This is a genomic window from Stutzerimonas frequens (genome assembly GCF_024448335.1).
GTDB classification, from domain to species: Bacteria; Pseudomonadota; Gammaproteobacteria; order Pseudomonadales; family Pseudomonadaceae; genus Stutzerimonas; species Stutzerimonas frequens.
Genome location: NZ_JAMOHM010000003.1, coordinates 114509 through 172179, shown reverse-complemented (window position 1 = coordinate 172179; position 57671 = coordinate 114509). Strand labels below are relative to the sequence as shown.

At 61.2% G+C, this 57671-nt stretch carries 54 protein-coding genes and 3 tRNA genes (2 of these 57 running past the window's edge); 15 read left to right on the top strand and 42 right to left on the bottom strand.

The features are described from left to right. The 13 genes from NAO55_RS05795 to exaC form a co-directional block, all read right to left on the bottom strand. On the bottom strand, positions 1–990 hold the 5' portion of the coding sequence (locus NAO55_RS05795; protein WP_102841121.1) for an efflux RND transporter periplasmic adaptor subunit. Its footprint begins 504 nt before the window's first position; only the first 990 of its 1494 coding nucleotides appear in the window; the start codon lies at positions 988–990; its stop codon lies off the left edge, out of view. Further along, positions 987–2240: a TolC family protein gene (locus NAO55_RS05790; protein WP_102841122.1), complete on the bottom strand. Its 1254-nt coding sequence runs from the start codon at positions 2238–2240 to the stop codon at positions 987–989. The genes NAO55_RS05795 and NAO55_RS05790 overlap by 4 nt, the downstream gene beginning before the upstream one ends. A 90-nt stretch (positions 2241–2330) precedes the next feature. Further along, positions 2331–2675, bottom strand: a complete 345-nt coding sequence (locus NAO55_RS05785; protein ID WP_102841123.1) for a hypothetical protein — start codon at positions 2673–2675, stop codon at positions 2331–2333. Between the two features lie 51 nt (positions 2676–2726). Beyond that, entirely contained in the window at positions 2727–4418 is a 1692-nt protein-coding gene (locus tag NAO55_RS05780; protein ID WP_102841124.1) for a PAS domain-containing hybrid sensor histidine kinase/response regulator, read from the bottom strand. Continuing rightward, the gene (gene ercA / locus NAO55_RS05775) at positions 4402–5565 is read right to left on the bottom strand and encodes an alcohol dehydrogenase-like regulatory protein ErcA (protein ID WP_102841125.1); all 1164 of its coding nucleotides are present in this window, start codon (positions 5563–5565) and stop codon (positions 4402–4404) included. The genes NAO55_RS05780 and ercA overlap by 17 nt, the downstream gene beginning before the upstream one ends. 106 nt (positions 5566–5671) lie before the next feature. Then, on the bottom strand, positions 5672–7597 hold the full coding sequence (locus NAO55_RS05770) for a S9 family peptidase (RefSeq protein WP_102841126.1): 1926 nt from the start codon (positions 7595–7597) through the stop codon (positions 5672–5674). Beyond that, on the bottom strand, positions 7594–8748 hold the full coding sequence (gene pqqE / locus NAO55_RS05765) for a pyrroloquinoline quinone biosynthesis protein PqqE (protein WP_102841127.1): 1155 nt from the start codon (positions 8746–8748) through the stop codon (positions 7594–7596). The genes NAO55_RS05770 and pqqE (NAO55_RS05765) overlap by 4 nt, the downstream gene beginning before the upstream one ends. Next, complete coding sequence (pqqD, locus tag NAO55_RS05760; protein WP_017245083.1) at positions 8720–8998, bottom strand: pyrroloquinoline quinone biosynthesis peptide chaperone PqqD; 279 nt, start codon at positions 8996–8998, stop codon at positions 8720–8722. The genes pqqE (NAO55_RS05765) and pqqD (NAO55_RS05760) overlap by 29 nt, the downstream gene beginning before the upstream one ends. 78 nt (positions 8999–9076) lie before the next feature. After that, positions 9077–9829 (bottom strand): pyrroloquinoline-quinone synthase PqqC, encoded by a 753-nt coding sequence (gene pqqC, locus NAO55_RS05755; protein WP_017245082.1) that lies wholly within the window; start codon positions 9827–9829, stop codon positions 9077–9079. Positions 9830–9905: 76 nt separating this feature from the next. Continuing rightward, positions 9906–10817: a pyrroloquinoline quinone biosynthesis protein PqqB gene (pqqB, locus tag NAO55_RS05750; protein WP_102841128.1), complete on the bottom strand. Its 912-nt coding sequence runs from the start codon at positions 10815–10817 to the stop codon at positions 9906–9908. 47 nt (positions 10818–10864) lie between these two features. Continuing rightward, complete coding sequence (gene pqqA, locus NAO55_RS05745; RefSeq protein WP_003284930.1) at positions 10865–10936, bottom strand: pyrroloquinoline quinone precursor peptide PqqA; 72 nt, start codon at positions 10934–10936, stop codon at positions 10865–10867. A gap of 177 nt (positions 10937–11113) precedes the next feature. Beyond that, entirely contained in the window at positions 11114–12232 is a 1119-nt protein-coding gene (locus tag NAO55_RS05740; protein WP_063543000.1) for an oxidoreductase, read from the bottom strand. 243 nt (positions 12233–12475) lie between these two features. Beyond that, on the bottom strand, positions 12476–13996 hold the full coding sequence (gene exaC / locus NAO55_RS05735) for an acetaldehyde dehydrogenase ExaC (protein WP_102841129.1): 1521 nt from the start codon (positions 13994–13996) through the stop codon (positions 12476–12478). A 410-nt stretch (positions 13997–14406) separates the two neighbouring features. Here exaC and pqqA (NAO55_RS05730) point away from each other — a divergent pair, with 410 nt between their 5' ends. From pqqA (NAO55_RS05730) to NAO55_RS05705, 6 genes are all read left to right on the top strand, one after another. After that, a complete protein-coding gene (gene pqqA, locus NAO55_RS05730) occupies positions 14407–14481 on the top strand; it encodes a pyrroloquinoline quinone precursor peptide PqqA (protein ID WP_003296405.1) in 75 nt (24 codons plus the stop codon). 56 nt (positions 14482–14537) lie between these two features. Continuing rightward, positions 14538–14828 carry a pyrroloquinoline quinone biosynthesis peptide chaperone PqqD gene (pqqD, locus tag NAO55_RS05725; RefSeq protein WP_063543667.1) on the top strand — a complete coding sequence of 97 codons (291 nt, stop codon included), beginning with the start codon at positions 14538–14540 and terminating at the stop codon, positions 14826–14828. Further along, positions 14797–15942 (top strand): pyrroloquinoline quinone biosynthesis protein PqqE, encoded by a 1146-nt coding sequence (pqqE, locus tag NAO55_RS05720; protein WP_102841130.1) that lies wholly within the window; start codon positions 14797–14799, stop codon positions 15940–15942. The genes pqqD (NAO55_RS05725) and pqqE (NAO55_RS05720) overlap by 32 nt, the downstream gene beginning before the upstream one ends. 85 nt (positions 15943–16027) lie before the next feature. Beyond that, positions 16028–16531: a urate hydroxylase PuuD gene (locus tag NAO55_RS05715; protein WP_102841131.1), complete on the top strand. Its 504-nt coding sequence runs from the start codon at positions 16028–16030 to the stop codon at positions 16529–16531. Beyond that, positions 16512–17612 carry a 3-phosphoserine/phosphohydroxythreonine transaminase gene (gene serC / locus NAO55_RS05710; RefSeq protein ID WP_102841132.1) on the top strand — a complete coding sequence of 367 codons (1101 nt, stop codon included), beginning with the start codon at positions 16512–16514 and terminating at the stop codon, positions 17610–17612. The genes NAO55_RS05715 and serC overlap by 20 nt, the downstream gene beginning before the upstream one ends. Beyond that, positions 17605–18450: a beta/alpha barrel domain-containing protein gene (locus NAO55_RS05705; RefSeq protein ID WP_102841133.1), complete on the top strand. Its 846-nt coding sequence runs from the start codon at positions 17605–17607 to the stop codon at positions 18448–18450. The genes serC and NAO55_RS05705 overlap by 8 nt, the downstream gene beginning before the upstream one ends. A gap of 66 nt (positions 18451–18516) precedes the next feature. On the opposite strand, the gene NAO55_RS05700 is transcribed toward NAO55_RS05705, so the two are convergent. The 11 genes from NAO55_RS05700 to NAO55_RS05650 form a co-directional block, all read right to left on the bottom strand. Next, positions 18517–20373 (bottom strand): SurA N-terminal domain-containing protein, encoded by a 1857-nt coding sequence (locus tag NAO55_RS05700; RefSeq protein WP_102841134.1) that lies wholly within the window; start codon positions 20371–20373, stop codon positions 18517–18519. A gap of 202 nt (positions 20374–20575) precedes the next feature. After that, entirely contained in the window at positions 20576–20848 is a 273-nt protein-coding gene (gene hupB / locus NAO55_RS05695) for a nucleoid-associated protein HU-beta (RefSeq protein ID WP_003282502.1), read from the bottom strand. A gap of 130 nt (positions 20849–20978) precedes the next feature. Beyond that, on the bottom strand, positions 20979–23375 hold the full coding sequence (lon, locus tag NAO55_RS05690; RefSeq protein ID WP_102841135.1) for an endopeptidase La: 2397 nt from the start codon (positions 23373–23375) through the stop codon (positions 20979–20981). A gap of 131 nt (positions 23376–23506) precedes the next feature. Then, positions 23507–24787, bottom strand: a complete 1281-nt coding sequence (gene clpX / locus NAO55_RS05685) for an ATP-dependent Clp protease ATP-binding subunit ClpX (RefSeq protein ID WP_063543014.1) — start codon at positions 24785–24787, stop codon at positions 23507–23509. A gap of 98 nt (positions 24788–24885) precedes the next feature. Next, on the bottom strand, positions 24886–25524 hold the full coding sequence (gene clpP, locus NAO55_RS05680) for an ATP-dependent Clp endopeptidase proteolytic subunit ClpP (protein ID WP_102841136.1): 639 nt from the start codon (positions 25522–25524) through the stop codon (positions 24886–24888). An 89-nt stretch (positions 25525–25613) separates the two neighbouring features. Beyond that, positions 25614–26924: a trigger factor gene (tig, locus tag NAO55_RS05675; RefSeq protein ID WP_102841137.1), complete on the bottom strand. Its 1311-nt coding sequence runs from the start codon at positions 26922–26924 to the stop codon at positions 25614–25616. A 179-nt stretch (positions 26925–27103) separates the two neighbouring features. After that, positions 27104–29122, bottom strand: coding sequence for a nitric oxide reductase activation protein NorD (locus NAO55_RS05670; protein ID WP_102841138.1), 2019 nt, complete (start codon positions 29120–29122; stop codon positions 27104–27106). Between the two features lie 3 nt (positions 29123–29125). Further along, positions 29126–29941, bottom strand: a complete 816-nt coding sequence (locus tag NAO55_RS05665; protein WP_102841139.1) for a CbbQ/NirQ/NorQ/GpvN family protein — start codon at positions 29939–29941, stop codon at positions 29126–29128. Continuing rightward, complete coding sequence (locus NAO55_RS05660) at positions 29938–31299, bottom strand: cbb3-type cytochrome c oxidase subunit I (RefSeq protein ID WP_102841140.1); 1362 nt, start codon at positions 31297–31299, stop codon at positions 29938–29940. The genes NAO55_RS05665 and NAO55_RS05660 overlap by 4 nt, the downstream gene beginning before the upstream one ends. Before the next feature lie 55 nt (positions 31300–31354). Beyond that, positions 31355–32206: a cytochrome c gene (locus tag NAO55_RS05655; protein ID WP_102841141.1), complete on the bottom strand. Its 852-nt coding sequence runs from the start codon at positions 32204–32206 to the stop codon at positions 31355–31357. Between the two features lie 9 nt (positions 32207–32215). Next, a complete protein-coding gene (locus tag NAO55_RS05650; RefSeq protein ID WP_256070092.1) occupies positions 32216–32341 on the bottom strand; it encodes a hypothetical protein in 126 nt (41 codons plus the stop codon). A gap of 758 nt (positions 32342–33099) precedes the next feature. Between NAO55_RS05650 and NAO55_RS05645 the strand changes: the two genes are divergently transcribed. Beyond that, positions 33100–33549: a MarR family winged helix-turn-helix transcriptional regulator gene (locus NAO55_RS05645; protein WP_102841142.1), complete on the top strand. Its 450-nt coding sequence runs from the start codon at positions 33100–33102 to the stop codon at positions 33547–33549. A 136-nt stretch (positions 33550–33685) separates the two neighbouring features. Continuing rightward, complete coding sequence (locus NAO55_RS05640) at positions 33686–34111, top strand: organic hydroperoxide resistance protein (RefSeq protein WP_063543030.1); 426 nt, start codon at positions 33686–33688, stop codon at positions 34109–34111. A 56-nt stretch (positions 34112–34167) separates the two neighbouring features. Here the strand turns inward: NAO55_RS05640 and NAO55_RS05635 are convergent, their stop codons facing one another. The 3 genes from NAO55_RS05635 to NAO55_RS05625 are packed head-to-tail and all read right to left on the bottom strand — an operon-like array spanning position 34168 to position 36255. Beyond that, positions 34168–34722, bottom strand: coding sequence for a hypothetical protein (locus NAO55_RS05635; protein WP_232244550.1), 555 nt, complete (start codon positions 34720–34722; stop codon positions 34168–34170). 47 nt (positions 34723–34769) lie between these two features. Beyond that, entirely contained in the window at positions 34770–35531 is a 762-nt protein-coding gene (locus NAO55_RS05630; protein ID WP_102841143.1) for a sulfite exporter TauE/SafE family protein, read from the bottom strand. Between the two features lie 7 nt (positions 35532–35538). Beyond that, positions 35539–36255 (bottom strand): FadR/GntR family transcriptional regulator, encoded by a 717-nt coding sequence (locus NAO55_RS05625; RefSeq protein WP_102841144.1) that lies wholly within the window; start codon positions 36253–36255, stop codon positions 35539–35541. Positions 36256–36444: 189 nt separating this feature from the next. On the opposite strand from NAO55_RS05625, the gene NAO55_RS05620 reads away from it, so the two are divergent. Next, positions 36445–38733 carry an MHYT domain-containing protein gene (locus tag NAO55_RS05620; protein WP_146030738.1) on the top strand — a complete coding sequence of 763 codons (2289 nt, stop codon included), beginning with the start codon at positions 36445–36447 and terminating at the stop codon, positions 38731–38733. Positions 38734–38810: 77 nt separating this feature from the next. Here NAO55_RS05620 and NAO55_RS05615 read toward each other — a convergent pair whose 3' ends face one another. Further along, positions 38811–39185 (bottom strand): hypothetical protein, encoded by a 375-nt coding sequence (locus tag NAO55_RS05615; RefSeq protein ID WP_102841146.1) that lies wholly within the window; start codon positions 39183–39185, stop codon positions 38811–38813. Positions 39186–39195: 10 nt separating this feature from the next. On the opposite strand from NAO55_RS05615, the gene NAO55_RS05610 reads away from it, so the two are divergent. Next, positions 39196–40623, top strand: a complete 1428-nt coding sequence (locus NAO55_RS05610) for a hypothetical protein (RefSeq protein WP_102841147.1) — start codon at positions 39196–39198, stop codon at positions 40621–40623. A gap of 625 nt (positions 40624–41248) precedes the next feature. Here the strand turns inward: NAO55_RS05610 and NAO55_RS05605 are convergent. The 3 genes from NAO55_RS05605 to NAO55_RS05595 form a co-directional block, all read right to left on the bottom strand. Then, positions 41249–41333: transfer RNA gene (locus NAO55_RS05605), tRNA-Leu, on the bottom strand. Between the two features lie 50 nt (positions 41334–41383). After that, positions 41384–41459, bottom strand: a tRNA-His gene (locus tag NAO55_RS05600). 32 nt (positions 41460–41491) lie between these two features. After that, a tRNA-Arg gene (locus tag NAO55_RS05595) sits at positions 41492–41568 on the bottom strand. Positions 41569–41843: 275 nt separating this feature from the next. Between NAO55_RS05595 and folD the strand changes: the two genes are divergently transcribed. Continuing rightward, complete coding sequence (folD, locus tag NAO55_RS05590) at positions 41844–42698, top strand: bifunctional methylenetetrahydrofolate dehydrogenase/methenyltetrahydrofolate cyclohydrolase FolD (protein WP_063543044.1); 855 nt, start codon at positions 41844–41846, stop codon at positions 42696–42698. Positions 42699–42755: 57 nt separating this feature from the next. Here folD and cysS read toward each other — a convergent pair whose 3' ends face one another. Further along, positions 42756–44141, bottom strand: coding sequence for a cysteine--tRNA ligase (cysS, locus tag NAO55_RS05585; protein WP_102841149.1), 1386 nt, complete (start codon positions 44139–44141; stop codon positions 42756–42758). Then, positions 44141–45808, bottom strand: a complete 1668-nt coding sequence (locus NAO55_RS05580) for a glutamine--tRNA ligase/YqeY domain fusion protein (protein ID WP_102841150.1) — start codon at positions 45806–45808, stop codon at positions 44141–44143. Before NAO55_RS05580 ends, cysS begins: the two co-directional genes overlap by 1 nt. Positions 45809–46141: 333 nt before the next feature. On the opposite strand from NAO55_RS05580, the gene NAO55_RS05575 reads away from it, so the two are divergent. Both NAO55_RS05575 and lpxH read left to right on the top strand, forming a co-directional pair. After that, the gene (locus NAO55_RS05575) at positions 46142–46636 is read left to right on the top strand and encodes a peptidylprolyl isomerase (protein ID WP_063543050.1); all 495 of its coding nucleotides are present in this window, start codon (positions 46142–46144) and stop codon (positions 46634–46636) included. Positions 46637–46642: 6 nt separating this feature from the next. Continuing rightward, the gene (lpxH, locus tag NAO55_RS05570; protein WP_102841151.1) at positions 46643–47365 is read left to right on the top strand and encodes a UDP-2,3-diacylglucosamine diphosphatase; all 723 of its coding nucleotides are present in this window, start codon (positions 46643–46645) and stop codon (positions 47363–47365) included. Here lpxH and NAO55_RS05565 read toward each other — a convergent pair. Then, entirely contained in the window at positions 47362–47967 is a 606-nt protein-coding gene (locus NAO55_RS05565) for a MiaE family protein (protein ID WP_063543054.1), read from the bottom strand. The genes lpxH and NAO55_RS05565 overlap by 4 nt on opposite strands. 176 nt (positions 47968–48143) lie before the next feature. Here NAO55_RS05565 and NAO55_RS05560 point away from each other — a divergent pair, with 176 nt between their 5' ends. Continuing rightward, positions 48144–49004 (top strand): universal stress protein, encoded by an 861-nt coding sequence (locus NAO55_RS05560; protein WP_102841440.1) that lies wholly within the window; start codon positions 48144–48146, stop codon positions 49002–49004. 36 nt (positions 49005–49040) lie between these two features. Here NAO55_RS05560 and NAO55_RS05555 read toward each other — a convergent pair whose 3' ends face one another. Beyond that, a complete protein-coding gene (locus NAO55_RS05555; protein ID WP_063543056.1) occupies positions 49041–49517 on the bottom strand; it encodes a DUF1289 domain-containing protein in 477 nt (158 codons plus the stop codon). 410 nt (positions 49518–49927) lie between these two features. Between NAO55_RS05555 and acnB the strand changes: the two genes are divergently transcribed. Beyond that, positions 49928–52537, top strand: a complete 2610-nt coding sequence (gene acnB / locus NAO55_RS05550) for a bifunctional aconitate hydratase 2/2-methylisocitrate dehydratase (RefSeq protein WP_102841152.1) — start codon at positions 49928–49930, stop codon at positions 52535–52537. A 220-nt stretch (positions 52538–52757) separates the two neighbouring features. Here acnB and NAO55_RS05545 read toward each other — a convergent pair whose 3' ends face one another. The 7 genes from NAO55_RS05545 to ppsA form a co-directional block, all read right to left on the bottom strand. Next, positions 52758–53750 carry an OmpA family protein gene (locus NAO55_RS05545; RefSeq protein WP_102841153.1) on the bottom strand — a complete coding sequence of 331 codons (993 nt, stop codon included), beginning with the start codon at positions 53748–53750 and terminating at the stop codon, positions 52758–52760. A gap of 99 nt (positions 53751–53849) precedes the next feature. Further along, entirely contained in the window at positions 53850–54440 is a 591-nt protein-coding gene (gene sigX / locus NAO55_RS05540; protein ID WP_102841154.1) for an RNA polymerase sigma factor SigX, read from the bottom strand. Between the two features lie 84 nt (positions 54441–54524). Beyond that, positions 54525–55349, bottom strand: a complete 825-nt coding sequence (locus tag NAO55_RS05535; protein WP_063543064.1) for a mechanosensitive ion channel family protein — start codon at positions 55347–55349, stop codon at positions 54525–54527. A 2-nt stretch (positions 55350–55351) separates the two neighbouring features. After that, positions 55352–55594 carry a CrfX protein gene (locus NAO55_RS05530; protein ID WP_102841155.1) on the bottom strand — a complete coding sequence of 81 codons (243 nt, stop codon included), beginning with the start codon at positions 55592–55594 and terminating at the stop codon, positions 55352–55354. A 56-nt stretch (positions 55595–55650) separates the two neighbouring features. Further along, on the bottom strand, positions 55651–56646 hold the full coding sequence (gene cmaX, locus NAO55_RS05525; protein ID WP_180981663.1) for a divalent cation transporter CmaX: 996 nt from the start codon (positions 56644–56646) through the stop codon (positions 55651–55653). A gap of 81 nt (positions 56647–56727) precedes the next feature. Further along, positions 56728–57216, bottom strand: a complete 489-nt coding sequence (gene rraA, locus NAO55_RS05520; protein WP_102841157.1) for a ribonuclease E activity regulator RraA — start codon at positions 57214–57216, stop codon at positions 56728–56730. Between the two features lie 144 nt (positions 57217–57360). Further along, positions 57361–57671, bottom strand: the end of a protein-coding gene (gene ppsA, locus NAO55_RS05515) for a phosphoenolpyruvate synthase (RefSeq protein ID WP_102841158.1). The gene runs 2059 nt beyond the window's last position; the window shows 311 of its 2370 coding nt (coding positions 2060–2370); its start codon lies off the right edge, out of view — the gene reads right to left on this strand; it ends in the stop codon at positions 57361–57363.

Here is a 57671-nt window from a genome sequence, read left to right as displayed (position 1 = left end):
CAGAACCGACGCATCGTCACCACTGGCCAGGCTGGCCTGAGCCGTCAGCCCGGGCCGCAGCAGTCCGTCTGGATTGGGCAGCTGTATCCGCACACGTAGGGTGCGGCTTGCAGCATTGGCCTCCGGCAGCACCGCGCTGATCTCACCCTCGATGAGCTGGCCCGGCAGCGCCGGCAGCCGCGCGGTGGCGCGCTGGCCGACGCGGATTCCCTGGCCCTGCGCCTCTGGTACTGCCACTTCCAGCCAGACGCTGTCCAGACCATTGATCCGCGCGAGCGGCGCACCGGCCGCAAGCGTCATGCCTTCGCGAACGTCCAGTTCCTGCAGTACGCCGGCGATCGGGGTGGAAATGGTAATGGACGCATTGACCTTGCCACTGCGCTCGAGCTGGCTGATGGTCGATTCCGGCATGCCGGCCAGACGCAGGCGCTGCCGTGCGGCCGCCAGCAGCGCCGGTTCGCCGATTCGCCGCAAAGCCAGGTATTCCTCCTGAGCAGCCGTCCACTCGGGAATCAGCAGGTCGGCCAGCGCTGCGCCCTTGTCCAGCACATCGCCTGGCGCATGCCGATAGACACGTTCGACGAACCCGCCGGCTCGCGCCTGAACCCGCGCGACATCACGCGCGTTGTATTCGAGCACACCGACCGCGTCGACCACATTCGTCAGCTGTCCGCGGCTGACGGTCGCCAGGCGAACACCAAGGTTCTGCGTGACGCCGGCATCGATACTGATGGCTGCAACGTCGCCATCCTCATTGGCGTAGCGTGGCACCAGGTCCATATCCATGAACGGCGACTTGCCGGGCTTTTCGAAACGGTGCTGCGGCACCATCGGGTCGTACCAGTACAGCACTTTGGCATCACGCTCGACGACGGGTGCGAGCGGTTCGGATGCCTGGTCATCAGCGCTGGCCAGCCAGTAGCCGCCAGCCGCGCCGATCAGCGCCGTGACCCCGGCCAGGGTGACGCTTGCGAGAATGTTCCGGCTCATTTGGCTTCTCCGTAAGCGAAGTGCAAGCGCGCAGCCGCGATGGCTACCAGACCTTGCAGGTCGATGTGCTCAAGGCAGGTCTCGATCAGTTCGTTGCGCGCTGTCAGCACCGCTTCCAGTTCGCTGGTCCCGGCGCGATAGCCGGCCATCGCCAGCTCCACCTTTTCCTCTCCCAGCGGCAGCAGCACCTCTGCGTTGCGTTCAAGTGCGCGCTGCAAGCGATCCAGCTCGGCCAGCTCGACGTCCAGCCGCTCAACGAACTCGCGCGTCATGGCTTCGCGTTCGGCTTCCAGTTGTTCAAGCTCGGCGTAGCGGGCGGCGATCCGCGGGTTCTGCCGCGAGCGCTGGAACACCGGCAGGTCGAAACTGAATTGCAGATTGACCATATCGCCATACTCGCGACCGCGCTTGAGGTAGCTGACCTCCCAGCTCCAGTCGACCTGTTTCTCGGCGGTCGCCTCACGGATGCGTGCCTGCGCCACTTGGGTCAGCGGCGCATAGGCGGTCAGTTGCGGGTGCTGGCCGACCCGCTGCGCCAGTTGTTCAGGGGCAATGGCCCAGCGCGGCGGTTCGCCGAGCAGCGGTTGATTGCCATCGCTGCCGACCCAACGCACCAGCGCCGCGCGTGCCTGGCGGCGCTGCTGCTCCAGTTCGTCCTGGCGATCAGCCAATAACGCTGCCTGTTGCTTCGCCGCGACGCTGTCGGTCAACTGCCCTCGCCCGCCGGCGATACGCGCCCGAATCGCTTCGGCGAGCAGGCGGTTCTCCTCGAACAACTGGTCGAACAACCGGATCTTGCGTTCTACCGCGTGGGTGGCGATCCACGCCTGGGCAGTCGCCAGACGCACCCTGAGGGTTTCCACCTCGCGCGAGGCAGCGGCGCGCTCGACAGACGCCTGCGCCACATCGCTACGCGCCTTGCGCTTGTCGCGGTTCGGTACTTCCTGCATAAGGCCGACCATGCGCATGGTCATGCCGTCGTCATCGAGGCTCCAGCGCTCGGCGCCCTCAATGGGCAGATTCTGCAGTCCCAGCAGCAGCTTCGGGTCCGGCAGTTCGTCCGCCGCGACGGCTTCGCTACGCGCGGCTTGCAACCTCGACGCCTCGGCACGCAGCGATGGCGCCTGCTGCTGCGCAAGGCTCAGGGCATCGTCGAATGTCAGCCCGGCGGCTGCGCCGGGCAGGCCGAACGCGGCGACAACCACCACGCCCGCGAACGGCCGGTACTTCCCTATCAATCGGGAGATCATGGATTGGATTCCTCGGTTTCCTGCATGCCGCAAGGCATGCCTACAGCGCCTCAACGCATGAACGCGGGGCGAGTCAGGTCAGCGATGGAATCAGTAACGCGGAGGGCGCCAGACGTCGGCGTTGGAGCGGGCGGGAAAGAACCCTGGGTAATGAACTGCGAGTTGCGGCAGCGAGGCAGTCAGATGCGGCTGCGCGACGCCGGCCTGCAACATGCTGCCGGTTTTGCACTGGTGGCCGCTTTTACACAGTGGATTGCCATCGTGCGAATGCGTGTCCTCGCCCTGAGCTTCAGCCTGGTGTGCGAGATGCCCGGCAGTGTCCATGTCGCTTTGCATCTGGCAAGGCTCTGCCTTCAGCTCGAGCGCAGCCATGCTACTCACGGGGAGCGCGAGGCTAAGCAACAGGACGAGTAGCAGACGCAGATGGGCTTTCATGGCGAGGAGTCTAGCCGAGCCGACACCCGCTAAAACTTGATCCAGATCGTGTCAGCCCGAATTCTGCCCGCCATTGCCGGCGAGAAGATGACTGAGCACCGAACGCATCTTGCCGGGTTTGACCGGCTTGTTCAGCACAGGCACGCCGCAGCCCTGCAGTTGCTGGCGGCATTGATCGCTGCGATCGGCGGTGATCATCACCACCGGCAGCGCCTGGTTGAAGCGTCCTCGCACCGCGAGCACGACATCCCAGCCGGTCAGCCCGTGATCCAGATGGTAATCGGCGAGGATCGCATCCGGCGCGACGCCATCCAGCGTCGTCATTGCGCTTTGCTCGTCGGTGGCCGTCAGCACCGTGCAGCCCCATTGTTCGAGCAAGGCAGCCATGCTCAACAGGATGCTTTCCTCGTTGTCGATCACCAGCAGCCGGCGCCCTGGCAGCGGGTCGCCCAGCTGCGGCACGATCGCCGGGGCCGCAACCCGTTCGCGGGGCATCGCTTCGGCCAGCGGCACGTCGATACTGAACACCGAGCCACGCCCCGGCATCGAGCGCACCAGCACCTGATAGCCGAGCATGCTGGCGATACGGTCGACAATGGCCAATCCCAGCCCTACGCCACTGCGTTTCGCGGATCGACCGATCCCGAGCTGATTGAATTCGAGAAAAATCGCCTGCAGCTCCTCCTCCGGAATGCCCCGTCCGGTATCCCAGACCTCGATACGCAGCGCCCCGGCGCGCATGCGCGCACCCACCAGTACCGCGCCCTGATCGGTATAGCGGCAGGCATTGCTGAGGAAATTCCGCAGGATTCGCGTCAGCAGGCGGAAATCGGTCTTGATGGCGACCCGCGGGATGTAGTGTTTCAACTGCAAGCCCGCCGCAGCAGCGACCGACTGGAATTCCGACACCAGCGGCAGCAGCACCTCGTCCAGCGAGTAGATATCGATGTCCGGTTTGATCGCGGCCTGATCGAGCTTGGAAATATCGAGCAGATCGGTCAGCAGATCTTCGGCGCCTTCCAGGGCCTGGTGGGCCCGCTCGACCAGATGCAGCTCGTTCTGCGGCAGTTGGCGTTCACGCAGGGTCGAGATCAGCAGCCGTGCGGCGTTGAGCGGCTGTAGCAGGTCGTGGCTGGCCGCGGCGAGATACTTGTCCTTGCTCAGATTGGCGGCTTCCGCTGCATCGCGGGCCTCACGCAATTCACAGGTGCGCTCGGCGACGCGCTGCTCGAGCTCTTCGTTGAGCTGCAGCAGACGCAATTGCGCCAGCTTGCGCTCGGTCACGTCGGCGACGAAGCCTTCCACCAGACCGTCTTCGTCCGGCTTGAGCAGCAGGTTCATGATCACGTAGATGGCGCTGCCGTCCTTGCGGCGCAGGCGCGTCTCGTAGCCAAACAGACCATGTTGCTGGCTCAGGGTATGGCGGATCTGCCGCAGCTCCTCCTCACCACCGATGAACAGGTGATGGGATAGATCGGTCAGCGCCCACAGCGCCTCTTCCGGGGTTTCGTAATTGAGCATGCGCGCCAAGGCAGGATTGGCGGCGCGAATGCCTTCATGGAGGCTGGCCTGAAAGATGCCATGCACGGCGTGCTCGAACAGCCATTTGTAGCGATTGCGCTCGCCCTCCAGCTCTTCCAGGCGTGCCACCAGTTCCGGGTAGTGACTCTTGCGTGCGGAATGGCTGCCGAACCCGAGCAGTTGCGCCAGGGCCTGATGCTGATCATCAGAGGGCTTCGGCATAGACGACCTCGACGTCCCGCTGCGTCGACGAGCGTGGATTAGTCAGGATGCAGGGATCCTGCATCGCATGTTGCGAGAGGAACGGGATATCGGAAAGGTTAACGCCATGCAGGCTCAGCGTTTCTCGGAAGCCGATCTGCTGCTTGAGATCGATCAGGTGCTGCACCAGCCGCTCACGAACCTGGCGGTGGTTCAGTCCGCGCGAATCGATGCCCAGGGTTTCGGCGACCTTGCGGTAGCGGTCCGGCGAGGCGTCGTAATTGAATGCGACGACATGTTCGACCAGCACGGCATTGCAGACGCCATGGGGCAGATCAAGATAGCCGCCGAGGCTGTGGGACATGGCATGCACCGCACCGAGAATTGCATTGGAGAAGGCCAGCCCGGCCTGCATGCTGCCGAGCATGATCTGCTCGCGCAGCGCGATATCCGCCGGATTGGCGATCATCTGCGCAAGATTGCCGTTGATCAGTCGCATGGCTTCCAGCGCGTGCGGGTCGGTCAGCGGCCCATGGCCAGTCGACACGAACGCCTCGATGGCATGCACCAGCGCATCGATGCCGGTACAGGCGGAAAGGAACGGGTCCATGCTCAGCGTGGTTTCCGGGTCGATCAGCGAAACATCCGGCACGGCTGCTTTGCTGACGATGGAGAACTTCATCCGCTCCTGTTGGTTGGAGATGATCACGAACTGCGACACGTCAGCCGATGTGCCGGCGGTGGTCGGGATCAGGATCAGTGGTGGACTGGGCACACGCAGCGTATCCACCCCTTCGAACTCGTTGATATGTTGCCCGTGCGCCGCAACGATACCAATGCCCTTGGCACAGTCCATCGGACTGCCCCCGCCTACCGCGACGATCACGTTGCAGCCTTCGCTGCTATACAGCTCGGCGCCGAGCATCACCTCTTCGCAACGGGGATTGGGCGAAACATCAGTGAACAGGCAGTGTTCGATGTTCTGCCGGTCGAGGCTCGCCAGCACGTCAGCCACCCAGCCCGCCTTGACCACGCCGGGGTCGGAGACAACCAGCACCTTTCGCGCTCCGAAGTTGCCGGCGCAGGTCCCGACGCTGTGGCGACATCCCGCGCCAAAGATGATTTCTGGGGAAACGAACTTGCGCTGAAGGCTAATATTCGGGCTCATGACTGCGGCCTTTTTTATTTTTTGTAACAACGAGCGCAAGCCTACTGCATTGCTCAAGTAAAGCAATGCACCTAATGGCTGCCTGCCATCCGTCCGGCGGAAAACTCTACAGCAGCCCACGATAAAAGCGCAGTTCACGCTCCAGCGCATCAGCCAGATTATTGGCCTGGCGAAAGCCATGTCGCTCGTTCGGGTAGAGCCGGTACTCCACCTCGATACCTCGCCCGCGCAGCGCCGCCACCATGGTTTCGGTCTGCTCGGGCAGTACCACCGCATCCTGCGCGCCCTGCAGGAAGAGTATCGGTGCAGCGATGCGCTCGGCGTTATACAGCGGCGCGCGTTCGCGAAAGCGCTCCGGCACCCGCCGCGGATCACCTATTAGCCAGTCCAGATAATCGCCTTCGAACTTGTGGGTGACCCGGCGCAGCGCCAGGGGGTCGCTGACGCCATACAGACTGGCGCCACCGCGAAACAGATCGGTCGCCACCAGTGCGCTGAGGGCGGTGTAGCCGCCGGCACTGGAGCCACGGATGAACACCCGCTGCGGATCGATAGCCCCCTGCTGCGCCAGTGCACGGGCCGCCTGGCAGGCGTCTTCCACATCCACCACACCCCATTGCTCGCGCAAGCGTTGTCGGTAGGCCCGGCCGAACCCGCTGCTGCCGCGGTAGTTGACGTCCACCACGGCGAAGCCGCGCTGCGTCCAGAACTGGATGCGCGGGTCGAACACCGGGTAGCACGCCGACGTCGGTCCGCCATGGATGAACACCACCAGCGGTGGCGACGTTCCGGGTTCGCCCCGGCAGTTCACATTGCGCGGCGCGTAGAAAAACGAATGGGCGGTTTCGCCGGTGCCGGTTGGAAAGCGCATGGGCTGCGGATAGGAGACCTGTGCCCCGGCCAACGGCATCCCACCGCCGGCGAGGATCTGCACCATGCCGCTGGCCCGCTCGATGGCCAGCACCGCAGGCGTGCGCTGCGCTGCGCCAGCGATACAGAACACATGGGTGGCGTCGGCGGCCAACTGGCGGCAGCGGCTGAACGCACCAGCGAGCTGTCGCTGGCGACCTTCGGCGACGTGTTCGAACAGCAACCCGTAGCCATCGACCATATGGTTCAACAGCAGGCCGCCATCGGCCAGCGGCAGATAGCTGCTGGTACCCAGCTGCCAAGGCGCGGGTGCGCAGTCGAAATCCCGTGCAGACTCCGGTTTCGTCTCGATCAGCGGATGCAAGGCCCAACCGCCCTCGCGCTCGGCCCAGGGTTGCCAGTAGCCCAGCCGATCACTGAGGCACATCAGCCGACCGTCTTCGGCGAAACGCGGTTGCTGCAGCGATTCGCCACCCGCCTCGCCGGCCAGGCATCGCACCGCCCCCCACCCCCCGTCCGGCTGGCGCTCGGCGTTGCACAGGCGCGTTGAGGTCCAGGGTTGCTCAGGGCGATCCCACTCGATCCAGGCGAGGCGGCGACCATCAGGACCAAGCGTGGGTGACGCGTAGAAGCCAGCCCCTTCGACGAGGAGTCGACGTGTGCCATCGGCGATGGCGATGCTCACCAGCCGATGCACCACCCCATCGCCTTCGCGCGATTCTTCTAGGGCGACGATAGCGTTCTCGTGGCGGTCGTACTGCAGATCGCCATAGCGGCAGTCGGGACGCGCAGTCAGCGCCGACGGCAAAGGCTGACCTTCGCTCAGCGTTTGCAGGTAGATCTGCTGGTCCGCTTCGTTGACGAAAGCAAGGCCCTGCCCGGTCAGGCAGAACGCGCCGCCGCCGTATTCATAGACGCGGCTGCGGACCGAATACCCTGCCGGCGTCAGGCAGCGCGCATGGCCGGCCCGCCAGAACCACAGGCTGCAGCGCCCTTCGGCGGGGTCGTACTCGATCCAGAACAACCCACCCTGCCCGGCCCGCAGCTCGGCGAAATCCCGGCTGGCGGCCGCGGCGGCCTCGGCGCTCCAGTCGCTGGGCCAGAAACCATACGGCAGGCGCGCGGCTGCCGTACCTTGCGGGGCAGCTCCGGGTGCCGTCATGCCTTGATGATCAAGCGGGAGGCCTTTTCGTTGCGATGCTGCAGCTGGTGGAGGCCGAGGGCGCCATGCTCGGCCTGCTCCCGAGCAGCGAGAATGGTGCCGTGATGCGCCGACTTGCTACACACCGGGTCGGCGTTCGCGGCATCGCCCGTGAGCATGAATGCCTGACAGCGGCAGCCACCGAAGTCGCGCTCCTTCTCGTCGCAGCTGCGGCAGGGTTCGGGCATCCAGTCGTAACCGCGAAACTTGTTGAAGCCGAACGAGTGTCGCCAGATGTGCTCGATGCTGTGCTCGCGCACATTGGGAAATTCCACCGGCAATTGCCGTGCACTGTGACAGGGCAGCGCCGTACCGTCCGGGGTGATGTCGAGGAACAGGTTGCCCCAGCCGTTCATGCAGGCCTTCGGCCGTTCTTCGTAGTAATCGGGCGTCACGAAGATCAGCTTGCACGGATGGTTTTCCGCGGCGAGCTTGTCGCGCCACTCGTTGGTGATGCGCTCGGCACGTACCAGCTGTTCCTTGCTCGGCAGCAGCCCGGCACGGTTCAGCTCGGCCCAGCCATAGAACTGGCAGGTGGCAAGCTCAACGAAATCCGCTTCGAGTTCAATGCACAGACGAATGATCTGGTCGATGTTGTCGATGTTGTGCCGATGGGTGACGAAGTTGAGCACCATCGGATAGCCATGCTTCTTCACCGCACGGGCCATTTCCAGCTTGTGGGCGAAAGCCTTCTGCGAACCGGCGAGCAGGTTGTTCACCTCCTCGTCCGCGGCCTGGAAGCTGATCTGGATATGGTCGAGGCCGGCCTCGGCGAAGCTGGCGATCTTCTCTTCAGTGAGACCGATGCCGGAGGTGATCAGGTTGGTGTAGTAGCCGAGCCCACGCGCAGCGGCGATCAGCTCGGCGAGATCCTGACGGACCAGCGGCTCACCTCCGGAAAAGCCCAGCTGGGCGGCGCCCATCTCCCGCGCCTGGCGGAATACCTCGATCCACTCGGCGGTGGTCAGCTCATCGTGGCTGCGAGCGAAGTCCAGCGGATTGGAGCAGTACGGGCACTGCAGCGGGCAACGATAGGTCAGCTCTGCCAACAGCCAGAGCGGCGGGCCGGGCTCGTAGCCGGGTTTAGCGAAGCTCGATCCAGAACCGTTCAACGGCAACCTCCAAGAACGCGACGATATCCTCTTGAATGCCCTCGGCCTCAGGGTAGCGGGCCTGCAGATCGGCAACGATGGCGCCAACGGTCCGCGTGCCGTCCACCTCGGTCAGCACCGCCGCAGCGCTCTCGTTGAGCTTGATCATGCCTTCCGGATAGAGCAGTACGTGGCAGTTCTGTGCCGGCTCCCACTGGAAGCGAAAGCCTCGGCGAAAGGTCGGAACCTGGGTCAGTTGGATATCGCTCATGTCTTCTCTCATCAATGGGCGTGCAGGCGTCGATCTGGCCCCCGGCGGTGATGGGCCGCAACCCACCCTACCAGGCGCTTAGATGCTGATGCCCTTGTGCCAGACGCGCTCGCAGGTGACGGTATGATACGGCGGGCGATCCAGCTCATAGGCCATGCTCATGGCGTCGAGCATGCTCCACAGCACATCGAGTTTGAACTGCAGAATGTTCAGCATGCGCTCCTGGGCCTCGCGGGTGCGATAGTGATCCAGGGTGATGCGCAGGCCGTGCTCGACATCGCGGCGTGCTTCCTTCAGGCGCTTGCGAAAGTAGTCGTAGCCCGAGGCGTCGATCCAGGGATAGTGCTGCGGCCAGCTGTCCAGGCGCGACTGGTGAATGGTTGGGGCAAAGAGTTCGGTCAGCGAGCTACTGGCGGCCTCCTGCCAGCTTGCGCGGCGGGCGAAGTTGACGTAGGCGTCGACGGCGAAGCGTACACCAGGCAGCACCAGTTCCTGCGACAGCACCTGCTCGCGATCGAGCCCGACAGCTTCGGCCAGTCGCAGCCAGGCTTCGATGCCACCCTCCTCGCCCGGCGCGCCATCGTGGTCGATGATGCGCTGAATCCACTCGCGGCGGGTGTCGCGGTCCGGACAGTTGGCCATGATCGCCGCATCCTTCACCGGAATGCAGACTTGGTAGTAGAAACGGTTGGCGACCCAGCCCTGAATCTGCTCGCGTGTCGCCTGCCCGGCATACATGGCCCGGTGAAACGGGTGATGAATATGGTAGTACTCGCCCTTGGCGCGCAGCGCCTGTTCGAATTCCGCGGGGCTCATGGCTGGCAGGTTCATGGCAGTGTCTTTCCTTTTCTTATCGTTCCGCTGTTCGGGTTTTGCTGCAGCGTGCGACTGAAGCCGCGATGAGCTGCTATAGCTCGATGTTCATGCCATCGAAGGACACTTCGATTCCATGCTCGCTGAGGATCTCGCGTTCGACGGAGTCTTCATCGAGGATCGGATTGGTGTTGTTGATGTGGATGAGGATCTTGCGCACCGCGGGCATGCCATCGAGCACTTCGATCATGCCGCCGGGGCCACTCTGCTGCAGGTGCCCCATTTCGCTGCCGAGCTTGGTGCCGACCTCACGCACAAGCATTTCGTCATCGCGCCACAGGGTGCCGTCGACCAGCAGGCAGTCGGCCTGGCGCATGGTTTCCAGCAGTTCGTCGCTGACCTTGCCCAGGCCCGGCGCATAGAACAGCGTGCCACCGGTTTTACGATCCTCGATCAGCAGGCCGATGTTGTCGCCGGGATGCGGGTCATTGCGGTGCGGCGAATATGGCGGCGCGGAACTGCGCAGCGGAATCGGCGTGATGTGCAGGCTGGGGCAACAGGGAATCGTGAAACTGCCGGTCAGGGCGATGGGATTCCATTTCAAGCCGCCGTTCCAGTGTTCGAGCATGTTGAACAGCGGGAACCCGGTGGTCAGATCCTGATGCACCATCTCGGTGCACCAGACCTCGTGCGGGCAACCTTCACGCAGGGTCAGCAGGCCGGTGGTGTGATCGATCTGGCTGTCCAGCAGAACGATCGCACCGATGGCGGTATCGCGTGGCGCACGGGCCGGCTGCAGCGTCGGGAATGACTCCAGCTGAGCGCGGATGTCCGGCGATGCATTGCACAGAATCCAGTCGACACCGTTATCGCTGATGGCGATAGACGACTGGGTACGCGCCTTGGCGTTGAGTGTGCCGGCGCGCAGGCCCGCACAGTTGGCGCAGTTGCAGTTCCACTGCGGAAAACCTCCACCCGCGGCGGAACCGAGAATTCGGATGAACATGGACAGCCCCCAAAAGCAAAGCCCCGGCCGGAGCCGGGGCTGATCGATCAACGATTTGCGAAGTACATGGTGACTTCGAAACCAATACGCATGTCGGTGAAGGCGGGTTTAGTCCACATAGGTCGGTCCTCTTTTTATGGTGCCGGAAGATTCCGACAACCCAATTAAGCCCCCTGTTCTGCATTCAGCAGAATGGTACTTTGGAAGGAGACAGCGCCGTGCCTTGGTAGTGCCCGACGGACGGCACGTATCTGTTACCAGGTTTCAGTACAGCTGACGCCTCGTTGCCAGGCATGTCAACTGGTACGCAGCGCTGGCCGATCATGGGCATTGCGCCAGGCCAGCTCGTTGGTGATGGTGGCCATCGGCACGAACATCGAGCCGTCGAAATCGCTCAGCTCGATGCCTTGCTGAATGCGTAGCGGCCAATCGTTGTTGGCCAGCGCGGCCTTGCCAACCGCCACAAGATCCATCTCGCCGCGACCGAGCAAGGCCTCGGCCTGCTCGCCGGTGACGATGCCACCGTTACCGATCACCGGGATCGCGACGCTGCCCTTGGCGATGGCAGCAAGGCTCGGGCCTTCGACAAAGGCCGGGGCGGCGGCGTCGGGTTCAGTGATATGCAGATAATCGAGTCCCGCGTCAGCAAGGGTGCTGAAGCGCTGTCGGGCCAGCTGCTCACCGCCCTCCCATTTCAGTCGGCCGTCACAGACCATGCTCTGCGACAACCGCATCCCTACCACGAACTCGTCGCCCACCGCGGCTCGCACGGCGGCGATCACCGCCAGTGGCATGCGCAGGCGTTCGAGAAAATCACCGCCCCACTGATCGCTGCGCTGGTTGAACTCGGCACTCATGAATTCGTGCAGCAGATAGCCGTTGGCACCGTGCAGTTCGATGCCGTCGAAGCCAGCGTCCCGAGCATGCCTGGCAGCCAGCGCGAAACCGGCGATGGCTTGCTGGATGTCGTCTTCGCTCATCTCGGCCGGCGTGGCGTAGGGACCTTCGCCGCCGTAGAACGTCAGCTGCGATCCGCTCGGCTGTATCGCCGACGGCGCCACATGGCGGGCGTGATGGATGTTGCCCTGGGTCTGGGCACCGCCATGCATGAGCTGCGCGATGAACGTCGCGCCGGCTTCGTGAACCGCTTGCACGACAGGTTTCCAGCTGTCCCGGTGTACCTCGGTGGCAAGCCCAGGCTGGTTGAAATAGCCCTGGCTATAAGCGGTATCGGTGTAGATTCCCTCGCTGACGAGCATGCCGAAGCCGCCTTTGGCGAAGGACGCGTAGTAGTCGCGCATCAGTTCGTTGGCAGCTCCCTCGGGCTCGGCGCTGACCCGCGTCATGGGAGCGACGACGGCTCTATTGCGTAAGCGCAGGTGCTTCAGCGAGCAGGGCTCGAGCAGTTGCGGCATGGGTGACCTCCTCTACTTCCGATATTGGCCTATGCAGATGTGAGGCGCTTCGGCTAGGGGGAGTTCGATGGTCGCGATGGCTGGTCGAATCCGGAGCATAAAAAAACGCGGCCGAAGCCGCGTTTGCGATAGGAACCTTGCGCTCGATCCGAGGGGGTAACTACAGAATCGGCGCGGATCCCTGCACATGACGTGCGTAGCAAAATAAACCGGCGCGCTGGAGCACACGCGCCGGGGCCCTCATCAGAAGAATCCGAGCGGATTGATGTCGTAGCTGACCAGCAGGTTCTTGGTCTGCTGGTAGTGGTCGAGCATCATCTTGTGGGTTTCGCGGCCGACGCCGGACTTCTTGTAGCCACCGAACGCGGCATGCGCCGGGTACAGGTGGTAGCAGTTGGTCCAGACGCGACCGGCCTTGATTCCACGACCCATGCGGTAGGCGCGGTTGATGTCGCGGGTCCAGACGCCGGCACCCAGGCCGAACTCGGTGTCGTTGGCGATTGCCAGGGCTTCGGCCTCGTCCTTGAAGGTCGCCACGCCAACCACCGGCCCGAAGATCTCTTCCTGGAACACACGCATCTTGTTGTGACCCTTGATCAGGGTCGGCTGCACGTAATAACCGGAGGCCAGGCCACCTTCGAGCTTCTCGGCAGCACCGCCGGTGAGGATCTGCGCGCCTTCCTGCTGAGCGATCTCCATGTAGGAGAGGATCTTGTCGAACTGTTGCTCGGATGCCTGGGCGCCGACCATGGTGTCGGTATCCAGCGGGTTGCCACGCTTGATCGCCTTGATCTTCTTTATCACCACTTCCATGAAGGGCTCGAAGATCGATTCCTGAATCAGTGCGCGCGACGGGCAGGTGCAGACCTCACCCTGGTTGAAGAAGGCTAACACCAGGCCCTCGGCAGCCTTTTCGATGAATGCAGGCTCTGCATTCATGATGTCTTCGAAGAAGATGTTCGGGCTCTTGCCACCCAGCTCCACGGTGCTCGGAATGATGTTCTCGGCGGCGCAGCGCATGATGTGCGAACCAACCGGGGTCGAGCCGGTGAAGGCGATCTTGGCGATGCGGGTGCTGGTAGCCAGCGCCTGGCCTGCCTCCTTGCCGAAGCCCTGAACGATGTTCAGAACGCCCGGTGGCAGCAGATCGCCGACCACTTCGATGAATACCATGATCGACAGCGGGGTCTGCTCGGCCGGCTTGAGCACGATGCAGTTGCCAGCGGCCAGGGCCGGAGCCAGCTTCCAGGCGGCCATCAGCAGCGGGAAGTTCCACGGAATGATCTGACCAACCACGCCCAGCGGCTCATGGAAATGGTAGGCCGCGGTGGTGTCGTTGATTTCTGCAGCGCTGCCTTCCTGAGCGCGGATGCAGCCCGCGAAGTAACGGAAGTGATCTGCAGCCAGCGGTACGTCGGCGTTCAGGGTTTCACGAACGGCTTTGCCGTTGTCCCAGGTTTCGGCGACTGCGAGCTTTTCCAGATTCGCCTCGATGCGGTCGGCGATCTTCAGCAGGATGTTGGCGCGATCCTGGACAGAGGTGCGTCCCCAGGCATCGGCAGCGGCGTGAGCAGCATCGAGAGCCCTCTCGATATCCTCGGCACCCGAACGCGGGAACTCGGCGATCACCTCACCATTGACCGGCGAGGTATTGACGAAGTATTCGCCTTTGACCGGCGGCACGAATTCACCACCAATGTAGTTGCCGTAGCGCGGCTTGAAGGAAACAACGGCGCCAGGGGTACCGGGCTGGGCATAGATCATGATGGGCCTCTCTTTGTTCTGCTTGTCGGAGCCTGCGCCGGAAGGTGCACAGGACATGGACCGATCTTAGGCAGTGGGGTCTTCGCTCCGGTATGCACCCATGGCAGCGGAGGGCTCCTCATTTGGTAGTAGATGGCAAGGCGCAGAGGCAGAGCTGATGGCGGTTTGCGATTGATTCGAGCATGCCGGAACGGGAGAAAAAGCCGAGCAGAATAGGCCCGGAATCGCACCCTAAAAATGACCCTGAACAAGGGCGTCGAGCTAAAGCGCAAATTCTCCTGCAACGCAAGAAAAGCACGACCAAAAGGCGGCAAAACCAACCCCAAAGTCTTATTAGCCGGCCCGCCAAAGCGCCTTAGCTTCGAGGTGCGACATCGCTTTTCCCGACCACAACGATGAGGAGATACGCCATGCAGTGGATCAATCCGGACTTCTGCGACCTGCGCCTGGGCTTCGAAGTCACCGCGTACGTCTACGTGCGCTGAAGTCACGACCGGCGTGATGGCTCAAGCCATTGCGCCGGTCGAGCGAGGAGCTCGACATGACAACAACCATATCGTCGGCCAGCTGCTACACGATCCGCCCGCCTTTCCTCTTTCGCTGGGAGGAGTCGCAGCAGGCCCATGTGCTGCTCTATCCCGAAGGCATCGTCAAGCTCAATGCAACGGGTGGGGAGATCCTTAAACGTTGCGACGGCAAGACCAGCGTCAGCGAACTGATCGAGCAGCTGCATACGGCCTACGACGCAGCCGATATCGACACTATCCGCAACGGCGTCCTGAATTTCCTGGAGGTGTCCCATGCCAAAGGCTGGATCAGAGCTAAGGCTTGATGGCAGCGGCAACCCGGTCTGGCTACTACTGGAGCTGACCTATCAATGTCCGCTGCAGTGCGTGTTCTGCAGCAACCCGCGCAACTTCGCCGACTACCGCCAGGACGAGCTGAGCACGGCGGAATGGATCGACGTGATGGCCCAGGCGCGCGCCATGGGTGCCATGCAGATCGGCTTCTCCGGCGGCGAACCGACCTTGCGCAAGGACCTCGAGACGCTGGTCGCCGAGGCCGACCGAATGGGCTACTACACCAACCTGATCACCTCCGGGATAGGGCTGACCGAGGCGCGCCTGCGCGCCCTGAAGGATGCCGGGCTGCGCCACATCCAGCTCGGTTTTCAGTCCACCGACCGTGACGTGGCGCGTCAGCTGGCCGGCGTCGATGCCTGGGAGCGCAAGCTCGGCATGGCGCGACTGATCAAGTCGATGGACTTTCCCATGGTCCTCAACGTACCGATCACCCGGCAGAACATCGGCCAGGTACCGGAAATAATCGACTTCGCCGTCGATCTGGGCATCGAATACCTGGAGTTGGCCAACGTCCAGTACTACAACTGGGCCCTACTCAACCGCGATGCGCTGATGCCGACCCGCGAAGAACTGCTCCGCGCCGAAGCACAGGTGAGAAGTGCAAGAGAATCCTACGGCGATCAGCTGACCATATTCTTCGTCATCCCTGACTACTTCGAGGGACGTCCAAAAGCGTGCATGAATGGCTGGGGCGCGATACATGTCACCATCGCACCCAACGGCAACGTGCTGCCGTGCTCTCAGGCCAGCAACTTCAAGGACCTGACCTTCCCCAATGTGCGCGAACACCGGCTGGAGCAGATCTGGCACGACTCACCGGTATTCAACCTCTACCGTGGCGACGCCTGGATGCCGGAACCCTGTCGCAGCTGTGACGAGAAGGAAAAGGACTTTGGCGGCTGCCGCTGCCAGGCATTGCTGCTGACCGGCAACGGCGCCAACACCGATCCGGCCTGCAATAAATCCCCGCATCATCAGCTGATTCGCCAGGCCGTGGAACTCGCGCAAGACGCCGCGCGCCCGCAAGGCACGCTGATCGCCCGACAGGCCAGCCAGGGAGTCGATTATGAAGCTGCCTCATGATTCCTTTGCCGGGACCATAAGCGCCGGGCTTTCACTGACCCTCGGTTGCTACCTGCTGCTGCGTTACTGGCTGGTGGGCTGAGCCATGCAACTGCCTGTTATCGACGTGCTGGCACGCTATGCCCACCTCCTGTTCGCCCTGGTCTGGATTGGTCATAACTACGCCAACTTCATCCAGAACCCGCGCTTCTTACCGCTGCAGAACGGCATCGACACCGCCACGCTGAATCGCGATCTGGAAGTGCGAATGAAGCGAGAGCACGGCATTTTCCGCTATGCGTCTGTGGTGGTGTGGCTGTCCGGGATGGCCATGCTCTGGCAACGCGGCTGGCTTGCCGATGCATTGCTACTGCAAGGGCCGCTTGCTGTGATCGGTCTTGGCGCCTGGATCGGCACGTTAATGTTGCTCAACCTCTGGCTGGTGCTGTGGCCGCATCAGAAGAAGCTGCTGGGCTTCGTTCCGGCGACGCTCGAGGAGCGCGTGCGCTGCTCACGCATCACCTTTCTCTCGTCACGCAGCAATACCATCCTGTCTTTCCCGTTGTTGTTCCTGATGGCGGCTGGTGGCCATGGCCTGCATCTCTTCTGAGCGGCCCGAGCGCTACAACTTCGCCGCAGGGCCGGCAATGGTTCCGGCCGAGGTGTTGGCGCAGATCCGCGAGGAGCTGCCGAGTTGGGGCGACACCGGCTTTTCGATACTCGAGCAGCCCTTTACCGGGCCGCTCTTCAAGCGACTCATGGCAGAAGTGGAGGATGATCTGCGTGGGCTGCTGCGGATTCCCAACGGTTATCACGTACTGTTTCTGCAGGGCGGAGCCAGTGCCCAGTTCGGCCTGCTGCCGCTCAACCTGTTGCAACCTGGGCAGCACGCCGCCTACGTGGAGAGCGGGCACTGGGCCGGCAAGGCAATCCGTGAAGCCCGTCGCCACGCCGAGGTGAGCGTCATCGCCAGCGGCGCGGATCAGGCTTTTACCGCCATCCCGGCGTTTGATCAATGGCGGCTCGACGCTGGAGCCGGGTACTGCCACATCACCAGTAACGAGACCGGCAACGGACTGCAGATGCAGGAGTTCCCCCGCCTAGCCGTGCCACTGGTGGCCGATATGACCTCCGATTTCCTGACCCGCCCGATTCCAGTCGAACGCTTCGGGCTGATCTATGCCAGCGCACAAAAGAATCTGGGCGTGTCCGGCTTATGCGTCGTCATCGTGCGCGACGATCTGCTGCGCGTGCCGCCCCCAGGGCTTCCCAGCGTTTTCAGCTACGCCATGCAGACAGAGCATCTGAGTCGCCTGAACACACCTCCGACGTTCGCCCTTTATGTGACCGGCTTGATGCTGCGCTGGATCAGGCATAACGGCGGGCTTGAGGCGATGGCGGCAGCGGCACGAGTCCGAAGCCGGTTGCTGTATGAATACATAGATGGCAGCCGCCTCTTCAAATGCTTGCAGCGTCGCCAGGATCGCTCGGCGATCAACGTCTGTTTCCAGCTTGCTGATACGGCGCTTGTCGAAACCTTCCTGCAGGACGCAGCGCAGAACGGTCTCGCCAATCTGGCTGGACATCCCGCCGCCGGCGGCGTACGGGCTAGCCTTTATAACGCCATGCCAGTGGCTGGGGTCCGGCGGCTGGTTTCGTTCATGACAGCATTCGAGCGGCAGCATGGATAGCGACATGCGCTGGGCAATGCTCGGCCGCAGGGCACTGCAGCGTCTTGCGCTAGGCATCACCAGCGCTGCCTGCAGCGTTACCCGGGGCGACCTCACACAGCCAGTCGCGGCAATGGGACTGAGCTTCCGCTCTCCTCTTGGGATCGCTGCCGGTTTTGATCGAAACGGACGTCTGGCACGGCGCGTCGCCACCCTGGGTTTCGGCTTCACCGAAATCGGCAGCATGACGGCAGCGCAAACCAATGACCTCGGCGACATTCCGCAAGGCCCTGCGCTACTAGGGATCAACCTGACACTGGATGCGAGAAACTCATCGGCCGAATGCCGTGGCCAGCTGCGAAATGCGTGGCGGCAGGCCGACTACCTGATGCTCAATCTGATTGGCCCAGCAAGCGCACCGCTGCTGCATCAACCCGCACGGCTGCGGGGGCTGCTCGTTGCGCTGCGCGAGGAACAGCAAGTGCTGAATCATTCAGCCGGCCGCCACGTACCACTGGCGGTGAAACTGCGTTGTCTGCCCGGACAGATTCCCTTCTCTTTGACGGGCTTGCTGTTGGAGCTGAGCTATGACGGCGTACTGGCGGCTCATGATCCGGGGCCGCCAGCCACACGACAGCGCTACGACGCCTGGCGCAATGAGCATCAACAGGCCCTTGCCTGCGAACAGATCCAACAGCTGCATCGATTCTGTGGCGACGACATGGCGCTGATGTCGGTTGGCGGAATCCAGACCGCAGAGCACCTGGCGGCGCGCCTGCAGGCGGGTGCCCGTCTTGTTCAGATTCACGCTGCGCTGTTGCGTCAGGGGCCCTGGGTCGCGCGGCGCCTTTTGCGTTGAGGTCAGAAACGAAAACGCCCCGAATGATTCGGGGCGTTGTCGTATCGGCTCAGGCTGTCATGGCTGTTAGAAGCGTTCGATTTCCGCTTGGGCCTGCAGCTTCTGGCGGAACGCAGCGAAATCCTGCTGTCCCATCCGGGAGGCGAGGAAACGCCGGAAATTCAGCTTCTCCTCGTCGGACAACGAGGCTTCAGGCTCGTTGATGCCATTGAGCCGCACCACGGCATAGTCGCCATTGCTCAAGGCGACACCTGCGTAACTCGGTTTGCCCTGCTCTGCCGGGCGAGGCATGCGGAACACCTGCTGCAGCAGTGCCGGTGCAACGCCCTCCTGGTTCCGGCCAGCCGCCTCGATCGTCTGCCATTGGCCATCAGTCTGCTTGCCATCGCGCAGATCGGCCAGCAGCCGCTCGCCCTTCTCGCGGGCGCGCTCGGCAGCCAGAATCTGCTGCAGCTGCTCGACGATATCGTCACGTACATCGGCAAGCGGAATGGCTGCCGGCTGCAGATGCTTTTTCACACGCAGAGCGATGGATGTGTCAGGGTCAAGTTCGATGACGCTACTGTTGGCCCCATCGACCAGCACTTCGTCGCTGAATGCAGCCTGGACAACCTGGCGATTGGCAGCGATGCCTTGTCCACCGTCACGCCCGAACGGCTCGGTGGTCTGCACCATCAAACCGAGTTCCTGCGCAGGCTGAGCAAGATCGGATGCTTCGAACGCAGAGTCTTCCAGTTGCTTGCTGACTTCGACGAAACGTTGTTCGACCTGCTGCGCCTTGAGCTCGCGAACCAGCTCGGGCCGCATGCTCTCGAGGGAAGGCACTTCCGGCGACTGAACACCGAGCAGCTTGATAATGTGCCAGCCGAATTCGGACCGGACCGGCGCCGATACTTCCCCTTCCTTCAGCGCGTAAAGCGCTTCTTCGAACGCTGGGTCGTATACGCCAGGTCCTGCGAAGCCCAAATCGCCACCTTCTTTGGCAGAACCTGGGTCCTGCGAAACCTCCTTGGCGACGGCGGCGAAATCTTCCCCACCCTTCACACGCGCAGCAATCTCGTCGATCTTGGCCTTGGCCTCGTCATCGCCCGACTCTGCACCGGTTTCGATGAGGATATGCGCGGCGCGGCGCTGCTCCGCCAGGTTAGCGATCTGCTTCTGGTAGAGCGCCTGCAGCTCCTCATCAGACACCTCGACCTGGTCGAAGAATGACTCCTTCTTCAACTCGACGTATTCGACGATGACCTGCTCGGGGGTACGGAACCGATCGGCGTTGGCCTCGTAGTACTCGCTGATCTGCTCGTCGCTGACCTCTATCGTGTCACTGCGAGCCGGGACGGTGAGCGTGTCGAAATCCCGCGTCTGCATCTCCAACCGCGCGAAGTTCTCGACCTGTTGATCGGTTACAAAACCGGTGCCGGAGATGCCGGCACGCAGCTGACCGATGAGCATTTCCTGCTCGAGAAGCTGACGGAACTGAACACGGGAATAACCCATTTGCTGCAGGACCTGGTCGAAACGCGCAGCGTTGAAGACCCCGTCCACCTGAAACTCGGGTGTCTGCAGGATCAATTGGTCGAGCGCCTCACGGGAAAAAGCGAAGTCGGCGCTCTTAGCGCTCTGCAAGAGCAGCATCCGGTCAATCAACGAGCCGAGCGCTGCGTTGCGCAGCAGGCGCTCGTCGAGCATGGAGGGGTCGAAGTCGCTACCCAGCTGCTGAGCCAGCTGCCGCCGCTGCATATTCATCGCCTGATCGAGGTCGTAGCGGGAGAGTTCTTCGCCATTGACTTCGGCTGCAGTCTGGCTGTTGCTCGCGGCATTGAAGATGGCGTCGAAACCAGTGAGCGCCAGCAGCACCACGATGATGCCGATGATGGTCTTGGCTATCCAGCCTTGAGAATTGTCCCTGATGTTCTGAAGCATGCGACCCCCAGGAGTCTGCGGCGCGATGGGTGCGCAACGCGGGTGGAAACCGGATAAAAGAAAGGCGCATCCAGGGATGCGCCTTCTCGGAGCTTATGGAGCGGTTGGGCTTATTCCCCCAAGCCGGATCAGGCAGGCCTTACCTGCCCTGCAACCGCCCCAAGCCAGCGCAGCGCATGCTGACTGGCTGGATGAAAAACGCTTAGTTGACGGCGTCTTTCAGAGCTTTGCCAGCCTTGAAGCCAGGGATCTTGGCAGCGGCGATGTTGATCGGCTTGCCGGTCTGCGGATTGCGACCAGTGCGAGCAGCGCGCTCCTTGACAGCGAAAGTACCGAAACCAACCAGTACCACGGAGTCACCTGCCTTCAGGGCGCCGGTGACGGATTCGATCACTGCATCCAGCGCGCGGCCAGCAACAGCTTTTGGGATATCAGCAGATGCAGCGATGGCATCGATCAGTTCCGACTTGTTCACTCTAAGTCCCCTTATTTCTGTTGAGTCGTATCTTTAATTTTCGGGTGTAAGCAAAGCGGTGCTAGATGGCAATGACACAAGAGGCCGATTAAACAAGGGCACCTGAAATGTGTCAACGTGGCCATCCAGACTAATGCGTGCTGATTCGCTCCTTGGAATCAGGCTCGCGCTTGTCATCCTTTGCAACAATCTCGGGAGCCGCATCGGACAAGGGCTCCGGCGCGTATTGCAGCGCAATTTGCAGGACCTCGTCAATCCACTTCACCGGTTTAATCTGCAGGTCCTGCTTAATATTTTCAGGAATCTCTTTCAGATCACGCTGATTCTCTTCCGGGATGATGACTGTCTTGATCCCGCCGCGATGCGCTGCGAGAAGTTTCTCCTTGAGCCCACCAATGGCGAGTACCTGTCCACGCAATGTAATCTCACCGGTCATTGCGACATCTGCGCGCACCGGGATTTGCGTAAGAGCCGATACGAGCGCTGTGCACATACCAATACCGGCACTGGGGCCATCCTTGGGAGTCGCACCTTCCGGGACGTGAATGTGGATGTCCTGCTTCTCATGGAAATCTGCTGCGATACCCAGACTGGCCGAGCGACTGCGAACGACCGTCAACGCAGCCGTGATCGACTCGCCCATCACTTCGCCGAGCGAGCCGGTCTTGGTCAACCGCCCCTTGCCCGGAACCACGGCGGCCTCGATCGTCAGGAGCTCGCCGCCAACCTGCGTCCAGGCCAGGCCTGTCACCTGGCCGATCTGATCCTGCTGCTCAGCCAGACCGTAGCGGAACTTGCGCACACCCAGGAAATGCTCGAGAGAATCGGCGTCCACAACCACATGGAAGCGTTTCTCGGCCGCATGCTCCTTAACCACCTTGCGGCACACCTTGGCCAGCTGGCGCTCAAGACTGCGGACACCGGCCTCGCGGGTGTAGTAGCGGATGATGTCCCTGATAGCGCCTTCCTGGAACTCCAGCTCACCCTTCTTCAGACCATTGGCCTCGATCTGTTTGGGTGCCAGATAACGTATGGCGATGTTGACCTTCTCGTCCTCGGTATAGCCCGGCAGGCGGATGACTTCCATGCGGTCGAGCAGCGGCGCAGGGATATTCATCGAATTGGCGGTGCAGAGGAACATCACGTCCGAAAGGTCATAGTCGACCTCCAGATAGTGATCGTTGAAATTGTGGTTCTGCTCGGGATCGAGCACTTCCAGCAGTGCCGACGCTGGATCACCTCGCATGTCGCTGCCCATCTTGTCGATTTCGTCGAGCAGGAACAGCGGGTTACGTACGCCGACCTTGGTCATCTTCTGGATCAGGCGCCCAGGCATGGAACCGATGTAAGTACGACGGTGACCACGGATTTCCGCTTCGTCCCGCACGCCGCCCAATGCCATGCGCACGAACTTGCGATTGGTCGAACGCGCGATCGACTCAGCCAGGGAGGTCTTACCAACCCCGGGAGGACCAACCAGGCAGAGCACAGGCCCCTTTAATTTCTTGACGCGCTTCTGCACGGCGAGATATTCGAGGATGCGGTCCTTGACCTCTTCCAAGCCATAATGATCGGCGTCGAGCACTTCCTCAGCCTTGGCAAGATCCAGCCGCACCTTGCTCGCGGCCTTCCACGGCACATTCACCAGCCAGTCGATATAGGTACGAACCACCGTCGCCTCTGCAGACATCGGCGACATCTGCTTGAGCTTGTTGAGTTCGGCCAGGGCCTTGATATAGGCGTCCTTGCTAAGGCCAGCGTTCTCGATGCGCTTCTTCAGATCATCGACTTCGTTATGGCCCTCATCGATGTCACCGAGTTCTTTCTGAATGGCCTTCATTTGCTCGTTCAGGTAGTACTCACGCTGGCTGCGCTCCATCTGCTTCTTGACGCGACCTCGAATGCGCTTCTCCACCTGCAGCAGATCAATTTCCGCATCCAGCAGCGCCAGCACATGCTCGACCCGCGCCGGCAGGTCGGTAATCTCGAGAATTTGCTGCTTCTGTTCGATCTTCAGCGCCATGTGCGCCGCCATGGTATCCACCAGGCGGGCAGGCTCGTCGATGCTGCTCAGTGAGGACAGAACTTCTGCCGGAACCTTCTTGCCAAGCTGGACGTATTGCTCGAACTGGCTGAGCAGGCTACGGGTGAAGACCTCGGATTCGCGGGCCTCGACTTCGGCCTCTTCGATCAGCGAGACCTCCGCGCGGCAATGGTTGTCCACGTCGGCGAAGCGCTCGATGGCGCCGCGCTGCTCCCCCTCGACCAGTACCTTGACGGTCCCGTCCGGCAGCTTCAGCAGTTGCAATACGGTGGCGACCGTACCAACGCGATACAACGCGTCCTCGGCCGGATCGTCGTCCGCCGGATTCTTCTGCGCAACCAGCAGGATCTGCTTGTCGCCGGACATGGCGGACTCGAGGGCTTCGATGGATTTCTCACGGCCAACGAATAGCGGGATCACCATGTGCGGATAGACCACCACGTCTCGCAGCGGCAAAAGGGGCAATTCGATGGTTGTCTTCATAAATTCAGCTCTACGACGGCCATACGGCGGTAAACGGACGGGCTGTGCCCTTTAACCAAAGATGAGGGCGCGCCCCGCAAAAAACAAGGCAGCAAGCAAACACAAAGGGGCCCGCAGGCCCCTTTGTTCGATCACGCCTCAGGCGCAGCCTTGGCTGGTGGCTCCGTATTCTCGTAAATCAACAGCGGCTGGGAGGTACCTTCGATCACGCTTTCGTCGATCACTACCTTGCTGACATCCTTCTGCGAAGGGATCTCGTACATGGTATCCAGCAACACGCCTTCCAGAATCGAACGCAAACCGCGCGCGCCAGTCTTGCGCTCCAGCGCGCGATGGGCCACGGCCTTCAGTGCGTCGGCACGAAACTCCAGATCAACGCCTTCAAGCTCGAACAGTTTGGCGTACTGCTTGGTCAGTGCATTCTTGGGCTCGGTAAGAATCTGGATCAGTGCCGCCTCGTCGAGTTCGTCGAGTGTAGCGATTACCGGCAGACGACCCACAAATTCGGGGATCAGGCCGAACTTGACCAGATCATCCGGCTCTACCGCCCGCAGCGATTCGCCAATCTTCTTACCCGGATCCTTGCTGCGCACCTCGGCATTGAAGCCAATGCCGCCCTGAGTCGAGCGCCCTTGAATCACCTTTTCCAGGCCGGCGAAAGCCCCGCCACAAATGAACAGGATGTTACGGGTGTCGACCTGCAGAAACTCCTGCTGCGGGTGCTTGCGACCACCCTGCGGCGGCACGGACGCAACCGTACCCTCGATCAGTTTCAGCAGCGCTTGCTGGACACCTTCACCGGAAACGTCACGGGTGATCGAAGGGTTATCGGACTTACGCGAGATCTTGTCGATCTCGTCGATGTAGACGATACCCATCTGCGCCTTTTCTACGTCGTAGTCGCATTTTTGCAGCAGCTTCTGAATGATGTTCTCGACATCCTCGCCCACGTAACCGGCTTCGGTGAGGGTCGTCGCATCAGCGATAGTGAACGGAACATTCAGCAGGCGCGCCAATGTCTCAGCGAGCAGTGTCTTGCCCGAACCAGTCGGACCGATCAACAGAATGTTGCTCTTGCCCAGCTCGACTTCTTCTTTCTTGTCGCGCTGGTTCAGCCGCTTGTAATGGTTGTAAACGGCCACCGCCAGGATCTTCTTCGCACGCTCCTGACCAATGACGTACTGGTCGAGAATGGCGCTGATCTCCTTGGGCGCGGGCAGTTTATGCGCGTTGCTCTCAGCCTGCGCTTCCTGCACCTCCTCACGGATGATGTCATTGCACAGGTCGACGCACTCGTCGCAGATGAAAACGGAGGGCCCGGCGATCAACTTGCGTACTTCATGCTGGCTTTTGCCGCAGAAAGAGCAATAGAGCAGTTTGCCGGAGTCCTCGCCGTTGCGGGTGTCAGTCATTCGGTCGATCCAATCGGGAAGGCTTGAAACACAAGATGAAGGCAATCGTGGGCTTTTTCAAGCCCACGGAGTGGCCGCATATCGCAGGCTGCGAGCGATCAAAGGGCCAGCTGGCGCTGAGTCAGTACCTGATCGATCAAGCCGTACTTGACGGCTTCTTCGCCGCTCATGAAATTGTCGCGGTCGGTATCTCGGGCAATCACATCCATCGGCTGACCGGTGTGGTGTGCCAGGACTTTGTTCAGGCGCTCACGGATCGTGAGGATCTCGCGGGCATGAATCTCGATGTCCGACGCTTGCCCCTGGAAACCGCCCAGCGGCTGGTGAATCATCATGCGCGAGTGCGGCAGACAGTAACGCTTGCCAGCCGTACCGCCGGTCAGCAGCAAGGCTCCCATGGAACAGGCCTGGCCGATGCAGATCGTCGACACGTTCGGCTTGATGAACTGCATGGTGTCGTAGATCGACATACCGGCAGTGACCGAACCGCCCGGGGAGTTGATGTAAAGATGGATGTCCTTCTCAGGGTTTTCCGCCTCGAGAAAGAGCATTTGCGCCACGATCAGATTGGCCATGTAGTCTTCGACCTGGCCGACCATGAAGATCACCCGCTCCTTCAGGAGGCGGGAATAGATGTCGTAAGCGCGCTCACCGCGTGCGGACTGCTCGATCACCATCGGGACCAGGCCACCGGCGGCCTGAATGTCCGGAGCTTGCATAAAAGGATTGCGGGACATGTTCCAACGATACTCCCTATGTCATGCCTCAAAAGACATAAGCCAGCACGAGGCTGGCTTATGTTGGTGCACTCGGAAAGATGAAGAAATCAGGCGGCTTGCGGAGCTTCCGCAGGCTTGACAGCTTCTTCGTAGGAGACCGATTTGTCGGTCACCTTGGCTTGCTGCAGAACAGTATCTACAACTTGCTCTTCGAGCACAACCGAGCGAACTTCGTTCAACTGATCGGCATTCTTGTAGTACCAGGCCACCACCTGCTCCGGCTCCTGGTAAGCAGACGCCATCTCCTCGATCAGCTCGCGAACGCGTGCTTCGTCGGGCTTGAGCTCGTTCTGCTTGACCACCTCAGCGACGATCAGACCCAGCACGACGCGGCGCTTGGCCTGCTCCTGGAACAGCTCGGCCGGCAGCTGGTCAGGCTTGATGTTGCCGCCGAACTGCTGAACAGCCTGGGTACGCAGACGGTTCACCTCGTTGTCGATCAGCGCCTTCGGCACCTCGATCGGGTTGCCAGCGACCAGACCTTCCATGACCTGATTCTTCACCTTGGTCTTGATGGCCTGACGCAGTTCGCGCTCCATGTTCTTCTTCACCTCGGCGCGGAAACCTTCCACACCGCCTTCCTGAACGCCGAACTGGGCGAAGAACTCATCATTGAGTTCCGGCAGCTGCGGAGCGGCGACGTTGTTCACCGTGACGGTGAACTCAGCAGTCTTGCCGGCCAGTTCGAGGTTCTGATAATCCTCAGGGAAGGTCGGGTTGATCACGCGCTCTTCACCGGCCTTGGCACCCACCAGGGCGTCTTCGAAGCCCGGGATCATGCGACCTGAGCCCAGCACCAGCTGAGTGCCCTTGGCCGAGCCGCCGGCGAAGGCTTCGCCGTCGATCTTGCCGACGAAGTCGATGGTCAGCTGGTCACCGTTCTCGGCGGCACGCTCGACATTCTCAAAGCGAGTGTTCTGCTTGCGCAGGATTTCCAGCATGTTGTCGACGTCGGCGTCGGTCACTTCAGCCTGCAGGCGCTCGATCTCGATGGCCTCGAAACCAGCCACCTCGAACTCGGGGAATACTTCGAAGGTGGCGACGTACTCGAGGTCCTTGCCCTTCTCGAACACCTTCGGTTCGACGGACGGAGCGCCGGCCGGATTCAGTTTCTCGGCAACGATGGCTTCGTAGAAAGTCGACTGGATCAGGTCGCCCAGTGCTTCCTGACGAGCGGCCTCTTCATAGCGCTGGCGAATCACGCTCATCGGCACCTTGCCGGGACGGAAACCAGGAATCTTGGCACGGCTGGCGGTCTGTTGCAGACGCTTGTTGACTTCGGTCTCGATGCGCTCGACCGGCACGCCGATGGTCATGCGGCGCTCAAGAGCGGAGGTGCTTTCAACAGAAACTTGCATGGATTTTCCTCGTTGCACAGACATAAGCCGGGCGTTCCGGCCCCAGAATGGGCAAGCATTCTAGTGGCTCGGTTGGCATAAGTCACCCTGCCCTTCATGGCCGCCGAATGACCAGTACGGTTGCCAGGTCGCCGCCGTTCGCTTCGCCATATGGCTGAACCTTGCGACTGCCGCAGCGGCTAGCTCTGCACCAGGCGTCTCATCCAGTCGAGCAGCACCGTTGGCAAGAGGCCAGGCCGAGGAAGCAGCGCATAGCGGCTCGTGCCGAACATCCGCGGCAGATAGGCTCCGGCCTGCCGATCGACAGTGAGACAGAACGGCGATATCCCCTGCAGCACCGCCTCAAGCACGGCCTGGCGGGAATCCTCGACACCGTGACGACCTTCGTAGTCGTCGCTGTCGCTTGGCTTGCCGTCGGACAGCACCAGCAACAATCGACGTGTAGCGGGCTGACGCATAAGTGAGGCACTGGCATGACGTATGGCCGCACCACAACGCGTGTAGTGTTCCGGCTCCAGGGCGGCGATGCGTAATGCGATGTCCTGCCCGAAAGCCTCGTCGAACGATTTGATGTCGCGTACTACGACCGCAGTCCGCCCCTGCCCGGAAAACGCCTGTATCGCGTACGGCGCCCCCAGGCTTTGCAACGCGATGCTTACCAGCAACAGGGCCTCCCGCTCGACATCGATAACGCGCCGCCCCTGCGATATCCAGCTATCGGTCGAGCCACTCACATCGATCAGCAACATGATCGCCAGATCACGTTGTATCGACCGCTGACTTCGGTACAGGCGGTCGTCCAGACCCGCTCCGGCTCGCAGGTTCGCCACGGCAGCGACATAGGCGTCCAGATCCAGCTCTTCACCGTCGACGCGCCCGCGCACCCAGGCGCGATGCGGGCGCAGCATCTCGAAACGGCGACGAATCCCGTCGAGCATGCCGCGATGGGATTCGAGCGTGTCTCGTACCCAGGCAGAACTGCCCGGCAGCGCGGCATGCACCTGCACGAACGCGCCCTGGTCCCGATAACGACCTATCCGGTAATCCCACTCCGGATAAAGGATGCCAGCCTGCGAAGCGTTGCCGGCAATTGCGGACGCTGGCGAGCCGTCCGGTGGCTCGTCACTGAGCAGTACCTCCTTCGGCTGTCCGGAAGAAGCGACCAGGCGCGCCTGGGGCAAGTCGCCGACCATTTCGCCGAACAGTTCGGTATCGCCTGCGTCGTCCCGATCGATCGGGCGCTGCAGGCCCAGCGGATCTTCCGCATGGGGATGCGGCTCATCGAGCTGGATCATCAATGGTCCGCTCTGCGGCGACTCGTCCTCGTCCGGCTGCGCCTGACGGACATCGGGTCGCCGCCACATCCGTACGCTGCGCGGCGGAGACTGCGCTGGGTCCCGGTCGGCCTCCGCACAACCAGCGGCGCGATGATCCGTCGTTGGCGCAAGCAAGGCGCCCGACCAGTAGTCGGCGAACAGCGGGTCGAGGCCGATCCGGCCGCCTGCGGCTGGCTGCAGTTGCCAGCGATCCACCAGGCGTGAGGCCCAGCCGCAAGAATCTTCGGCTGATGAAGGAAGCGGCAACTCGTCGAGCTCGCCGCCGAGCCATGCTCGCACGCGAATCTCCAGTGGCCGACGCGCCGCCCCAAATGCACTCAACGGCGGGCGGAATGCCAACGCGTGGGCTCGCAGCGTTCGCACCGCCTCCGCCAGCCCCGGCATTTCCCGCAACAGCTCCTGCTCGGCCGCGTGAGCTTCGAGCAGTCGATAAAGCGCACCGGTCATGGGTGTGAGGCTGCGCCAGTCGATCAGGGCGCTACCCCGGCGGATCCGCATCGCTTGCTGCAGGGCCATGACCTTGTATAGCGACGTTGCCAGCGTACGGTCTGGAATATGCACCGCCCGTGGCAACCAGATGCTCGCACCGTCGGTCGCCGGCACCGCCGCCAGGCGGTGCGGTCGAGGGCTGCGGCCGAACATCTCCGCCAGCAATGTGGGGCGTGGCGGCGGTTGCGCGATGCGTAGTCGATAGCTATGACTGGTTACCGCCGCCAGCAGCAGTTCCAACCGCTCGGCCACCTCGCTGAGCGGAACACTTTTCGGCTCCGGCGAGGCTGGACCGAAGCGCCGCCACAAACGTTGGACGAACACGGTGGCGTGACGTGCCGCATCGGTCAGGACTTCCTCTGCTTCGGCCATGTCCTAGACGAACATTCCAGAGACCAGGTCCTGCATCGCCTCGGCCAGCGCTTCGTCGTCCGACAGAGGTGCCACGATCGCCGCCAGACAGGCCTCACGTACCGGTATGCCATCGGCACACAGCGCACCCGCGGCGATCAGCAGACGAGTGCTGGGCACCTCGGTAAGGCCTCGGTCGCGCAAGGCTCGCAGCCGATGCGCCAGCGCGACCAGCGCCCTTGAGGTGGGTGCGTCCGCCCCGCTCTCCCGCTGTACGATCCTCGCTTCCTGTTCTTCGCCCGGAAAATCGAGATTCATTGCCACGAAGCGCTGACGCGTGCTGGGCTTCAGGTCCTTGAGCATCCGCTGATAGCCTGGGTTGTAGGAAATCACCAGCTGAAAGCCCGGTGAGGCGACCAGTAACTCACCGGTCTTGTCGATGGGCAGCAGTCGCCGGTGATCGGTCAGCGCGTGCAGAACCACCACGGTGTCCTGCCGCGCCTCGACGACCTCGTCCAGATAGCAAATGGCTCCCTCGCGTACCGCTCGGGTGAGCGGGCCGTCCTGCCACACGGTGCCGTCATGGCGGATCAGGAAGCGGCCGATCAGGTCGCTGGCGGACAAGTCATCGTGGCACGCTACGGTGATCAATGGCCGCTCCAACTTCCAGGCCATGTGTTCGACGAAACGCGTTTTGCCGCAGCCGGTCGGACCTTTGAGCATGACGGCCAGACCACGCGCGTGGCAGCGCTCGAACACCGCGACTTCGTTGCCACCGGGTAAATAGAACGGTTCGCCCGCACAGGCCTGGGACAGTGGAGCGCGCTCTGGCAACGTCATGTCGCGCGCGCCTCTGCCAAGGCCGGATCGGCCCCATCCGTGCTGAAGCGCGGCGCATGGCGAAAAAAGTCGTAGATGAAAAAGGCAACGCCCACGGTAAACAGCGAAGCGGTGGCGATCAGCATGACGAAGTGAATCTGGATCTTCAGCTGCGCATCCAGGTAGCCCATGCCCATGATCCGTTCGAGGTAGACCTGAGCGATACCTGCCGTGGCAAATGACAACGTCATGCCGAACATGCCGGTGATCTGCAGCCAGAACGCCCAGTAGCCCAGCGTGCTGCCCTGCTCCCTTCGGCCAGCGGTCATCGATGGCAAAGCGTAAGTGATCATCGCCAGCACGATCATGGCGTAGGCCCCATAGAAGGCGGCGTGACCATGCATCGCGGTGATTAGCGTGCCGTGGGTCCATTTGTTAACGCTGGGCCAGGTATGAGCCAAGCCGAGCAGCCCCGCGCCGAACAGCGCAAACACCGCGCTGCCGATCGTCCAGTGCAGCGCCAGCGTATTCGGATGCGCCAGGCCTGAGCGGCGCATGGCTCCATAGGCGTAAGCGGCCATGCCGACCAGCGCAAGCGGCTCGAGCGCGCTGAAGAATCCGCCAATGGGCAGCCAGTAAGTGGGCACACCGACCCAATAATAGTGGTGCGCCGTACCGAGGATGCCGGCAAGAAACACCAGGCCGACGATCACGTACAGCCATTTCTCCATGACCTCTCGGTCCGCGCCGGACAAGCGGATAAGCAGGTACGCCAGAAAGCCACCCATGATCATCATCCAGACACCCTCGACCCATAGGTGAATGGTCCACCAGCGATAGAAGATCGAAACGGTGTAGTTCTCGTAGTGCAGCAATGCAGGCAGATACAACAGCGCGGCACTGACGAAGCCGATCATCAGCACCGCTTCGGTGGTCGTGAAGCGCCCGGATTTACGGATCGTCATGCCGACGTTGTAGAGAAAGATCAGCATACAGATGACGATCACGATCTTGTGCGGCAGCGGTTGCTCCAGCAGCTTGTTGCCCGTCCCGTAGCGGAACAGGTAACCGATGATTGCGGTGACACCCATCAGCGTCCAGAGCACTAGCTGCACATAGGCCAGCCTGGTGCTATGCAACTCGGTACGCGACTCCTCAGGAATCATCCAATAGGTCGCGCCCATGAATCCGGTCAGCACCCAGACGATCAGCAGGTTGGTATGGATAACCTTGGTCACGTCGAATGGCAGGATGTACAGCAATGGGTCCGGTCCGATGTACTTGGTCGCAGACAACAGGCCGAAAACCAGCTGAAGACCGAACAGGACCATCGCCACGGCGAAATACCAGTAAGCGACCGATTGGGACTGATAGCGCATCTTAGTTTCCCCTTGCAGCGAGCATGGAACAGGCCGGGCCTGTGCCGTGCGCGTGTCACTTGAGCGTTTCGAGATAGGCTGTCAGCTGATCGATCTGTTCGTCCGTCAGGCTCTCGCCGTAGCCGGTCGGCATGAACGAGGTGCCGTCAGCCGAGTACATCGCGCCTGCAACGATGTGCGCGCTGGGGGCGACGATCGATTCGCGGATGTAGCCGCGTGTGTCCTGGGCCTGCCCCTGGTAGTCGGGCGAAGCGATCACTTGCGCGGCGCGAGTCGCGATGCCGGATAAAGTCGGCCCTGCCATGTCGGCGCCCGGCGCGGTGGAGTGGCAGGCGTTGCAAGCCGGTACCGCTGCGCGGAACACCTGCTCTCCCAGTGCGCGGTCGTCGTCCTCTGCGTCCACTGGCCGCGCCCCAGGAGGCAAGTCGCTACGTTGCGTGCCACCAGTCTTCAGCGTATCGGCGCCCGGAACGAAACTGCCGGTGACCAGGATCGGTCGCGGCGGCCAACCTTGGTTGTCGACCTTGCTGACCCAATCGAGGAATGCGATCAGGTCATCGATTTCGCTCTCCGCCAGGTCCTGCTTGGGCATCAGACGGCGGTGGACCTGCTCGTCGTAGAACTTGGACGGATCGCGCATGTACGCTTTCAGATATGGCTCGCCGCGATGCTGGGTGATCTTGGTCAGGTCCGGTGCGTAGTACGCTCCTTCGCCGAATAAGGTGTGGCAGTTGATGCAGTTGTACTTGTGCCATACATCCATGCCGTGCCGGACCTGCGGCGTGATGTTCTCAGCGTTGGTCAACGCGGGAAACTGCCGATGACTGTCGACGGTCAGCCCGATGAACACGAGCGCGGCCACTCCGGTTGCGGCAATCGCGAAAAGCCTGGCTTGGCGGTTGTTCATTTCACCCCCTCAGACATTGATGCCGGTCCAGTGAATGAGGGTCATCGAGAACGCGTAAAGCATTGCGCCGAGCATCAGAAGCAGCACGACGAAGCTCAACAATTTCACCGGACCGTAGAGCTTTTTGGCTTGCATGCGGTTCTCCTTTGACGGCAATCGCTACCCACCGTCGGGCTGTCAGAGTTCGGTACAACAGCGCTCAAGCCTCTCCGGAACGATGAGTTCAGCACTGCGTTGCGCCGTGCCTCTGCGCCGCTCCGAGAAGCGGCTGAGCTTTTATCGCTCCGCCACCCTCGATTGCCCGGTTAAAGACTGATTTGACGAAGCACTGCTGCCCGATGATTAACTTCATCGTTATTGCAGGCCGCTTGCTGGCGAAATTCGAAGTTACTTCTATTCGGCCGTTGCACATGAGTCGCTGGCTTAATAAGCCATATTGCTAGAGTCTCTCCCTTCATTCGACGCTTGCTCGAATACCGAACAGCTACAGGGGCCATTCTAGACGGCCAAGACCTGTCCGCCAGCAGTCACATCCACGCCCAGGCTGCACATATCAGATTTAATGATCCGAATATCGAAAATCATTGATGCGGTATTAATCCGCTCTGCTTGATTAAATTGACGCTGATCAAATCGAGCAACTCCGGCGCGAACGGCAGGATTAATTACGTCCTTCGAAAATATATATTCAACTGGCCGACAGATGGTTATGGCGGTGCGCAAAACGGGGCCCGGTGAGTCGCATGTAACGGCCGGCGAGGAATATCCGGCGCAAGAAAGAATGAACAGTGCACACTCAGGATCGTTGCAAGGCGCCCAGCCAGCGGCGGATGCGTTGCTCGACGCGCTCAGGAACGCTAACGTAGCGGCCACCGCATCCGATCACGCTTCCCATGACCAAGCCCCCTTCATGCCCGGCCTTGCAACTGGACAACCAGCTCTGCTTCGCCCTGCATTCGACCTCGTTGCTGATGACCAAGGTCTACAAGCCGATGCTTCAGCGCATCGGCCTGACCTACCCGCAATACCTGGCGATGCTCGTGCTGTGGGAAGCCGATGGCATCACCGTCGGCGATATCAGCTCCCGCCTGATGACGGACCCGGGATCACTGACACCCTTGCTCAAGCGGCTGGAAACGGAAGGATTGATCACCCGCACTCGCCGTAGCGACGACGAGCGTGTTGTCGAGCTGCGTCTCACCGATAAAGGACGCGCGCTGCAGGAACAGGCCGAGTGCATTCCCGCGAGCATCCTCGGTGCCAGCGGTCAGTCTACCGAAGCCGTTGCAACGCTGAAGGACCAGGTAGTTGCCTTGCGTAGCGCTCTGCTGAAGCTGCTCTGAGCCATTGCGGCTCGTCTCGCAACGATAGCCCGGGTTCGAAACGAAATATTAACTTGCGCACAAAGAAATTGCCGGCTAGCTTTCCCCGACATTATTTAGCGCGCAATTATTTTGCGTATCACGTGAGGAGAGTACCATGCAGACCATCCAAGCCTTGTATACCGCCACCGTTACCGCCACCGGCGGACGCGACGGTCGCGCCATATCGACGGACGGCAACCTTGACGTCAGGCTGGCCACACCAAGGGAGCTTGGCGGTCAGGGCGGTAACGCGACCAACCCGGAGCAGCTCTTTGCGGCAGGCTACTCGGCCTGCTTCATCGGCGCCTTGAAATTCGTCGCTGGCCAACAGCAGCAGGCGCTTCCGGCAGAAACGTCCATCACCGCCAACGTCGGGATCGGCCAGATTCCGGGTGGTTTCGGCCTGGAAGTCGCGCTGCAGGTCAGCCTGCCGGGACTGGACCGAGAGCTGGCCCAGCGGCTGGTCGAAGCCGCCCATCAGGTATGCCCCTACTCCAACGCAACCCGCGGAAATATCCAGGTTAGCTTGTCGCTGGTCTGACGCCACGGTCCCAGGCAGCCCGGAGGCATGGTACCTCCGGGCTCAGCAGGCGGACTTCAGATCCGCAGTGCTACACCGAGGCGCAGCTCGCGGCCCGGCTCGTAGCTACCACGCACGCCTTCGTACCCGGGGATGTGTTCGAAATCCTCGTTACTAGCGTGATCCAGGTACTGCTTGTCGAAGATATTCTTCAGCGTCAGGATCACCACCAGCCGTTCATTGCTCAGCGCTGACCATTGGGCGTAGAGGTCGTGCACAGCATAGCCAGGCTTGTCCAGCGTGCCCACACCGGTACGCAGCGAATCGACGCGGCTGACGAAGCGCCCCTGCCAACCGAAGGACAAAGCATCACTGGCGCGATAGTCGGCAAAACCGGTCCAGGTATCGCCGACCGTCGTGCCGAGACCGTTGTGCTCATAGACATTCAGATCGTCGCCGTCGAGCTCGACGTCGTTGTGGTGATAGCTCCGCCCCGCCGCAGCGGAACTCGAAACCCAGTTCGTTGGTACGGGCCTTTTCTGCGTCGAGGCAGGGATCGTTACCGGCGGCACAGGAGGAGCGATCGCTTGCTCAAGCCAACGGCCGCATCGCAGACGCCCTGGCTCGCTCACGATGCATCACCTAGCGACGAAAGCGAAATATCGTCGTCTCGAGGTGCTCAACTGCGGAAGAACAGCACCGTCATGACCGAACCCGTGACGATCACGACAGCCCGCACGAATGCCGGCCGCAACTTTCGGCCGACGCGCGCCATGAAGTAACCCCCGACACTGGCAGCCAGCATCATGACCAGCGCCTCTTTCCACAGGATGGCCCCGCCAAACGCGTAGACCGACACCGCGATGGCCGTCAGTACCGACGAAACCAGATTCTTTAGCCCTTGCATGGAGTTGATGCTGCTATGGCCGAGCAGGCTGAACGCGGCCAGCAGGACGATACCCAATCCGCCGTTGAAGTAGCCTCCGTAGATACTCACCACTGCCAGTGTGCAACCTTGCAGCCAGGCGCCGGCTTCGCCTTCACGGGCATTGCCGCTGAACATGCGCAACAGCCATGGGCCGAACGCGAACAGCAACGTGGCGAACAGCAGGAGCCAGGGCACGATGGCGCGGAACATTTCGTCAGGAGTCGTCAACAGCAGAGCCGCGCCAATGGCGCCGCCGCCCAGGCTGATGGCAATGACTGCGCCCATCGTCAGCGTGACCGGCGGTTTGAGGTCCTCGCGATATCCCCAGGTGCTGGCGAAGTAGCCGGGCAAGAGCGCAAGCGTTCCGGATGCATTGGCCGCGACGGCGGGCACCCCCGCATAGACCAGAGCCGGGAAGGTGAAAAAGCTCCCGCCACCGGCGATAGCGTTCAAGCCGCCGCCGAGAAATGCCGCCACAAGCAGAATTAGCCAGGTGGTGAGTGAATGGTCCATGCGCTACTTACTCCTGTTCCTTCAATGGGTGGGTGGCGTGATCGAGCGATCTGGCGAGGGCTTCCAGCGCGGGGGTCAGGAGCTCGCTGGCCGCTATGGCGGCTCGCTCAGGACAACCGCTGCGGATGGCCTCGTAGAGTGCGGCATGGGCCTGATAGGTCGGCTCGGGGAGTTGATGCTCCGCTTCCGTTCTGACGATGGTGTTCTGCAGGCCAGCCCAGAAAAACTGGTACATCTCCAGCAACGTAGCGTTATGGCTGGCCCGGACAATATTCAGATGAAACTGCGCGTCTCGCTGAGCGAAGTCCGCCAACGAGGCGTCATCGCTCCAGCTTCCTCTCGCCCCAAGCGCGTCGTGGATGGCCTGCAGATCCTCTTCGCTGCGGCGAGACGCAGCGAGGCGCGCCGCCTCCACCTCCAGAGCACGACGAACCTCCAACTGGTCGTGCAGGGCCGCGCGCTCCAAGTGCTGGAGCAGGCCAGCAGGGTCGCGGACAGAGCGCACGAATGTTCCGGCGCCCTGGCGAACCTCCAGGACACCGGTATGCACCAGCGCCCTTACCGCTTCGCGAACCGTGTTGCGTCCAACGCCCAACGACTCGCTGAGCTGACTTTCCGTGGGGATCCGCGCACCGCATGGCCACTGCCCCACTGTGATCTGCGAACGCAGTTGTCCAATCACCTGTTCAACCAATGACGAACGCGCCGTTTGCTGCAGAGCCATATCGACCACTCCCTACAAATTGAGCCGATCATAGGATGAATTATCAGCAGCGACAACGAGAGAACCGATTTCGACGCCTAGACTTCTGTAGAACGTGGCTCAAGAAGACTAACCTCCGCTGGTCGGCAACCGACAAAGGCACGGCCAGGTCTGCAAAACTGAAGAGGCATCGATAGCCTTGCCAGCGAGATGCCTATGCACACCACCTACAACATTGCTCTGGTCAGCCTGTCCATCCTGATCGCCATCGCCGGCTCGTTCACGGCTCTGGACCTTGCCAGTCGAAGCAAGGTCGCCATAGGCTGGGCCCGCCACGCCTGGCTGGCCGCCGCAGCCGCCTGCATGGGCGGCAGCATCTGGTCGATGCATTTCATCGGCATGCTCGCGTTCGGCATGCCGGGCATGAAGATCCGCTACGACCTGCGTCTGACGCTCTGGTCCTTCATCGTGCCGATGGTGGTGACGGCCCTCAGTTTCTTTGCGGTAGGTATCCGGGGCTCGAAGCGCTCCACGCTTGGCACCGGCGGGCTGTTCATGGGGCTCGGCATAGGTGCAATGCACTATATGGGTATGGCAGCCATGACCATGAACGCCGAGCTCAGCTACGACGGGTTGTGGGTGGCAATTTCCTTCGCCATCGCCATTGGCGCCTCGACCGTGGCCCTGTGGCTGGCGGCCAAGGGGACCCGACCCCTTCTGCAGGCTGTGTCAGCGATAGCGATGGGCTTCGCAATCGCCGGCATGCACTACTCCGCCATGGTCGGCGCGCACTTCAGCACCCTGGACGCCACTCAACCTGCCCTGCCGGGTGACGGCCTGGATCTCGTGTCCCTCGCATCGGCCGTCTCGGGCTCGACCTTCGTGGTTCTGTTCTTCGGCCTTGCCGCCTCCCTGCATGATCGACGCCGCGCGATGGTCAGCGAGCAGGAGGCGGCCGCGCTGCGGCGTAGCGAGGGACGCTTCAAGGAGCTCTACAGCAAGACGCCGCTGCCGCTGCACTCGTTGGATACGGATGGACACCTGCGGTCGGTGAGTGACGCCTGGCTCGCGCTGGTCGGTTACCGTCGTCAGGACGTCATCGGGCGCAAGCTGATCAGTTTCATGACCCCAGAATCGGCTCGCCAGCTGGTCGAGCACGACTGGCCGCGGCTAGTCGCCACGGGTGAATGCCTGAACGCCGAATATCGCCTCGTTGCCCGGGCCGGCCTGTTCGTCGACGTGCTGGCGTCCACCCGGATCGAAGCCGCTGCTGAGGGCGCGTTGATCCTTGGTGGCCTGGTGGACGTCACCGAGCGCAGGCAGGCCGAAGCGGCATTGCGCCAGGCGCAGAAAATGGAGGCCATCGGCAAGCTGACCGGCGGAATTGCCCACGACTTCAATAACCTGCTGGCGGTGGTCGGCGGTAACCTTGAGCTGCTACGCAAGCGCCTTCCGGATGGCGAGCCGCGCATCGACAGCCTAATCGAGAACGCCTTGCAAGCCGCCCAGCGCGGAGCGGGTCTGGTGCAACGATTGCTCACGTTTGCCCGCAAGCAGGAGCTACGCCCAAGCTCGGTGCTGCTTCCCGATCTGGTGATGGGCATGCGTGAGCTGCTACAGCGTTCTGTCGAGGCCAACATTACCGTCGACATGCGCTTTCCGTTGAATCTGCCGCCGGCCTTCGTGGACGCCAACCAGCTGGAGATGGTGCTGATCAATCTGGTCGTCAACGCACGCGACGCGATGCCGGGCGGCGGCACGATCTGCATCGAGGGCCAATACCACCCCGCAGCCAACGACAACGCACCGCCTGGAAACGAGCACGTCGTGCTACTGGTACGGGACGATGGCTGTGGTATGCCCCAGGAGATTCTGTCCCGTGCCACAGAACCCTTCTTCACCACGAAGGGCCCCGGCAAGGGCACCGGTCTCGGGCTGTCGATGGCACACGGTCTGGCTGAGCAATCGGGCGGGCGTCTTGAGATCCGCAGCACTCCGGGCGAAGGCACGGCGATCGAGCTTTGGCTTCCAGTGGCCAAGCCGCAAGAACGCGCCGAAGACAAGAGCACCTCGGCGGCTGCAAGCCCATGGTTACGCACGGCAGCCAAGGCTTCTCTTACCGTGCTCGTCGTCGACGACGATCCACTGGTTCTGGAAAATACGTCGGCGCTGCTCGAGGATCTCGGCTATAGGGTGACCGCCGTTGACAATGGTGAGGCCGCCCTCTGCCTGCTCCGACGGCAGGACGACTTCGACATTCTGGTCACCGATCACATGATGCCCGGCATGACCGGCGCTCAATTGGCCGAGACCATACGCACCGAGCGACCGGGCCTTCCCGTTCTGCTGGTCAGTGGCTACGCCGATCTGGCCGAAGGCAACCGCCGCCTGCATACACTGGCCAAGCCCTTCAATCAGGCAGCGTTGGTGCATGCGATGAATCAGGCGATGAATCGGCCGGAATCTGGCGTAGTCGTGGAGCTTTACCCATCACACTGAAAGCTCACCTCGATGCGCTCAAGATGAATCCATCCCGAGCTCGTTGCCGAGGCGTTCGCGACAGAGCAACAGAAACATCAGCGCACGCCGCGGTCTTCGGCTGCGTCCAGCCATACGGGCTCCGCCTCGAAAGCGGCTCGCAGCACCTCCATGAAGGCCGGCGCTTCCGGAGCGGCGATAGGCCCGAACGCCGTGACCGCTATCCCCGGCGACCAGGGATCCATCACGGCCGCGCCATGAATCCGAGTAACGAACTCCTTCACCATGTCGTTGGGCAAGCATTGCCAGGACTGACGACCAGATCCCCGACCGCAGGCCTTCACGCGTGCAGCCGGGTAAAATCCCCTACGGTGGTCGTCATCGAAATCGTCAAAGCCTTGCTCAAACATAGGCCCGCTACTTGGCGTACCTCCCAGCGGAAGCTTGGTAAGCTGGCCGCGTTCCACGGTCATTGGGGGTTCCGTGTTTTCACTCAAGCGCAAAGGTGATTTCCGACTGCAGCTGACCCGCACGCTGAAGCAGCCTGGCCGACACAAGATCGAGCTGTATCTGTTTACTCCGCACGAAAGCAACCTGTCGGCATGGACCCTGTCGGAAGAGCAGTTTTTCTTTAAGGCCCTGACGCACAGTTTCGGGCTGATGGGCATGCCATCGAAGGACCGCCTCATCAAGGCCGACCATTCCTTCGTCCTGCTCTCTCCGCACTACGAAATCATGTACGGCTCCTGGTTCTTCCAGTACCAGGCTTCGATGGAGCGGCTGCGCCAGCAGATGCTCACGTCCGGGGCTGTGGCAGAGCCCGTCGCACGCGGCCTGCGGCTCAGCCAGAACTTCGCGCAACGTCTGCGCAGGTCCAGCCCGAAGCAGAGCAATCAGCAGCGCTACTTCCGTCAGATGGACATCTATTTCTCATGGCATGCCGAGCAGTTCCTGCTGGAAAGCATGACCCTTGAGGGCTACGCAACCGTCGATGAAGAACTTAAGCAATCGGTGGCGGAATTCCTGCGCCAGGAACGTAGATACCGCAAGGAGCGCGAGTACCTGAGCGACTTTCACGGAACCCCGACTCGGATATGGAACCGCATGGCGTTGTATCACCGGCTGCTGGAGTATCCGGTGATGTTGCGCTCGAAGGTCACAGAGCTGGGCGCCGGCACCCACAAGCTGGTCAAAGCGATGTCGACGATGCTGATCATGTCGCTCTTCACTTACTTCCTGTTCAACGCGCGCGACGCCAGCGAGAAACTCTCGCTCACTCTCCTGCTGGTGATCGCGCTGGTCTATGCCGTTCGCGACCTGCTGCGCGACGACATGATCACAGCCATCACCCGCAGACTGCGCAAAGGCAAGCCGCGCTGGAAGATTCGCCTGCTGATGCCTTACACCCGCAAGGTGCTCGCACAGCAACGGGTCTGGCTCGACTATCGCAAGCTGCCCGACCTGCCGGTACTGGTTCGAGAACACTCCGGGAAGTGGGCGACTAACGAGGAGCGGCAGATCATCTGCTATCGCGTTCTGCTGACGCTGGACAAGGCGGCCCTGGAGCACGACGAGATTCGCGAGCGGCTCACGCTGGATTGCGAACAGCTTTGCGCAATAATCCAGGCGAGCCACAACAAGCTGTTTGTCCGTGCCGAAGGTGATGATCTCGCTAGCGAGGGCGACAAAGGTTCAGTCCAGGCCCACCCCATCGAGAAACAGCACGACTACAACTTGCTGCTGTTGCACACCGATCCGGGCGAGCACTTTCCATCGGCCCAGCGCTGGCGCCTGAGGCTTGGCACCAACGGCATCGTGCAATGCGAAAGCAAGAAGGCCCACTGGCCTGAACCACCAGAGCTACAACGCTCCGCCTGGCATCGAGTGAGCCGCCTGTGGCGATGGGGATGAACCCATTGCCGCCCTGCCGACCCTGCCAGTGAGCACGCAAACGGCGGCGGGATAGATCCTTAGTCTCCGCATCAGAGCAGCAGGCACCGTTTCTTTTACAACTGGATCCCGGTGAGCTCCGCAGTCTTCTTGCGGATGAAGCCTCTTGGCCAGATCACCAATCAGCTCAACGCTCCAGCCACCGGCGGCTAGCGCCCCCATTTCTGGTCTTCTGCCAGACATTCTCGTTTCTGACAGCATCCTCGCAGTCGTGGCCTTCCCAAGTCAGGCACCGAAAGGCGAAGCGATCCTGGGCGCTGTCCCCGGCTGCTCAACGAATGCTGCTTCCAGGGTCAGCTTGCAGTGATACGCCACCTGGTCGCCTGAGAAACCGTCTATCGCCAGCTCCTTGTCGAACTGCAGCAGCGCGATCGCAGATGGGCGCAGCGGCAGAGCCTCTAGAAGGCTTTCCGGCAAACGAGATTACCAAAATTACTCGTTTTCGAAGGGTCAAGATAAAACGCGGTGATCGCCGGCCGGCGTGTTTTTGGTCCGCCGCCTCTCTTCCTTTGGGACCAAACACACACTAATTTGCCGCCCCCAGAAACGCGAAAGCCCCGGAATCCGGGGCTTTCAGCTTTTCACATGGTGCGGACGGAGAGACTCGAACTCTCACACCTTGCGGCGCCAGAACCTAAATCTGGTGTGTCTACCAATTTCACCACGTCCGCCAAGCGGGCTAAACGAAAACGCCAGGCAGCGCCTGGCGTTCTCGAGAATATGGGGTGGACGAAGGGGATCGAACCCTCGACACCAGGAGCCACAATCCTGTGCTCTACCAACTGAGCTACGCCCACCATATTGCATTTGCTTGTGCCAGAGCCCGAAATGGCGCACCCGGCAGGACTCGAACCTGCGACCATCCGCTTAGAAGGCGGATGCTCTATCCAGCTGAGCTACGGGCGCTTTTATCTGCATTCTGTTCGGAGCGCAGACTTGAAGCTCCGGCTATTGAAAGAAGTCGCCTTCTTCGTAAGCCATCTTACCCAGCAGCAGGCTGTGCTCGACAAGCGGGGCGAATGTTATAGAGGCCCCAAACAGTCGTCAACAGCAAATTGAAAAAAATTTCAGTTAGATAAAGGGGTTACAGGTGACGAACGCTGCTTCGCCTTTGCCGTATCGCTACGACATGCGAGAATACGCGCCCTTTCCAAGTCCTCTCCAATGGTTAACCAAGCGTCATGACCGCAAAACTGATCGACGGTAAAACGATTGCTGCCAACATTCGCCAACAGATCTCCGGTCGTGTTGCCGAACGTCGCGCCCAAGGGCTCCGCGCACCCGGCCTCGCCGTGATTCTGGTCGGCAGCGATCCAGCCTCCCAGGTGTATGTGGCGCACAAGCGCAAAGATTGCGAGGAGGTGGGCTTCAACTCTGTCGCCCATGATCTGCCAAGCGATACCCGCCAGGAAGACCTGTTGGCCCTGATCGATCAGCTCAATGACGACTCTTCGATCGACGGCATTCTCGTCCAGCTGCCTCTGCCCAAGCATCTGGATGCATCCCAGCTGCTGGAGCGCATCCGCCCGGACAAGGACGTGGACGGTTTCCACCCCTATAACGTCGGCCGCCTCGCGCAGCGTATGCCATTGCTGCGCCCATGCACGCCGAAAGGCATCATGACGTTGCTTGAAAGCACCGGTGTCGACCTGCATGGGCTGGATGCGGTCGTGGTCGGCGCCTCGAACATCGTCGGTCGGCCTATGGCGCTGGAGCTGCTGTTGGCCGGCTGCACCACTACCGTAACCCACCGCTTCACCCGCAATCTCGAAGAGCACGTACGGCGGGCCGACCTGGTCGTGGTCGCAACCGGCATCACTGGCCTGGTCAAGGGTGAATGGATCAAGCCCGGCGCAATCGTCATCGACGTCGGCATCAACCGCCAGGCTGATGGCCGTCTGCTCGGCGACGTGGAATTCGAACCAGCCAGCGAGCGCGCCGCATGGATCACCCCGGTACCGGGCGGCGTCGGCCCGATGACCCGCGCCTGCCTGCTGGAAAATACCCTGCACGCCGCAGAACATCTGCACGACTGATCGTGAACGACGCAAACAAGAACGGCGCCCTTCGGCGCCGTTTTTTGTTGCATTGGACTATTCAGCCAGACGCCAGGTCGTCCCGCCCTTACCGTCCTCCAGCACCACACCCATGGCGCTGAGCTGATCGCGGATACGGTCGGACTCGGCCCAGTTCTTTTCCGCTCTCGCCGCCAAACGCGCGGCGATCAGCGCCTCGACCTCGGCAGCGTCAACCTTGCCAGCAGCTCCCGCCTGCAGGAAGGCATCGGGCTCCAACTGCAGTACGCCGAGCACACCGGCAAGCACCTTGAGCTGAGCAGCCAGCGCGGCAGCAGCAGCAAGATCGGTCTCACGCAGGCGGTTGACCTCACGCACCATATCGAACAGCACCGCGCACGCTTCTGGCGAGTTGAAATCGTCGTCCATCGCCGCGCCGAAGCGCGCCACGAACGCCTCGCCACCGGCAGGCGCCGCGTCAGGCAGGCCTTTCAAGCCGTTGTAGAAGCGCTCCAGCGCGCCTTTGGCTTCGCGCAGGCTGTCCTCGGAGTAGTTGATCGGGCTGCGGTAGTGGCTGGATACCAGCAGGTAGCGCACCACCTCCGGGTGGTACTTCTCCAGCACTTCGCGGATGGTGAAGAAATTGCCCAGGCTCTTAGACATTTTCTCGCCATCGACCCGCACCGCGCCCGCGTGCATCCAGACATTGGCGTACTGCTTGCCGGTCGCGGCCTCGCTCTGCGCGATCTCGTTCTCATGGTGCGGAAACACCAAATCCGGGCCGCCTCCATGGATGTCGAACGTCTCGCCCAGGCAGCAGGTGGACATTACCGAACACTCGATATGCCAACCGGGACGCCCAGCACCCCACGGCGAATCCCAGCTAGGCTCGCCCGGCTTGGCGCCCTTCCACAGCACGAAGTCCAGCGGATCTTCCTTGGCTTCATCCACTTCAATACGCGCGCCGATCTTCAGGTCTTCGATCTTGCGCCGCGACAACTTGCCGTAACCGACGAATTTGCCGACCCGGTAGTAGACATCACCGTTGCCCGGCGCATAAGCGAAGCCCTTGTCGATCAGGGTCTGGATCATCGTATGCATGCCGGCGATATGGTCGGTGGCGCGAGGTTCGAGATCCGGACGCAACACGTTGAGGCGCGTCTCGTCTTCATGCATCGCCGCAATCATGCGCTCGACCAGCGCCTGGAACGGCTCACCGTTGTCAGTGGCACGGCGGATGATCTTGTCATCGATGTCGGTGATGTTACGCACGTAGGTCACGTCGTAGCCGCGCTGGCGCAGCCAGCGGGTGACCACGTCGAACGCCACCATCACCCGTGCATGACCGATGTGGCAGAAGTCGTAGACCGTCATGCCACAGACGTACATGCGCACCTTGTTGCCTTCCAGCGGGCGGAACGCTTCCTTGGTCTTGGTCAGGGTGTTGTAGATCGCCAGCGCCATCATTGACCCCAGGAGTCACGCAGCGTGACGGTGCGATTGAACACAGGAGCGCCGGGCTTGCTGTCCTTCATGTCGGCGCAGAAATAGCCTTCACGCTCGAACTGAAAGCGCTCTTCAGGAGCCACATCCGCCAGCGAAGGCTCGGCGCGACACCCCTTGAGCACGACGAGCGACTCGGGGTTGATATTGTCCAGGAAGCTGCCGCCCTCCTCGTCCTTCTCAGGATTGGCGGAACGGAACAGACGATCGTACAGACGCACCTCGCACTCGACGCTTTCGGCAGCCGGCACCCAGTGGATCACACCCTTGACCTTGCGGCCTTCGGGGTTCTTGCCCAAGGTATTTTCGTCGTAGCTGCAGCGCAGCTCGACGACGTTTCCGGCCTCGTCCTTGATCGCCTCATCGGCACGGATCACGTAGCTGCCGCGCAGTCGCACTTCGCCGCCAGGAACCAGTCGTTTGAAGCCCGCCGGCGGGACTTCTTCGAAGTCGCCCGCATCGATGTAGATCTCGCGGCTGAACGGCAGCACCCGCACCCCCATGTCCTGCTTCGGATGACGCGGCAGCTCGAGGTTCTCGCTCGTCCCTTCCGGATAGTTGGTAATCACCACCTTGAGCGGCTTGAGCACGCACATGGCACGCGCAGCGTTGGCGTCCAGGTCTTCGCGAATCGCGAATTCCAGCATGCCGATGTCGACGACGCCGCCTGCGCGATTCACACCGATCATGTCGCAAAAGTTGCGGATCGAGGCCGGGGTGTAGCCGCGGCGCCGGAAGCCGGAGAGCGTCGACATGCGCGGGTCGTCCCAACCGCTCACATGCCTCTCATCCACCAGCTGCTTGAGCTTGCGCTTGCTGGTGATGGTGTAGTTCAGGTTGAGACGGGCGAACTCGTACTGGCGCGGCTGGGCCGGCACCGGCAGGTTGGCCAGGAACCACTCGTACAACGGGCGATGATCCTCGAATTCGAGGGTGCAGATGGAATGCGTGATGCCCTCGATGGCGTCCGACTGCCCGTGAGTGAAGTCGTAGCTCGGATAGATGCACCACTTGTCGCCCGTCTGGTGATGGTGCGCATGGCGAATGCGATAGAGGATCGGGTCGCGCAGATTCATGTTCGGCGAGGCCATATCGATCTTCGCCCGTAGCGCACGGGCGCCATCCGGGAACTCGCCTGCCTTCATGCGGGCGAACAGGTCGAGGTTCTCCTCCACCGAACGCTCGCGGAACGGGCTGTTCTTGCCAGGCTCGGTCAGGCTGCCACGGTACTCACGGGCCTGCTCGGGTGTCAGGTCACAGACATACGCCTTGCCCGCCTTGATCAGCTCTACCGCCCAGTCATGCAGCTGATCGAAGTAATTGGAGGCGTAGCGTTCCTCGCCGGCCCACTGGAAGCCCAGCCACTGCACGTCGCTCTTGATCGCGTCGATGTACTCCTGGTCTTCCTTGGCCGGGTTGGTGTCATCGAAGCGCAGGTTGCACTCGCCACCGAACTCCTTCGCCAGGCCGAAGTTCAGGCAAATCGACTTGGCATGCCCGATGTGCAGATAGCCATTGGGCTCCGGCGGGAAGCGAGTGACGATCTTGGCGTGCTTGCCGGAGTCCAGGTCAGCCTGGACGATCGGACGGAGAAAATTGCTAGCGGCGGGAGTCTCGGGCTTGCTCATGATGTCCTTAACGTCAGCGAGTGTGCGGCTTAACAGAGAGGCTTACAAATATAACGAGCGATGGCCAGGCAATGAGATCAGCGCAAAAAGCGGAATGTACAAAGTCGTACATAAGCATTTTGAGACCATTTCAACGTCGCAGGGCCGAGTGCAGTAGCTTGTAAATACCCACTCAGGGTAGGCCGACCAAATCAAAGCGCCTATCATAGCGGACCCGTCAACCCCCTGACAGAGCAATGCGCTCAGGGGATACCGCCATCAGTGACTGGCGGCACTCGGTAACGACGACCCTTGCAGCGGCGCGCCCGCACCAACGAAACGGAACCCCTCCCGATGATCAAACTGCACACCAACTACGGCGTCATCACCGTCAATCTGTTCGAAGACAAGGCTCCGGAAACAACTGCCAACTTCAAGGAATATGTGAAGAGCGGCCACTACGACGGCACCATCTTTCATCGCGTGATCAGCAATTTCATGATCCAGGGCGGCGGTTTCGAGCCAGGCATGAAGCAGAAGTCCACTCGCGCGCCGATCAAGAACGAGGCCAACAATGGTCTGTCGAACAAAACCGGCACTCTGGCCATGGCGCGCACCATGGAACCGCATTCGGCGTCCGCGCAGTTCTTCATCAACGTGAAGGACAACGACTTCCTCGATCACAGTGCGCCTACCGTACAGGGTTGGGGCTATGCCGTGTTCGGCGAGGTGACCGAGGGCATGGATGTGGTCGAGAAGATCAAGGGTGTGGCAACGACCATGAAGTCCGGCCACCAGGACGTCCCGGTCGAGGACGTGGTGATCGAGAAGGCCGAGATCGTCGAGTAATCGCGAGTGATCCTGCTGATCTCAGATCTGCATCTGGAAGAGGAACGCCCGGACATCACCCGGGCGTTTCTGCATTTTCTCGCGACGCGCGCTACCCAGGCCGAAGCCCTATACATTCTCGGTGACTTCTTCGAGGTCTGGATTGGCGACGACGCCATGACGCCGTTCCAGGAATCGATTGCCCGCGCCCTGCGTGCGTTGCGCGAGCGCGGCGTCAGAATCTATCTGATGCACGGCAACCGCGACTTCATGCTCGGCCAGACCTTCTGCCGCAAGGCCGGCTGCAAGCTGCTGGCTGATCCGAGTGTGGTCCAGCTCTGCGGCGAGCCGGTACTGCTGATGCACGGCGACAGTCTGTGTACCCGCGATGAAGGTTACATGCGGCTACGCCGGCTGCTGCGCAACCCCCTCAGCCTGTTCGTTCTGCGCAACCTGCCGCTCGCGACTCGCCGGAAACTCGCCCGCAAGCTGCGCAACGAAAGCCGCAGCCAGACCCGAATGAAAGCCAGCGACATCATCGACGTCACCCCGGAACTGATACCCGGCGTGCTGGCCGAACATGGCGTTCGCACGCTGATCCACGGTCATACTCATCGACCGGCGACACATGACTTCGAGGTAGATGGCCAACCCGCCAAACGGATCGTGCTGGGCGACTGGGATCGGCAGGGCTGGGCATTGCAGGTGGATGAAAACGGCTACCACCAGGCGCCATTCGCCCTGAGCTAGGCTGCCAGCGGCACGCCGCTGTGAAACCGGAACTCGCTGTCCGGGCTTTCGATCAATTCCCGTTCCCGCTCGCGCACCCGAACGATGGTGGCATCCACATCGGCGGCGTCGCCGTACTGATAGGCCAGCTTCAGGTAATCCTGGAAGTGCCGCGCTTCCGACTTGAGCAGCCCGTGATAGAACTTGCCCAGCTCTTCATCCAGATGCGGTACCAACATGGCGAAGCGCTCGCAAGAGCGCGCCTCGATAAAGGCACCGATCACCAGCGTGTCGGTTAGTCGATAGGGCTCATGATTGCGTACGAGTTCGCGCAACCCGGCGGCATAACGAGACGAGCCGACATTGCGTAACTCGATCTCACGGCGACGGATGATCGCCAGCACCTGCTCGAAATGGCGCAACTCCTCGCGCGCCAGACGCGACATCTTGTTCTGCAGATCCGGCTTGTCGACATAGCGGAACATCAACTGGAACGCCGACCCCGCTGCCTTTTTTTCGCAGTTGCCGTGGTCGATCAGCATCACGTCCTGATTCTGCAAGGCAGCGTCTACCCAGGCAGCGGGAGTGACGCAGGCGAGGAACTCATTCAGATCAGGAAGCATGTCGAACCTTGCATATTCAGGAACAAAATAGTGGGTCATCGCGTGGTGCCGCCCGACACCGCGCGGGCATTATACGAATGCCGCGCGGAGCAGCCAGTCTTGCTTGATATACATCACAACTGGCGTCGCAGGCTTGTCTATAGTTGACCAACCCGCATCAGGAAATGGAGCCGATCATGCAAGCCATTCGCTGCATCCTCGTGGTAATTGACCCGAACCAGCCACAAGAGCTGGCCCTCAAGCGCGCGCGCCTGATCTCGACTGTCAGCCAATCTCACCTGCATCTGCTGATCTGCGACACCAGACACGACCACAGTGCACACCTGAGCGCATTGCGAGAGCAGCTCGAATCCGAAGGCCATCAGACGACCACGCAACAGGCGTGGCACGAGAGCGTCCACCAGACCATTATCAGCGTGCAACAAGCAGAAGGCTGCGGCCTGGTGGTCAAGCAGCACGTGCCGGACAATCCACTGAAGCGCGCCCTGCTGACTCCGGAGGACTGGAAGCTGCTGCGCTACTGCCCCTGCCCGGTGCTGATGGTGAAAACCGACAAGCCATGGACCGGCGGCAACATCCTCGCCGCCGTGGACGTTGGCAACGCCGACCTCGAACACCGCACGCTGCATACGACGATCGTCAATCACGGATTCGAGATCGCCAACCTCGCCGATGGCAATCTCCACGTCATCAGCGCCCATCCGTCGGCGATGTTGTCTGCCGCAGATCCGGCCTTTCAGCTGAAAGAGACCATCGAGGCGAGATATCGCGACGCCTGCAAGCAGTTTCAGGAAGATTTCGCTATCCCGAACGAACGTCTGCATGTTGTCGAAGGGCCGGCCGATGCATTGATTCCCCGCGTTTGCCATCAGCTCAATGCGGTCGTAACCATCATCGGAACCGTGGCACGAACCGGATTCTCGGGCGCCCTCATGGGCAATACTGCAGAAGTGGTACTCGATACGCTGGAAAGCGACGTCCTGGTACTCAAGCCAGATGACATCATCGATCACCTGGAAGACCTTGTGCGCCATTGATCCAACGCGCGGAAGCCTCGCCAGAGGCTTTCGCCTTCACACCCTCAGATCCATACCCTGGCGTATGAATTGCGGAGCGATATAGCGATCGTAGTGGGCCTCGGAAAGCAGAAAAAACTCTCGGTCAATGGCATCTCGCAGCTCAGGCAGCGCCCAGTCGCGAAACTCGGGCAACAGACTGACTCCGTATGCGTCCAGCTGTTGGATAAGCCGGGCGCCGCGCGCGATCAGCTGATAAGCCCAGCAGTAGGGAGACTGCTCGGCCACGAAGCGAATCTGCCTTGCTTCCAACTGCTGGCGCAGCAGCACGGCATCGAAGATCTCGAGTTTCGCCATCATCACCTGAGCGAGAAGAATCTCGAGGCGCCGCCAGACGGCCAACTTTTCCTGTTCAGCGTATGCGTTCCAGTTGACCACCTCGTGGTGAAAGCGCTTGCAGCCGCGACAGACGACATCACCGTACACGGTCGAACAGAGGCCTACGCAAGGAGTTTTGATGCGCTGAGTGGACATGAGCAGAAAAGCGGCATGGAGTACGGGCTGAGCATCTTAGACTTTTGTCCTACCAGGGTCACTCGCGCTGACATCCGGATGGCGGCAAATCACGCTGAAGCCCAGGCCAGACGGTACTCAGCGCATTCGAGGCGAGCCGACAGGCGTTGGCGCAACACCCATAGCAGGCGGTCCTCGACTTAACTTCGCGAGCCATTTCCAGTAGACTTAGCCCGCCGTTTTTGGCGCCACATTCCATACGAAGCTGTTTTCAAAGCGTCACGAGCACAGTTGAACCGGCTGCGTGCCGGATGCGCAGAATTGCCTTTCTCCTGCCCATCCGGCGTCGCCCGCCCGGCGTAAAACTTTGAAAACAGCTTCCGGATGCGCGTCCCGAAACACCCAAGGGACCAATGATGAGGGTAAAAACTGTGCTTGAAGCCTATCGCAAACACGTAGAAGAGCGTGCCGCCCAGGGCGTCGTGCCCCAGCCGCTGAACGCCGAGCAAACCGCAGGCCTGGTCGAGCTGCTGAAGAACCCGCCGGCCGGCGAAGAAGAATTCCTCGTTGACCTGATCACCAACCGCGTCCCTGCTGGCGTCGACGAAGCCGCCTACGTCAAGGCCGGTTTCCTGTCCGCCCTGGCCAAAGGTGAAACCTCCTCGCCGCTGCTGAGCAAGCAGCGCGCCGTCGAGCTGCTGGGCACCATGCAGGGCGGCTACAACATCGCCACCCTGGTCGAGCTGCTGGATAACGCCGAGCTGGGCGCTGTCGCCGCCGAGCAGCTGAAGCACACCCTGCTGATGTTCGACGCCTTCCACGATGTGGCCGAGAAAGCCAAAGCCGGCAACGAGCACGCCAAGGCCGTCATGCAGTCCTGGGCCGAAGGCGAGTGGTTCACCAACCGCCCGGCAGTTGCCGAAAAAGTCACCCTGTCCGTGTTCAAGGTCACTGGCGAAACCAACACCGACGACCTGTCGCCTGCTCCGGACGCCTGGTCGCGCCCTGACATCCCACTGCACGCCCTGGCCATGCTGAAAATGGCCCGTGATGGCATCAACCCGGACGTGCCGGGCTCGGTTGGCCCGATCAAGCAGATGGAAGAACTGAAAGCCAAGGGCTTCCCGGTTGCATACGTCGGCGACGTGGTCGGTACCGGTTCTTCGCGCAAGTCGGCCACCAACTCCGTGCTGTGGTTCTTCGGTGATGACATTCCGAACGTACCGAACAAGCGCGCCGGTGGCTTCTGCTTCGGCACCAAGATCGCTCCGATCTTCTACAACACCATGGAAGATGCCGGCGCACTGCCGATCGAGTTCGACTGCAGCAACCTCGCCATGGGCGACGTGATCGACGTCTATCCGTACGCTGGCAAGGTTTGCAAGCACGGCACCGATGAAGTGATCACCACTTTCGAGCTGAAAACCGACGTACTGCTGGACGAAGTCCGTGCTGGCGGTCGTATCCCGCTGATCATCGGTCGCGGCCTGACCGAGAAGGCCCGCGCCGAGCTGGGTCTGGCTCCGTCCACCCTGTTCAAGAAGCCGGAAGCGCCGGCTGACAGCGGCAAAGGCTTCACCCTCGCACAGAAGATGGTCGGTCGCGCATGCGGTCTGCCGGAAGGCCAAGGCGTTCGCCCGGGCACCTACTGCGAGCCGAAGATGACCACCGTCGGCTCCCAGGACACCACTGGCCCGATGACCCGCGACGAGCTGAAGGACCTGGCCTGCCTCGGCTTCTCCGCCGACCTGGTCATGCAGTCGTTCTGCCACACCGCGGCCTATCCGAAGCCGATCGACGTCAATACCCATCACACCCTGCCGGACTTCATCATGAACCGCAGCGGCGTGTCGCTGCGTCCTGGCGACGGCATCATTCACAGCTGGCTGAACCGCATGCTGCTTCCGGATACCGTTGGTACCGGTGGTGACTCGCACACCCGTTTCCCGATCGGTATCTCCTTCCCGGCCGGTTCCGGCCTGGTCGCCTTCGCTGCCGCCACTGGCGTCATGCCGCTGGACATGCCGGAATCCGTACTGGTGCGCTTCAAGGGCCAAATGCAGCCGGGCATCACACTGCGCGACCTGGTCCATGCCATCCCGTACTACGCCATCCAGCAAGGCCTGCTGACTGTCGAGAAGAAGGGCAAGAAGAACATCTTCTCCGGCCGCATCCTCGAGATCGAAGGTCTGAACCAGCTGACCGTCGAGCAAGCGTTCGAACTGTCCGACGCCTCCGCCGAGCGTTCGGCTGCCGGTTGCACCATCAAGCTGCCGGAAGAGTCGATCGCCGAGTACCTGAAGTCGAACATCACCATGCTGCGCTGGATGATCAGCGAAGGCTATGGCGATGCCCGCACCCTCGAGCGTCGTGCCCAGGCGATGGAAGCCTGGCTGGCCGATCCGAAGCTGCTGGAAGCCGACAAGGACGCTGAATACGCTGCTGTGATCGAGATCGACCTGTCCGAAGTGAAAGAGCCCGTGCTCTGCGCACCGAACGACCCGGACGATGCCCGCCTGCTGTCCACCGTTGCTGGCGAGAAGATCGATGAAGTCTTCATCGGCTCCTGCATGACCAACATCGGCCACTTCCGCGCTGCCGGCAAGCTGCTCGACAAGGTCAAGGGTGGTATTCCGACCCGTCTGTGGCTGGCTCCGCCGACCAAAATGGACGCTCACCAGCTGACCGAAGAAGGCTACTACGGCATCTACGGCAAGGCTGGCGCGCGTATGGAAATGCCGGGCTGCTCCCTGTGCATGGGTAACCAGGCTCGCGTTCAGACCGGTTCGACCGTCGTCTCCACTTCGACCCGTAACTTCCCGAACCGCCTCGGCGACGCCACCAATGTATACCTGGCCTCGGCCGAACTGGCAGCGGTAGCCTCCATCATCGGCAAGCTGCCGACTGTTGCGGAGTACATGGAGTACGCGAAGAACATCGACAGCATGGCTGCCGACATCTATCGCTACCTTTCCTTCGACCAGATCGCCGAGTTCCGTGAGGCTGCGGAAAAGGCCAAGATCAAGGTCGTCGAAGTCTGATGACGCTGTAATGCAATAAAAAACCCCGCTTCGGCGGGGTTTTTTATGCCCACGGATTTCTTCGCCCGGCTGATGTTTATCCGGTCAGCCATTTGTATACGGCAGCATCGCAACCGCCAGCCGCGGCCCGAAGCGCAGCGCAGCGGCGGCACTTTTGCTACAGACAAAGAAAAGCCCGGACTAAGCCGGGCTTTTCGAGCTTGAAGGCTTCAGCCCAGCATTACTGAACCTGAGCTTCTACCTCGGCCTCAACACGACGGTTGATCTGACGACCTTCCTCGGTGGAGTTATCAGCAACTGGACGGGATTCGCCATAACCGACGGAGTTCACACGACCGCCTTCAACGCCATACTCGTTGACCAGAACGTTGCGTACTGCTTCAGCACGACGCTCGGACAAGCGCTGGTTGTACTGGTCGGTGCCAACGGAGTCGGTGTGACCTTCGACCACGGTGGTGGTTTGCGGGTACTGCTGCATGAAATCAGCGAGGTTCTTGATGTCGCTGTAGCTTTCTTCGCGGACGCGCGACTTGTCGAAGTCGAACTTGACGTCCAGCTCGACGCGTACGACTTCCGGAGCCGGTTCCGGCTCGGTGTCAACGATCGGAGCCGGGGCCGGTTCCGGAGTCGGCTCAACGGCAGCAACCTGACGGGCACCGCCACCGAAGTTCAGACCGACACCAACGCCAGCCATCCACTCGGCTTCATCAGCATCGATGTTGTACATGCCATCAACGCTGGCCTTGGCAAAGAAGTTCTCGGTGAAGTAGTACTTCAGGCCGGTGCCCACGTTGGCAAAGGTGCTGTGGTCACGACCACTGCGGGCGGCCTGGCCAATGCTCTGATGAGCAACGCCAGCGGAGACGTACGGACGCAGACCAACGCCCGGAGCGCCAAAATGATAGGCAGCATCGAGGGAAGTCAGGCTGCCCTTGATGTTCTTGTGGCTGCCATCGGCGCCAACCGGATCCTTGGAGGTCAGGTCGTGATACTCGCCATAGGAAAGACCCAGCGAAACATCGTCGGTAAGGAAGTAGCTGACGCCAGCACCGTAGAGCTCGCCGTCACGCTGTACGTCACGCGAGCTATCGGTGAAGTAGTGCTTGCCGAACGCTTCCACCTCTACGGCACCCTGTCCTTGGGCCAGCGCGCTAAGAGAAGTGGCGGCAACCATCGAACCGATAACGACGCCTAAGGTGTTTTTAAGTTTCATCCGTAAATCCCCATCTGGTGGTTAGAATCAGAACAATCTAAGGAAACCGGCTGTCTGTATGCCCAAGCTGTTCGCAAGGTATAAGACAAGTTTCCGGGATTAAGTTTCAGCGGTATCCGAAAATTTTTCTCGCAGCTTGTCGAGCGCGCGCTTGTATCGCATCTTCGTCGCGCTTAAACCCATGTGCATGATATCGGCAATTTCCTGGAACTCGAGTTCAGCAACAAAACGCAACACCAATATCTCGCGATCGATTGGATTCACATGTACGAGCCATCGGTCGAGACCGGCCTTCTCTTCGATCTTTGGCGCCTTTTCGTCTGAGGCTTCCTCGAGCGGATCCAGGCTCAGCGCATCGAGCAGGCGTCGCTTGCGGCGCTCTTTGCGATATTGGGTAATGCACTCATTATAAGTGATGCTATATAGCCAGGTCTTGAACTTGGACTTGCCTTCAAAGTTCTTCAACCCATATAACACCTTGAGCATAACTTCCTGGCACACGTCATCGGCATCCCGCTCGTTCCCCAAGTAACGCGCACAAACATTGAACAACGTGCGCTGATAGCGACGCATCAACTCTTCATACGCTCGGGTTATATGAAACAGTTCGACGTGAGCATGCCGCACCAGCTCTTCATCGCTGAGCTGGCGTGGATCGTAGCGCGAAATGGACGTTGGGGTTTTAGTCAAGACGCTTCGAGCCGGCAGTCAAAATCTCGGCCGCCAATCATGGAAACCGGAAAAAAGGCGACGTACTTTACCAGATACTCAGGGCTAGCGGCTGCCGACTCGCTGTTCGAGTAGCACTTTGTTCGCCACGGACATCAGCTCGCCGTCATCGGTAAGCAATAAGGTTTTCACCGTACCGATTTCCTCGATCTGGCCTTCCATGTCAGGCAGCCGTACCTTTTGGCCCACTTCGTAGAGTTCACGCACATAGATTCCAGCCAGGATCTGACTTACCAGCTCACGACTACCGAGACCAAGGGCCAGCGCAACCGCGAGGCCGACCGTGATCAGTACGATGGCAATCACATAATTGAGCAGCTCGGTCTTGACCTCGAGCTGCCCAATCGCCACGGAAATGCTGATGATTATCACCAGGCCCTGCGCCATTCGCGCCAAACCGTTCGCGTAATCAAGGCCGACACCCTCGGCGGCGCCTCGAACCAGACCGCTCAACAGCTGCGCCAGCAGGACACCAGCGAGCAGAACCAACGCAGCGCCGAAGACCTTCGGCACATAGAGCGCAAGCATGTCGAGGGTTGCCGAAACGCGCTCCAGCCCCAGCGATTCGGCGGCCGAGACCAGGAAGATCAGCAGCACGAACCAATACACCACCTTACCGATCAACGCCGAGACAGGGATGCGTATGCCCGCTCGGCCCAACAGTTTGGTAAGCCCGGTTCCGGCCATCAGCCGATCCAATCCGACCTTGGCCAACACTTTGGATAACAAGGTATCGAGCAGTTTGGCTACCACGAACCCGAGCAATACAACGACCACGGCGCCGAACAGACGCGGAATGAAGGCCGCTACAGATGCCCAAAGCGAGCTCATCGCCGACAGCAGACTTTGGGTCCAGGGATCGAATTCCATGATCAATCAGCCTTATCGAAAGAACGGTTGGAAGCAGCCCGGCGGGAAACCGGTGCGAGATGTCGCGAGCCGCTATTGACGGCCATCAGCAATGCTTCGAGCCAGTGCCCTACCAGTGCAAACAGGTCGCCAGCACCCACCTGCCGGTTGGCCGTTTTCAGCACTCGCCCCAGGCAGGCGTCGTCATCGTGCACGGAGGGCTTGTTGAGCAGATCTCGCAGGGATTCTTCAAAGGGATCGCGCATGCAAACCTCGCTAAAGTATGTGGCCTAGACGGTCTATGGCCGGTCGGGAGTCACATTCAGAGCCAGCGGAGGCGCCGTAGCATCCACCATTGCAGCAAGGCGATACTGCCTATCAGCGCGCAGGCTACGGCGAACCCGTACGGGAAGTCGGCACCAGGTATGCCTCCGACGTTGATTCCGAGCAGTCCGGTGAGAAAGCTGAGCGGCAGAAAAAAGCCCGTAATGATAGCAAGCAGATACATGGTTCGGTTCATCCGCTCGCTCAGCCTGCGGTGTTCCGACTCCAGTACCAGATTGATCCGCTCCCGGACCATTTCGAGCTCTTCGAGATAACGGGTCAAGCGGTTGCTGAGCTCGTTCCAATACTCGGTGTCGTCCTCGACGAACCAGCTCAGTCTGTTACGCGTCAGCTGACCGTAGAGCTCCCGCTGGGGCAGCAGGAACCGGCGAAGGCCAGCCGCCTGCCGACGCAGGGAGAGCATCGAATCGTGCTCGGGGGTGTAGCGCTCGTTCGCCTCAAGCGCTTCTTCTTCCTTATCGATCCGCTCGGAGAGCTGCATGACGAGATCATCGACGCGATCGGTCATCGCCTCAGCGAGATAGATCAGCAGTTCAGACGCGGTTTTCGGCCCCCTTCCCTCCGACAGCAGCTGTATGACCACCTCTGTAGAGCGCAATGGTCGCAGCCGAAGAGAAATGACCCGTTGCCGGTCGGCGAACACGCGCACCGACACCATGTCTTCCGGTTCTGCATCGGGGTTCAGATTGACGCCGCGCAGGAAAAGCAGCAGCTCTTCCTGAGGCAAGGCCAGCATGCGAGGCCGCGTGTTCTCTTCCAGCAGCACATCGCAGGCAAAGGCACTGAGTCCGCTCTGCCTGCGCAACCACTGCTGCGCCTGGGGTTGGCTGCGATCCCAGTGCAACCAGAGGCTTTCATGCGCGTTCAGTTGCAAGGTCGGCAGGGCCTGATAGCCGATCTGTCGGGCACCGCCGCTGCCATCCAGAACAAACGCGTGGATCAGGCCGTTTTGCTCGCTATGAGATTCCCGCATCGATGTACCGTCGTCACTCATGAAAAGCCCGGCGAAGCCGGGCTCGGAACAGATGACGGGCATGCCCGTCAGTGCAGCGGATTACTGCGGCATCGACAGCGGCTCTGGCGACACAATGATGCCGTTGTTATCGGCATACACGTACTCGCCCGGACGGAACGTCACGCCGCAGAAAGTCACTGGAACGTTGAGATCGCCGATACCACGCTTGTCAGTCTTCATCGGGTGGCTGGCCAGCGCCTGCACGCCCAGCTCAGTCTGCGCGAGAACATCGACGTCGCGCACACAGCCGTAAATGATCAGGCCTTCCCAGCCGTTGCGTGCCGCTTTCTCGGCAAGCATGTCACCCAGCAGGGCGCGACGCAGTGAGCCGCCGCCGTCGACAACCATCACCTTGCCAGTACCATCGACATCAACCTGATCCTTGACCAGTGAGTTGTCCTCGAAGCACTTGACGGTCACGATCTCTCCGCCGAAGGAGTCGCGGCCACCGAAATTGCTGAACAGCGGTTCGACGACCTGCACCAGGTCAGGATAGGCGTCGCACAGATCAGGCGTGACGTATTGCATGGAAAGCTCCTTCTGCTAGGGATAACGACCTTTGAACCATCTGGCGCGACATATTAGCCGCAAGCGGCCAGTGGCGGAACGGACACGGATTTCCGGCACAAATGAAAACGGGGCTGACGCCCCGTTTTCGATCTACCGCAACGGTCAGATCTGGCGATCAGCCAGGAAGAACCAGGTATCCAGCACGGAATCCGGATTCAACGAAACGCTCTCGATGCCCTGCTCCATCAGCCACTTGGCCAGATCCGGATGATCCGACGGACCCTGGCCGCAGATACCAATGTACTTGCCGGCCTTGTTGCACGCCTGGATGGCGTTGGCGAGCAGCTTCTTCACCGCCGGATTACGCTCGTCGAACAAGTGGGCGATGATGCCGGAGTCGCGGTCCAGGCCCAGGGTCAGCTGGGTCATGTCGTTGGAGCCGATTGAGAAGCCATCGAAGAATTCGAGGAACT

Bases quoted from the DNA above. Each gene is read 5' to 3' on its own strand.
- NAO55_RS05615 (WP_102841146.1), bottom strand. From the start codon at position 39,185: ATGACCGTGGAACGCGGCCAGCTTACCAAGCTTCCGCTGGGAGGTACG.
- NAO55_RS05715 (WP_102841131.1), top strand. From the start codon at position 16,028: ATGCAACTGCCTGTTATCGACGTGCTGGCACGCTATGCCCACCTCCTG.
- cmaX (WP_180981663.1), bottom strand. From the start codon at position 56,646: ATGCGGGAATCTCATAGCGAGCAAAACGGCCTGATCCACGCGTTTGTT.
- rraA (WP_102841157.1), bottom strand. From the start codon at position 57,216: ATGCAATACGTCACGCCTGATCTGTGCGACGCCTATCCTGACCTGGTG.
- NAO55_RS05575 (WP_063543050.1), top strand. From the start codon at position 46,142: ATGATCAAACTGCACACCAACTACGGCGTCATCACCGTCAATCTGTTC.
- clpX (WP_063543014.1), bottom strand. From the start codon at position 24,787: ATGACTGACACCCGCAACGGCGAGGACTCCGGCAAACTGCTCTATTGC.
- NAO55_RS05530 (WP_102841155.1), bottom strand. From the start codon at position 55,594: ATGCGCGATCCCTTTGAAGAATCCCTGCGAGATCTGCTCAACAAGCCC.
- NAO55_RS05700 (WP_102841134.1), bottom strand. From the start codon at position 20,373: ATGCTTCAGAACATCAGGGACAATTCTCAAGGCTGGATAGCCAAGACC.
- NAO55_RS05655 (WP_102841141.1), bottom strand. From the start codon at position 32,206: ATGAACAACCGCCAAGCCAGGCTTTTCGCGATTGCCGCAACCGGAGTG.
- NAO55_RS05665 (WP_102841139.1), bottom strand. From the start codon at position 29,941: ATGACGTTGCCAGAGCGCGCTCCACTGTCCCAGGCCTGTGCGGGCGAA.
- NAO55_RS05740 (WP_063543000.1), bottom strand. From the start codon at position 12,232: ATGCCGCAACTGCTCGAGCCCTGCTCGCTGAAGCACCTGCGCTTACGC.
- NAO55_RS05565 (WP_063543054.1), bottom strand. From the start codon at position 47,967: ATGCTTCCTGATCTGAATGAGTTCCTCGCCTGCGTCACTCCCGCTGCC.
- NAO55_RS05670 (WP_102841138.1), bottom strand. From the start codon at position 29,122: ATGGCCGAAGCAGAGGAAGTCCTGACCGATGCGGCACGTCACGCCACC.
- NAO55_RS05625 (WP_102841144.1), bottom strand. From the start codon at position 36,255: ATGGCTCTGCAGCAAACGGCGCGTTCGTCATTGGTTGAACAGGTGATT.
- NAO55_RS05580 (WP_102841150.1), bottom strand. From the start codon at position 45,808: ATGAGCAAGCCCGAGACTCCCGCCGCTAGCAATTTTCTCCGTCCGATC.
- NAO55_RS05545 (WP_102841153.1), bottom strand. From the start codon at position 53,750: ATGAAACTTAAAAACACCTTAGGCGTCGTTATCGGTTCGATGGTTGCC.
- NAO55_RS05555 (WP_063543056.1), bottom strand. From the start codon at position 49,517: ATGTCCACTCAGCGCATCAAAACTCCTTGCGTAGGCCTCTGTTCGACC.
- NAO55_RS05705 (WP_102841133.1), top strand. From the start codon at position 17,605: ATGGATAGCGACATGCGCTGGGCAATGCTCGGCCGCAGGGCACTGCAG.
- pqqE (WP_102841130.1), top strand. From the start codon at position 14,797: ATGCCAAAGGCTGGATCAGAGCTAAGGCTTGATGGCAGCGGCAACCCG.
- NAO55_RS05630 (WP_102841143.1), bottom strand. From the start codon at position 35,531: ATGGACCATTCACTCACCACCTGGCTAATTCTGCTTGTGGCGGCATTT.
- clpP (WP_102841136.1), bottom strand. From the start codon at position 25,524: ATGTCCCGCAATCCTTTTATGCAAGCTCCGGACATTCAGGCCGCCGGT.
- NAO55_RS05645 (WP_102841142.1), top strand. From the start codon at position 33,100: ATGACCAAGCCCCCTTCATGCCCGGCCTTGCAACTGGACAACCAGCTC.
- folD (WP_063543044.1), top strand. From the start codon at position 41,844: ATGACCGCAAAACTGATCGACGGTAAAACGATTGCTGCCAACATTCGC.
- cysS (WP_102841149.1), bottom strand. From the start codon at position 44,141: ATGGCGCTGGCGATCTACAACACCCTGACCAAGACCAAGGAAGCGTTC.
- serC (WP_102841132.1), top strand. From the start codon at position 16,512: ATGGCCTGCATCTCTTCTGAGCGGCCCGAGCGCTACAACTTCGCCGCA.
- NAO55_RS05535 (WP_063543064.1), bottom strand. From the start codon at position 55,349: ATGGAATTCGATCCCTGGACCCAAAGTCTGCTGTCGGCGATGAGCTCG.
- pqqB (WP_102841128.1), bottom strand. From the start codon at position 10,817: ATGTTCATCCGAATTCTCGGTTCCGCCGCGGGTGGAGGTTTTCCGCAG.
- NAO55_RS05770 (WP_102841126.1), bottom strand. From the start codon at position 7,597: ATGACGGCACCCGGAGCTGCCCCGCAAGGTACGGCAGCCGCGCGCCTG.
- tig (WP_102841137.1), bottom strand. From the start codon at position 26,924: ATGCAAGTTTCTGTTGAAAGCACCTCCGCTCTTGAGCGCCGCATGACC.
- pqqC (WP_017245082.1), bottom strand. From the start codon at position 9,829: ATGAACCTGCCAGCCATGAGCCCCGCGGAATTCGAACAGGCGCTGCGC.
- NAO55_RS05790 (WP_102841122.1), bottom strand. From the start codon at position 2,240: ATGATCTCCCGATTGATAGGGAAGTACCGGCCGTTCGCGGGCGTGGTG.
- NAO55_RS05660 (WP_102841140.1), bottom strand. From the start codon at position 31,299: ATGCGCTATCAGTCCCAATCGGTCGCTTACTGGTATTTCGCCGTGGCG.
- exaC (WP_102841129.1), bottom strand. From the start codon at position 13,996: ATGATCTATGCCCAGCCCGGTACCCCTGGCGCCGTTGTTTCCTTCAAG.
- pqqD (WP_063543667.1), top strand. From the start codon at position 14,538: ATGACAACAACCATATCGTCGGCCAGCTGCTACACGATCCGCCCGCCT.
- NAO55_RS05560 (WP_102841440.1), top strand. From the start codon at position 48,144: ATGCAAGCCATTCGCTGCATCCTCGTGGTAATTGACCCGAACCAGCCA.
- pqqD (WP_017245083.1), bottom strand. From the start codon at position 8,998: ATGAGCGATATCCAACTGACCCAGGTTCCGACCTTTCGCCGAGGCTTT.
- NAO55_RS05785 (WP_102841123.1), bottom strand. From the start codon at position 2,675: ATGAAAGCCCATCTGCGTCTGCTACTCGTCCTGTTGCTTAGCCTCGCG.
- NAO55_RS05780 (WP_102841124.1), bottom strand. From the start codon at position 4,418: ATGCCGAAGCCCTCTGATGATCAGCATCAGGCCCTGGCGCAACTGCTC.
- NAO55_RS05650 (WP_256070092.1), bottom strand. From the start codon at position 32,341: ATGCAAGCCAAAAAGCTCTACGGTCCGGTGAAATTGTTGAGCTTCGTC.
- ercA (WP_102841125.1), bottom strand. From the start codon at position 5,565: ATGAGCCCGAATATTAGCCTTCAGCGCAAGTTCGTTTCCCCAGAAATC.
- lon (WP_102841135.1), bottom strand. From the start codon at position 23,375: ATGAAGACAACCATCGAATTGCCCCTTTTGCCGCTGCGAGACGTGGTG.
- NAO55_RS05620 (WP_146030738.1), top strand. From the start codon at position 36,445: ATGCCTATGCACACCACCTACAACATTGCTCTGGTCAGCCTGTCCATC.
- NAO55_RS05640 (WP_063543030.1), top strand. From the start codon at position 33,686: ATGCAGACCATCCAAGCCTTGTATACCGCCACCGTTACCGCCACCGGC.